The following is a 54,577-nucleotide window of genomic DNA, read 5'->3' on the forward strand; positions in this document are numbered from 1 at the left end:
GCACCGCGCTTCTGGTGATCGACTTCCAGAAAGAGTATTTCTCCGGCAGGATGCCGATACCCGGCGGCACGGATGCGCTTGCCAATGCCAGACGCCTCATCGCCATGGCCGATAAATCCGGCATACAGGTTTACCATGTACAGCACGTAACACCGGCCGGCGCGCCCATCTTTGCCGAAGACGGCGAGACGGTTGCCTTCCACCCCGACATCACCCCGGGCCCGGACCATAAGGTGCTGCGGAAATCCTCGGTCAGCGTCTTCCCCACTACGGATATCGACGCGCAACTGAAAGCCGAGGGCATCGAAACCCTCATCATTGCCGGCCTGATGACCCATGCCTGCGTTTCGGGCGCCGCGCGCGATGCCGTGCCGCTCGGCTATGGCGTCATCGTCGCAGCCGATGCCTGCGCAACGCGCGACCTTGACGGACCGGACGGCAAGACGGTCTCGCATGAGGCGCTGCATCAGGCTGCCCTCGCGACCCTGGCCGACACATTTGCCGATGTGCTCGGCACTGACCAAATCCTGTCGCTGCCTCACGCCTGAAACGCGGCAAGATCGATTATGAGCTTTTTCATTACCCCTGCATTTCACCCAAAGGAGTTTTAAGAAATGAAGACATTCACAAGGATCGCCCTGCCGCTTGCCGCGGTGCTGTTCGCCTCCATCGCTTCCGCACAGGATGCCGGCAAGAGCGATGCGTTCGTCTCCTACCCCGCCTCGCAGCTGAACTGGATCGAAATCCCGGACACCGGCGGCATCAAATACGCCAATGTTCGCGGCGATCTGGCTGGCAAGGGCCCCTATGAGGCCTTCGTGATTTCCCCGCCGGCAAGGACAATCCGTTCCACTACCACACCCAGTCCATCCCGACCGTGGTCCTCAAGGGCACGTTCTACGCGGTCGTCGACGGCAAGCGCACAGAATATCCGGCAGGCTCGTTCTACGATCTGCCGGGCAAGCTGAACCATTTCAGCGGCTGCGTCGCCGGCAAGGACTGCCTTCTTTTCCAGTATCAGGACGACCGTTTCGACCTCGTGCCACAGCCCGAAAAGTAGAGACAGCCTCGCCGGGCGCGGCGCTATACCGCACCCGGCGAAGGCCGTTCAGTTACGCCTGTAAAGCCACAGCACCACCGGCGCCAGCACGAGCGTAAGCAGCGCGGGCGCGGCAAGAGCCAGAAGCACCTGCCCGCTCGTCGCCTCGCCCGCCATCAGCCCGCGCAGCGCCGTCGTCATATGCGAGACCGGGTTGCGCACGACGAAGGCCTCGAGCCAGCTCGGCATGGTCTCCGGCCGCACCATGATGTTGGAAGCGAAGACCAGCGGGAAGATGAAGGTGAAGCCGATGGTCATCACCGTCATCGGCGTACGGATCAAAAGGCCGAGCACGATGAATATCCAGCCCACGCCGAACCCGATAGCGATAAGAAGCGCGAAGGACGCGACCACCCCTACGAGGCCCGCTTCCGGCCGATACCCCAGGACCAGCCCGACGCCGAGGATGATCAGCCCGGCGATGATGTGGCGCAGCACGTCGCCCACCATCAGCCCGGCGAAGGGCGCCAACGGCCAGATGGGAAGCGAGCGGAAGCGCTCGAAAAGCCCTTTCGACAGGTCCGTGGAAAGGCCCATACCCGAATAGACCGAATTGAAGACCACGGTCTGCACCAGGATGCCCGGCAGGAAGAATTGCAGATAGTCGCTCGTCGAGCCCGCCAGCGCGCCGCCGAACACGAAGGTGAACAGCAGCGTGAACATGAGCGGCGTCATGATGAGGTCGAAAAGCTGCTCCGGCACGTGCTTGAACTTCAGCACCGCGCGCCAGCCGAACACCAGCGCGTTCGAAAACGCGGAAGGCTGCGGCGGACGTGCGACGTTGGAGAGCGTCGCGGGGCTGATATTGGTCGTGCTCACTGCGCGTCCTCCTTCTCGTCCTCATCCAGCGGCTGGCCCGTCAGCGCGAAGAACACTTCGTCTAGGCTGGGCGAGCCCATGGAGAAATCGGCGAGCTCTATCCCGGCCGCGATCAGCGCCGCCAGCGCCTCGTTGGCGGCCTTGGGCGTCCCGGCCACGATGGAAAGCTGCGCGCCCTCGGGGCTGCGCTGCACGGGGCCCGCCAGCCGCGTCTCCAGGATAGCCTCGGCCTCATCCAGCCGTGCCGGGTCGGCCACCGCCACATGCAGGAAGCCGGAGCCGATCGCCGCTTTCAGCTCGCGGCTGGTCCCCTCCGCTATCTTGCGACCGTGGTCGATGACGGCGATGCGCGCGGCGAGCTGGTCCGCCTCCTCGAGATATTGCGTGGTGAGCAGTATGGTGACACCCGAATGCGCAAGCTGCCGGATCATCCGCCACACGCCCTGCCTTGCCTTCGGATCGAGCCCCGTGGTCGGCTCGTCGAGGAACAGCACTCCCGGCGTCACGATCAGCGAGGCGGCAATGTCGAGTCTCCGCCGCATGCCGCCGGAATAGGACTTGACCTGCTTCCTGGCCGCATCCGAAAGATCGAAGGCGGCAAGCAGCTCGTCGGCGCGGTCCTTCGCCCGCCTGCCGGCAAAGCCCCAGAGCCGGGCCAGCATGATCAGGTTCTCGCGTCCCGTCAGATCCTCGTCCAGCGATGCGAACTGCCCTGTCATCGCAATGGCGCCGCGCACGGCCTGCGGTGCGCCGGCCAGATCATGGTCCATGATCGTGGCCGAACCAGCGTCCGGCTTCTGCAGCGTCGCCAGAATGCGGATAAGCGTCGTCTTGCCGGCGCCGTTTGGGCCGAGAATGGCGAAGATCATGCCGCGCGGCACGTCGAGGTCGATGCCGTCCACCGCCTTCACGTCGCCGAAATGCTTGACCAGCCCGCGCACCGAAATGGCAAGCGGCGCTGCTTCTCCGGCACGGACGGGCATGCCGACCGGCGTGGCGTCATTCATTGCAGAACCCTCCGATGGTGCACCGACGTCCGTAAGACGAATTGGGCCGGTCATATCCGACAGCGCGAAGCCATACACAACTCCACAGTTGTTTTAAAGGCAGCCGATGCCCGCGGGACGAAGCCTCCTGCCACCTCCGGACGTGGGCGGCACCAAAGGCAGCCGGCTATGTTCAGCTTCTCAGCCCGGTCTCCCTCAGCAGTCCCTTGCGCTTGGCGTCGTAGTAGTAGCCGCTGGCATAGAACCGCACCGCCTGGTCCTCATTGCCGCCGGCGGTCAAATAGGCGCCGCGCAGATATTTGACGGCGTATTTGAGATTGGTTTCGGCGTCGAGCAGGCCGCTGGCCGGGCCGCGATAGCCCATCGTCTGCGCCGTGTCGTGGCGTATCTGCATGAGGCCCCAATAGATGCGGTTGCGCGCCGCCGGGTTGAAATTGCTTTCCCGTTTCACCACCCGCCGCACCAGCCGTTCGGGCACCTCGTAATAGGCGGCATAGCGCGAAATCAGCCCATCGAGCTCTGCGCTGCCTGCCTTCACGGGCGTCACCGCCGCGCCGGCTTCCAGCGCCGTCAGCGCGGCCGCCTTTGGCGGCTCCGCCGCATAGGCGCCGGCGAAGAACCCTTCCTCGCCCTCGATCTCGCTTTCCTGCTCGGCGACAAGGCTGTTCGCCGTAAGCTGCCTACCGCTGTCGGCCGCCACCGAGGCGGTTTCAGGCGCGACGCAGCCGCTTAGCGCCAGCCCGGCGGCAATCACTGAGATGGAGAAAAGGAAAATACGGATCGATGGCGAAGGCACGACTTGCCGCCTCATTGTCACGGAAACCCATCCACCCGCGCCTTCAATACATGAGCCGGCAGGGCGCTTCAATAACAATCCCGCGAGGAAAGCGTTCACACTATGTTCCGAGGCGAAACCATGCTAGTTTCGATTCCCGGAGAGAAATATGCGCTATCACGTGTTCAAAACCGCTTTCGGCTGGTGCGGGCTTGCCTGGACCGATGCTGGCGTCGCTCGAACCGTGCTGCCGTCCGCAAGCGAAAACGAGGCGCGGCGTGGCATCGCCGCCAAGGCGCCGAACGCCGCCGAAGGGACGCCTGATGCGCTGGCCGGCCCCATCGTCGCGAAAATGCAGCGTTATTTCGAGGGCGAGCGGGAAGATTTTTCGGAAATTCCACTCGATCTCGGCCAGATGCCACCCTTCAACCGGGCCATTTATACGGCCGCACGGGTGCTTCGCTACGGCGAGACGACCACCTATGGCGGGCTCGCCGCTCGGGCTGGCTTTCCCACGGCCAGCCGCGAAACCGGCGTCGCGATGGGGCGCAACCGCGTGCCGCTCATCATTCCCTGTCATCGCGTGCTGGCCGCCGGCGGCAAGCTGGGCGGTTTTTCCGCCCCCGGCGGCATTCTTGCCAAGCAAAGGATGCTCGCGCTCGAGCGCGCCCGTCCGCCCGCATCCGATCCTGCCCAGGAAAGTTTCGCTTTCTGATCCATAGACAAGCCTCTTGAACACGCAGGGCTGGCAGGCATAATCGGCTCAGGTGATTCGCTCAGTAGCTGCCAAATGGCAGGCGTTTCAAAGGGCGTTGTGCCTCGTTCAGGCATACGGTTGCGCCCTGTCTGTTTCCGCATTTCGACCCCGTCAGGTCTCCACCTGCCGCGGAATGCGAGGAGTTCTCCGGGTTGTTCCGCCGCGTTTCCGGCATGGGATATCTGCTCGCGGTCGAGCCGGCCTTGCGGCCGACCGGCAGGACAGGGGGAAAAATGCATCCGATCCGCGAAGACAGCATCAAATCGCGCCTTACGGAACATGCCGAACTGGCGCTGATCGTCGACATGCTTGCCGCCAGAGACCTAAGCGAAGACCAGATCGTCATCGAACTTTCGCGCCGCTTCTATGTCGATATGGACGCTTTAAACGCCGTATTCGACAACAGGCGGGCACTTCGAGCGCAAAAACAGGCGCCTCGGCAGCCGATACGCGCGGTGGCCTAAGGCGCCCGCAGTTCCGATAGTCGGCCTCAGCCCGGCATCATAGGCACATGGCCGGGATCGTTCTCAACCCGCTTCAGCCAGCCCGAAACGGCAGGAAACGCCGTCAGGTCGAAACCGGCTTCACCCGCGTCATGCGTATAGGCGTAGAGCGAGATGTCGGCAACGCTCATGGCCGCGCCCGCGAGGAACGGCGAGCGTTCCAGTTGCTGTTCCATGACACCCAGCGCCCGGTTTCCACCCTCCAGCGTTTCTGCAAGGCGCTCCGGCGTCGCAAGCTTCGCCCGCTCGGGATATTTCAGCAGCGCCCGCCTCACCGCCACATAGGGCTCGTGGCTATATTGCTCGAAGAACAGCCACTGACAGACAACCGCCCGTTCGTAGCGTTCCTCCGGCAGAAGCCGTGTTCCCTCCGCCAGATACAGCAGGATGGCGTTGGATTCGGCGATAAAACGGCCATCGTCGAGTTCCAGAAGCGGCACTTTTCCGTTGGCGTTCTTGGCCAGATAGTCGGGTTTGCGCGTCGTTCCATCGCGCGAGCTGGTCTCGACATGCTCATAGGGAATACCCAGCTTCGCCATGGCGAGGCGCGGCTTGTAGCAATTGCCGCTATCGGTCATCCCGTAGAGTTTCATCGTTTCGCCCTTCCGATCGCATGCCGGCTGTTTAGCCGGATGGGAGGTTCGATACGAATGAATTGTTCTGCAACGAACGTTTAACGGAGCTGACGGATCGCCTCACCGGCCTCGCTGATTGAACAGCGGCACGACGTTGCCGTCCGGCACGATGAGCCGCTCGACCGGAATGCGGCGCGTGTCGAACGCGGTGCCAGCGAAGCTGGGCATGCCGAGCAGATATCCCTGCAGATAATCGGCTCCCGTCTCCAGGGCGGCCCGCAGCTGCTGGCTCGTCTCGATGCCTTCGATCAACACCTTGCGCCCTTCGCGCTGCAAGGCATTGACCAGCAGGGCGAGAAGGCGGACGGCGGTCGCCGCGTCCGAAATGCGCCTGAACCATTCGCCGTCGAATTTAACGATCTCCGGATCGAGCGCGCGCATCCGCTCCAGCGTCGATTGCGTCATCCCGAAATCGTCGACCGCTATCGCTACGCCCAGCCGGCGCATTTCGCTGCCAAGCTCGTGCAACATCCGGCGATCCTGCGCGAAGGCGACCTTGCATACGAGCTGGCCGGGCTCCACGCCCATTCCTTCATACTGCCGCAGCGCCGCCTCGACCTGCCGCACCAGGCCGGCCACATCGCCCTCTTCGTAAGGGTCGGAGCTGAAGTAAAGGTCCAGGCCGTCGACGCCTACATTGATGTAGTTGCCGAGGTGCAACGCCCGGCAAAGGGTTTCGACGAAAGGCCGGTCCTCGTCGGGAGCCTCATCGAAAAAGGTCCGTGCGCCCACCGCCCTGCCCTCGCGAAACGGGCGCGCCTGACCGTCGATTCCGCAGGGTTCCAGCCACTCGCCATCGTTGCGCATGATAGGCTGATAGGTCGTGCGGATGTGGAACCGGCCGTAAACGCCCGTTTCGATGCCAACCTCGTCGACGAGCGTTGCATCCAGCACGCGCCGGAGACGTGAGTGGGACAAATCCATGCTCAATTCATCCGCTTTCCAAATGGGTATCTTTGCTGCTTCTGACGTGGCCGCACGGCCCGCGCCTCAAGCGGAAATTCACCAGCTTCTGGGGAAGTGCAGGCCGCCGTGGCAGGCCGGTTCGGGCCGTCGCGGCGGAACAGCTCGAACCGCGCCGGCGCCAGTTCCGGACGAGCAAGGACAAAGCCCTGCACCATGTTGACGCCGGCCGCTTCGGCAAGGTCGAGCTGCCAGCTCTCTTCCATGCCCTCGAAGACGGTCCGGATGCCCATTCCCCGAAACCGGCGGACCATCTCGAACAGGAGGTCCCGGCCAGGCTCCGTCGCCATCAGATGATTGACCCAGAGCCCGTCGAACTTCACCACGTCCGGCTTCAGTTCCAGGATGCGGCGCATGTCGGAATCCTCTGCGCCATAGTCATCCACGGCGACCTGATAGCCGAATTCCCGCAAGTGGCAGACGAAGCGCAGGAGTTCGCTTTCGGTGTGGAGCTTCTGCTCGGTGATCTCGCACATAATCCGAGACGGCTGGATGTCCGCTTCGTTGAGCACGAGCCGGATATCCTTGAGGGCGCCGTCGACCGCTCCCGCCCCGTCGAAATGGCTGGGGTCGAAATTGATGAACAGGAGCGCGGTCTCATCAAGGCACCGCGCATTGAGGAAGTGAAGGGCCCGCGCGAGCGTTTCGACATGCCCGCGGTCAGCCTCCGGCACGGCGGAGAAGAAGGCCGCAGCGCCGACCGGCGCACCGTCGCGAAAAGGGCGCAGGAGGCCTTCATAGGCCGTGGCCACTAGTCGCCCTTCCTGAAAGGCGAAAATCGGCTGAAAGGCGCTTTTCAGCGTATGGACGCCCCACACGCCAATGGCGGCGCCATCCTCATGCCGCGTAATCTGGGCCAGTCCTACGCCGCGTGACACAATACAAACCTGCAAGCGTTCCTTTGAAGCCGCAGTCTTGCATCCAACGCTTTATCCGGCGTTAATCGGAGGCCATTGGATTTATATGTTCAGCAGCACGACCCCTTGCCCGGTCTTGCGATTCCGCCCGCGATCGGACATTAACAGGCGTCGGATCGACGGTCGGTTCCCGACAAACGAAAATCCTATCAGGAGTTACCCCTGCCATGGCTTTCCTTGCCGATGCCCTTTCACGCGTGAAGCCTTCCGCCACGATTGCCGTCGCGCAGAAAGCGCGCGACCTGAAAGCGCAGGGCCGCGATGTCATCGGGCTTGGCGCCGGCGAACCGGATTTCGACACCCCGGACAACATCAAGAAGGCGGCAATCGACGCGATCAACCGCGGCGAGACCAAATATACTCCGGTCTCCGGCATCCAGCCGCTACGCGAGGCGATCGCCGCCAAGTTCAAGCGCGAGAACAATCTCGACTACGACTGGAAGCAGACCATCGTCGGCACCGGCGGCAAGCAGATCCTGTTCAACGCCTTCATGGCAACGTTGAACGCCGGAGACGAGGTGATCATCCCCGCGCCCTACTGGGTGAGCTATCCCGAGATGGTCGCGATTTGCGGCGGCACTTCGGTCTTCGCGGAAACCTCGATCGAGAACGGCTTCAGGCTGACCGCCGATGCACTTGAAAAGGCGATCACTCCGAAGACCAAATGGCTGATGATGAACTCGCCCTCCAACCCTTCCGGCGCGGCCTATACGCAGGCCGAGCTGCGGGCGCTCGCCGACGTGCTTCTCAAGCACCCGCATGTGTGGGTGCTGACTGACGACATGTATGAGCACCTGACCTATGGCGACTTCGCCTTCCGCACCATCGCGGAAGTCGAGCCCCGGCTTTATGAGCGGACGCTGACCATGAACGGCGTCTCCAAGGCCTACGCCATGACCGGCTGGCGCATCGGCTACGCGGCAGGCCCCATCGAACTCATCAAGGCCATGGATATGATCCAGGGTCAGCAGACCTCCGGCGCCTGCTCCATCGCTCAATGGGCGGCAGTCGAGGCGCTCAACGGCCCGCAGGATTTCATCGCCACCAACAAAGCGGTATTCCAGGGCCGGCGCGATCTCGTCGTCTCGATGCTCAACCAGGCGAGCGGCATCGACTGTCCGGTTCCCGAAGGCGCGTTCTATGTCTACCCCTCCTGCAAGGGAACCATCGGCAGGAAGGCGCCCTCCGGCAAGGTGATCGAGAACGACGCGGACTTCGTGACCGAACTCCTGGAGGCGGAAGGCGTCGCCGTGGTCCAGGGCTCGGCGTTCGGCCTCGGCCCCAACTTCCGCATCTCCTACGCAACGTCGGAAGCGCTCCTCGAAGAAGCCTGCAACCGCATCCAGCGCTTTACGGCCGGGCTGCGGTAGGCAGAACTCCCCGCGGCCGTCCCGGGAACGGAACCCCGGGATGGCATCCTCTCGCGGGCGGCTCCAAATGCTTGACCAAGTCAATTACATGTTTGACACTGGCAAGCAGAGGTACCGCCATGGAACACATCCAGCCGCCCGGCGATGAACAGATCGCCGCCGTCCGCGCGTTCAACCGCTTCTACACCCGCCAGGTCGGCCTTCTTGGCGAAAGCGTGCTCAAAGGCGGATTTTCGCTTACTGAGATGCGTATTCTTTACGAGCTGGCGCATCGGCAGTGCCTTACCGCCACGGAACTCGGAGGCGACCTTGGGCTCGACGCCGGGTATCTGAGCCGGATACTGAAAAAGTTTGCCAAGCAAGGCTTGCTCGAACGTCGCGCCTCGGCTGATGACGGCAGGCAATTCCTGTTGACATTGACCGGCGAAGGCCACCGGGCTTTTGCACCGCTCGATCGCGCTTCCCGGGAACAGATGGCTGACCTGCTCGCTCCCCTGCTTCCGCACGAGCGTGAGAAACTGGTCTCCGCCATGGAAACGATCCGGCGCATGCTGGAACCGGCGGCGGACCGCCAGGTGTCCTACATCCTTCGCCCCTTGCGGGTCGGCGACTTGGGCTGGATCACCCATCGCCAAGCCATCCTCTACCACCAGGAATATGGCTGGAACGAAGACTACGAGGCGCTGGCGGCACGAATCCTGAGCGAGTTCGTGGAAAACTTCGACCCACGGCATGAGGTGGCGTGGGTCGCCGAGCGCAATGGGGAGGTCGCGGGCTCCGTGTTCGTTGTACGGGACACGGCGGCGGTGGCCAAGCTCCGGCTGCTCTATGTGGAACCTGCAGCACGAGGTCTGGGCATCGGCCGCCGCCTGGTCGGGGAATGCATCGGCTTCGCACGGGCAAAAGGCTATGAGGAACTCACGCTATGGACCAATGACGTACTGGTCTCGGCGCGCCACCTCTACCAGAGCGTCGGATTCGCGCTTGTGAAGGAGGAAAAGCACCACTCCTTCGGTAAGGACCTTGTCGGGCAGACCTGGACGCTTCGATTGTGATCGCTTGAGCTAAGGCGTCTGCCCGCCGGCCCCTTGCTCTCTTCGGCCTCTCGTGTGACGATGTTTTTCAGGGGAGTATCGGGAAACGATACCCGCTGGCGCGACGGCCGCAGCAGCCTGTCCCCGAAGAGGAGCATGCGAGAGTTGCAAAGGAACCATCCAGCCCGGAAAGCAGGACCGATCGAGGGGCAGGTCCCTCGCGCGGCCTTGCGCAATGGCGAGGGACGGTTGCCTGCGAGGCGGTCAAGGTCCGCTATCGTCCGCTCCTGATCGCGGGAAAGTCCATGCCGGCCGCCGCCCCAGTGCGGGTGTGTGACAGGAGGTCGGTTTCATGGGAGAACGCGCGGGAGGAAGACAGACGGGGCCGAAATGCGTTGCCATTCTTGGCCCTTTCGCGAGTGGAAAAACCACGCTTTTCGAAGCCACCCTGGCTCGTGCCGGAGCGATAGAAAAGCACGCGCCCGGCGCGCACCAGATAGGCGACCCATCGCCCGAGGCACGGGCGCATGGGATGAGTGTCGAGGCGTGTTTTGCGACATTCGACTTCCTTGACGAAAGCCTGACGCTCGTCGATTGTCCGGGCTCCGTCGAGTTCGGCTTCGATGCCGAACCGGTTCTGACGGCGGCCGATGCGGCGGTCGTGGTGGTCGACGCCGCTGACAAGAAGTTGCCCGCGCTTCAGGTCATCCTGCAGCGGCTCGACCAGTTGGGCATTCCGCGCATGCTTTTCCTCAACAAGATGGATAAGAGCAGCGCCGGCGTGCGCGAGACGCTGAAGGAGTTGCAGACCGTCAGCTCCGTGCCGCTGCTTCTGCGCCAGATACCGCTGCGCAAGAACGGCATCGTCATAGGCTCGATCGACCTGGCGATGGAGCGGGCCTATATCTATCGGGAGCATGCGCCGAGCGAAATCCAGCCCATCCCGGACGACGACAGGGCGCGCGAGGTCGAAGCCCGCTTCTCCATGCTGGAGACTTTGGCCGATCATGACGATCAGCTCATGGAACAACTCCTTGAAGAGATCGAGCCTCCCCGCGACGCGATTTTCGACGATCTGGCGGCCGACCTGCGTGCCGGCTCCGTAACGCCCGTGCTGATCGGCGCGGCGGAGAAGGGCAATGGGGTCCTGCGTCTGCTCAAGGCGATCCGCCACGACGTGCCCGACGTGACCGAGACGCGCAAGCGGCTTGGCCTTCCTGCCGGAGGGGAAACGGTGCTGCAGGTTATGAAAACGCTGCACACCGGCCATGGCGGCAAGATCTCGGTCGCTCGCGTCCTGTCCGGCGCGATCGCCGACGGTACGGAACTTCCGGGCGCCGGCAAGGTGTCGGGCCTCTACACGCTCATGGGCAGAGAGCAGAAGAAGACGCCCAGGGCCGGTGAAGGCGATACGGTCGCCCTCGGCAAACTCGATGAGGCCCGCACCGGCGCCACGCTGACTGCGACGAAAACCGCCGCGCCGACGCTCACCTTGATCGCTGTGCCGCAGCCCGTCCACGCGGTATCGCTCCGCCCGCGCGACCGCAAGGACGAGGTCAAGCTGTCGGCCGCGCTGCAGAAATTGACGGAGGAGGATCCCTCCCTGGTCGTCGACCAGAATCAGGAGAGCGGCGAGACCATCCTGGGCGGCCAGGGCGAAATGCACCTGCGGGTGGCGCGCGAGCGGCTGGAAGGCAAGTTTCAGATCGCCGTTGACACGGACACGCCGAGCATCCCCTACCGCGAAACCATCCGCAAATCCGTGACCCAGCGCGGCCGCCATAAGAAGCAGTCCGGCGGGCACGGGCAATATGGCGACGTCGTCCTCGACATAAAGCCGCTGCCGCGCGGGACGGGCTTCGAGTTCACCGAGACGATCACCGGCGGCGTGGTGCCGAAGCAGTACATACCCTCCGTCGAGGCCGGCGTGCGCGAAGCGCTCAAGCAGGGTCCGCTCGGTTTTCCGGTCGTCGATATCGCCGTCAATCTGGCGGACGGCTCCTACCATTCTGTCGATTCGTCCGACATGGCCTTCCAACTGGCCGCCCGGCTTGCCATGAAGGAGGGGCTTCCCCAATGCCAACCGGTGCTGCTCGAACCCATTTTGAAGGTCGAGGTGGCTACCCCGTCCGAGGCCACGGCCCGGGTGACGGCAATCCTGTCGCAGAGGCGCGGCCAGATCCTCGGCTTCGACACCCGCGCCGGCTGGAACAGCTGGGACATGGTCCAGGCTATGATGCCGCAAGCCGAGACGGCCAACCTCATTATCGAGCTGCGCTCGGCCACCGCTGGCGTGGCGAGCTACGAGGCGCGTTTCGATCACATGGCGGAACTGACGGGCCGTCAGGCCGAGGAAGCGATGAACGGCAAGGGGAAAGCAGCCTGAGGCAAGCCGTAAAACCGGCAGAACGCGCAAAGTTGATCGCTTGTGATTGGCGCTATCGTCCCCACACGCTACTTTCGGCGAGAAGTCCCATGGAGGCTCTTATGCCAGTCTATCACCGTCGGCCTCGCTGGGCCATCGCCGAGGCGCAAGCCACGCCCGAGGATGTTTTCCTGAACCGCAGGAGCATCTTGCAAGGCATGGGCTTGGCAGGCCTCGCGCTCGCCACCGCGGCCGCCACAAGGCCCGCCCGCGGGCAGGATGGCGGGCTCTATCCAGCCAGCCGCAACGACGCCTACAAGATCGAGCGCGACCTGACTCCGGAAGACATCAGTTCCCGCTACAACAATTTCTACGAGTTCGGTTCCCATAAGCAGATACACAGGGCGGCCGAAGCGCTGGTGACCGACCCGTGGGATATTGAGATAGACGGCATGGTCGAAGAGCCCATGACCATCGCCTTCGATGACCTCGAGAAACGATTTCCGCTGGAGGAACGGCTCTACCGCCACCGCTGCGTCGAGGCTTGGTCCATGACGGTGCCATGGACCGGCTTTCCGCTGGGCGCCCTGGTGGACCATGCCAGACCGCTCTCCACGGCGCGCTACGTGCGCTTCGAGACCTTCAACGATCCCGCCATGGCCAGCGGGCAGAAGCAGGTCTGGTATCCCTGGCCTTATGTCGAAGGCCTCACCATGGCCGAGGCCCGCAACGACCTTGCCTTCATGGTCACCGGCGTCTACGGCAAGCCGCTCGCAAACCAGTTCGGCGCCCCGCTGCGCCTGGCTCTCCCCTGGAAATACGGCTTCAAATCCATCAAGTCGATCACCAGGATCTCCTTCACCGACCAACGCCCCAAAAGCTTCTGGGAACAGATCGCGCCAAACGAATACGGCTTCTGGGCAAACGTGAACCCCGAAGTGCCCCATCCACGCTGGAGCCAGGCCACCGAGCGCGTGCTGGGTACCAATGAAGATGTGCCGACGGTGATCTACAACGGCTACGGAGACGAGGTCGCTGCGCTCTATGAAGGCCTGGAAGGCGAAAGCCTATTTATGTAAGAAGAGGCGGCGCGCCTTCCGATCATTGCAACGCAATATTGCCGCTGGTAGCTGTGCCTCTTAGACTGGATATCGTGTCGGGAGTCGCAGCTGTGCATGTCTTTAAGCGTGTGACCTGGGTGAAGGATTTGGCGGAGGCTCTGCCGTCGATTGTGTTTATCGCCCTCTGGCGAGGCGGCGTCGGCCTGGAAGCAGCCGGATGGATAGCAGCTCTGTTGTCGGCCATGGTGCTTTTCTTGCACCAGGTCTCGCAAACGCGCTCCAACCCGCTATTTCTAGGAATCAACATTCATCTGCTACTTGTGACACCGGTGATCGTGGGAATCCACTCACTCGGCATGCACGAGGTCGGGCGGTTTCTGGAAACGAATTCCTATAATGGCGTCTTCGTCACAATCCTTGCTACGGGCGGCCTATTGACATTGTTTTCTCCCAGAGGATTTATCGGTCTAGAAAGCAGGCAATCGCACCTGCCGTATTCGCTGATTCTTCTAGCAGCCTCCGCCATAGCGGCGGCATGGAGTTTTGCATTCGCAGGGCCCGGTGTCCTCTCTGTTGCCTTACCGGCAACAGGACTTTTTATTCTGCGCCGCGTCCTCATAGCCCACGCGAAAGGCGCTTCGGGCTTGCTTGGACTGGCCGTCGCCCCCGTTGCCGGTGGCATGACAGCCGCTTGGTTATCAGACGGCAGCTAGCCCTCCCCTTCGATCCGCGACAGATAGCGCCCCAGCATTTCGTCCAGCGCCTTGCGCTCTTCTTCCGACAGCATCGCCGTCAGCCGCGCCTGGGTGGCCACGTGGTCGGTCACGGCGGCGTCGATCACCTCCCGCCCCTTCTGCGTCAGCGAAATCCTCATGCTGCGCCGATCTTCGGGATTATGCGCGCGGGCCACCAGGCCCGCCTTTTCAAGCTGGTCTATGCGATTGGTCATGGTGCCGGAGGTCACCATCGTGGCCGCCAGCAGATCGCCGGGGCTGAGCGCGTAGGGCGGCCCCGAACGCCGCAAGGTGGCGAGAACGTCGAAACTGGCCCGGTTCAGCCCATGCTTGGCAAAGGTTTCGCTCATCTCCCGCATGAGATGGCCATAGATACGGCTGATGCGGCCGATGAGGCCCATGGGAGCGACGTCGAGGTCCGGCCGCTCCCTGTTCCATTGTTTCAGAATGCCGTCGACATGATCCATGTCGCATCATCCCCAAATATTATCTTGACGTCAAGACAAATGGCATTATCTTGAGGTCAAGATAATTTCGAGGTGACGCATGTCCAGGCACACAGACCTTCTCCTGACCGCTATCGCCCCCGCCATCTGGGGCAGCACCTATCTGGTGACGACGGAGTTCCTGCCCGATGGCTATCCGCTGACGGTCGCCATGCTGCGCGCCCTGCCCGCGGGCCTGCTGCTGCTCGCCGTCATGCGGCAGCTCCCGCAAGGCGTATGGTGGGCGCGCGCCTTTGTGCTCGGTGGGCTCAACTTCACGATCTTCTGGTGGATGCTGTTCGTCACCGCCTACCGCCTGCCGGGCGGGGTGGCCGCTACAGTCGGTGCGATCCAGCCTCTGGTGGTCATTTTCCTCGCCCGGCTGCTCATCGGCGCGCCGATACGTTTCCTCGCCGTCGTCGCCGCCGTCGCCGGCATGGCAGGCGTGGCCCTGCTCATTCTCACCCCGCAGGCGGCACTTGACCCCGTGGGCATCCTCGCCGGCCTCTTCGGCGCGCTGGCGATGGCCGTAGGCACGGTGTTGAGCCGGCGCTGGCAGCCTCCTGTTTCGTCGCTCACCTTCGCCTCGTGGCAATTGACCGCCGGCGGCATCCTGCTCCTGCCCCCCGCGCTCTTTCTCGAACCGCCCCTGCCCGCCCTTACGGGCGCCAACATTGCCGGCTTCGCCTATCTCGGCCTCATCGGCGCCGCGCTCACCTATTTCCTCTGGTTCCGCGGCATATCCAGGCTGGAGCCTTCCGCGGTGGCCCCGCTCGGCTTCCTGAGTCCTCTCACCGCCGTCATCCTCGGCTGGGCGATCCTCGGCCAGCACCTGACCCCGCCTCAGCTGGCCGGCATAGCCGTCGTTCTGGCCTCCGTCTGGCTGGCCCAGGCCGCCCAGCGCCCCGCCGTATCCTCCACGCCCGTCCACCGGCAGGAACTGCCCCTGCCGGCAACCCAGAAACCAACGCCCAGTACAGGAGCCGCCTCATGACCCGCATACTCGTGCTCTACTATTCCGCCTACGGCCACATCGCTGAAATGGCTCGCGCCGTCACCGAAGGCGCGCGGGAGACCGGTGCGAGCGTCGTCCTGAAATGCATCCCGGAGTTTGAGGCGCGTGAGGCGCCTGCGGAAGGACAAGGCGACGTTCCGGTCGCAACAATCGACGAGCTCCCCGACTATGATGCGATCGTCTTCGGCACGCCCACTCGCTTCGGAAATATGGCGGCACCGATGAAAGCTTTTCTGGATCGGTTGGGAAGCCTGTGGGCGCAGGACGCCCTTGTCGGCCGCGTCGGCGGCGTTTTCACCTCCAGCGGCAGCCAGCACGGAGGTCAGGAGCACACGCTGCTTTCCATGCAGGCTTCGCTCATGCATCTGGGGATGGTCGTTGTCGGGCTGCCCTACACGTTCAAGGGCCAGACCAGAATGGACGAGATCACCGGCGGCTCGCCCTACGGCGCCACCACCATTGCAAGCGGCGGGAATGGCGGCGATCGCCGCCCAAGCACCAACGAGTTGGAGGGTGCCCGCTTTCAAGGCGCACATCTGGCGCGCATCGCCATCTCGATCCGAGGAACAGGCCCGATAGAAAAAGTTCAGCGGCAAGCCCTGCTTGCCAGGGCCGACGGTTGACACTCACCGCCACAGCTCCGAAAAAAAAGCCGGATCAAAAGATCCGGCTTTAAAAATTGGAAGTGCCTGTTAAGGCGAAACCTCCAGAGGGGAACATTCACGGGGGCAAATGGGAGGAGAACGCGCCCCGCGAATGATCAAGATATGAGCATTCGTTGCTCAAATAACAACCACCAGCTTTTGCATTCCACCCATGCACATTTGCATAGGTAAACAGGACATGTACCTTCAAAAGGTCCAGCCGCGTGACTTGGAGATCAGGAAATCGCGGAAAACCTGCAGTTTGGCCTGGTGTTTCATCGTCTCCGGATAACAGAAATAGGTATCGAAGGATGGCACCGCCGTCTCCGGCAGAAGCTGCACCAATCCGCTTTCCTTGCCTACGACGTAGTCGGGCAGCATGGCTATTCCGCCACCTCGCTGCACGGCGAGCTTGATCGACAGGATGTTGTTGATCTGCAGCGCGACGGCTCGCTTCGTGCCTTCCGGCCGGCCGGCCGTCTCCAGCCAGTTCATATCGCTGAGATGGGCGGGCACCGCTTCGCCGAAGGTCACGATCCGGTGGCGGTCGAGATCGTCGATGGAAGCCGGCTTGCCGTGGCGGTTCACGTAGCCGGGCGAGGCATAAAGATGGAAATGCACGGTGAAAAGCTTGCGCTGGATGAGGTCCGGCTGCTGCGGCTGGCGCATGCGAATGGCGCAATCGGCCTGGCGCATGGTCAGGTCCAGCTCTTCGTTGTCCAGGATGAGCTGAAGCTGTATCTCCGGATAAAGATCGCCGAACTCGGGCAGCCTTTCGGTAAGCCAGCCGGTGCCGAGGCCTACCGTGGTTGAGACCTTGAGCATGCCTGACGGCCTGTCCTTTGTTTCCGACAGGCGCACCTTCACGCTTTCCAGCTTCATCAGGACTTCGTGGGCGGCGTTGTAGAGGATCTCGCCTTGCTCGGTCAGCACCAGCCCCCGCGCATGGCGATGGAACAGGGGAACGCCGACCTCCTGCTCCAGCGCGCTCACCTGGCGCGAGATCGCCGATTGCGAAAGATGCAGCGTCTCGGCCGCATGCGTAAAGGATCCCGCGGCCGCGGCCGCATGGAACACACGTAATTTATCCCAGTCCAACGCCTTGTTCCCCTCGTAATGTTTTGGGCGTGCAACCGTTATTGTGGCTCTGGTCTTGCCAGCCTATTCCGCTGCTTCGCGGTGCGCCTCCAGTCCGGCCAGATATTTCTCCGCCTCGAGGGCGGCCATGCATCCAAGTCCTGCCGCAGTCACCGCCTGGCGATAGATGTCGTCCGTAACGTCGCCGGCGGCGAAGACGCCCGGCACATCGGTGCGCGTGGAATTGGGCTCGGTCCAAAGATAGCCATTTGGCTTCTGCTTCAGCTTACCCTCAAATAGCTCGACCGCCGGTGCATGGCCGATCGCCACAAACACGCCGTCGACGGAAAGTTCGCTCACCGCACCGGTCTTCACGTTCCGCGCGCGAATGCCGTTGACGGAAGGCGGCAGCGGCGGCTTGGCCGGCTCGCCGACGACCTCGTCCACCACCATGTCCCACAGGACCTCGACATTGTCCCTGGCCAGAAGGCGCTCCTGCAGGATGCGCTCGGCCCGGAATTCGTTCCGCCGGTGGAGAACCGTCACCTTCCTGGCGAGGTTTGCCAGGTACAGCGCCTCTTCCACCGCCGTATTGCCGCCGCCGACGACAACCACGTCCTTGCCGCGGTAGAAGAAGCCGTCGCAGGTGGCACAGGCCGAAACGCCGAACCCCATGAAGGTCTGTTCCGAGGGAATGCCCAGCCACCTCGCCTTCGCCCCGGTCGCGATCACCAGCGCGTCGCAGGTATAGACCGTGCCCGAATCGCCCGTCAGCCGGAAAGGCCGCATGGAGATATCGACGTCGACGATGATGTCGTTGACGATGTCCGTGCCGACATTCTCCGCCTGCGCGCGCATCTGCTCCATGAGCCACGGCCCCTGAACGGGGTCGGCAAAGCCCGGATAGTTCTCCACGTCGGTGGTGATCATCAACTGGCCGCCCTGCTCCAGACCGGCGACCAGCACCGGCTTCAGCATGGCACGCGCCGCGTAGATGGCCGCTGTGTAGCCGGCCGGCCCCGAGCCGATGATGAGAACGGGCGCATGGCGGCTGGTCATGGGTGTTCCTTTCGTTGATGCGGACGGCCCGCGAAGTGGTCCTGATCTAAGTATTCCATATCCCTGCGTGCAAGGCGAAGAACGGTTTTCCAACAGCTACATCGGTTGCAGGCCGGCTTTTCACCAAGAAAGCGCGCGAAAGGACAGCCATAGCGTGCCTGCGCACTTGGACTTGGCTGCGCCTTGCTGTAGTTTTATTTCACACATGCGACAGATTCGTGCGCAAACCGAGCAGAATTGGGGCAAAAGATGCCGCTGAAGGCCGACCTCGACGCCATCGACTGGAAGATCCTCCGCGAACTTCAGAAGGACGGCCGTATCACCAATGTCGAATTGTCGCGGCGCGTCGGCATCTCGGCGCCGCCCTGCCTGCGCCGCGTCAAGCGGCTGGAGGAAAGCGGCATCATCAAAGGCTACCGCGCGCTGCTCAACAGCCCTGCCCTGGGCTTCGACGTAGTGGCCTTCTGCCTTGTCGGCCTCCATCATCAATCGGAGGTGGAGCTGCGCACCTTCGCCGAGCGCTCCCGCACATGGCCCATCGTCCGCCGCGCCTGGATGGTCTCCGGCGATTCGGACTTCCTGCTGCATTGCGTAGCGACCGATCTCGGCACCTTCCAGACCTTCGTCATCGACGAACTGACCTCCGCTCCCAATGTCGACACGGTCCGCACGGCGCTCACCATCCGTCAGGTCAAGGATGAAGGACTGGTCGCCATCGAGTAGGCCCGACGACATCGACATTCATTCCTTAATGAGAGCTGTATCTATGGCACCACGGGCGCGCGCACCTCAACCATGGGAGAATCGGGTTTTCGTATTCTGGACCGGTTCGAACGAAATGAGTGAGGCGCGCAGGCGATGCCTGGAGACGCTTGTCAGCACCCAGTGCGACATCGTGGTGGTAAACAACGACAATCTCGCCCCATGGATGGCCACTACCCCGTTGCATCCGGCATATCCATTTCTCAGCCCTATTCACAGGTCGGACTATCTGCGCGCTTACTTTATGCACCATCACGGCGGCGGCTACTCCGATATCAAGCGGACGAGCCAAACCTGGCTACCAGCCTTTCGGAAACTGAAAGAATCCAGCGCGCTCGGTGTAGGGTATCCCGAACTCCGCCACGGAGTGGCAAAGATTGCGCGTTCGCGGGTTGAAGGAAGCTACTATCTACTGGAGAGGAAGTCCTCCTACCTGAGGAACTACCTCCTCTACCGAAAGCTGAAGCTTTTCCACGGTCGTCTGATCGGAAATTGCGCCTTTATATTCAAGCCAGGAACCGAGTTCACATCGCGATGGCTTGCGATAGTGGAAAGCAGGCTCGACATCTTGTTGCCGCACCTGCGCAATCATCCGGCACGCTATCCGAAGGAGCGTCAAGGCGTCGACTATGGAGACGGCCCCAGCAAATACACTGTGCCGTGGTCGCTTCTGCTCGGTGACATTCTGGCACCTTTGAGTTTTCAATATCGGACGAAAATCCTACGGGACCTTCCGATGCCTGACTTTTGCGAATACGAATAAAAACTAACAAGTTTTCCAAAACAAAGCTCTAGTTTATCCCAATGACGCAACCAAAGATATACTACATAAACCTGGATCGCTCACCCGATCGCCGGCAGTTCATGAACGACCAGTTCCATGCGTTCGGCCTTCCTGCTGAGCGCATACCTGCCGTTGACGGAGAGCATATCGACCTCGGCTCCCATCCGGAATCAGGGCTAAGCCCCGGCGAGATCGGATGCTTTCTCAGCCACCGCGCCGCATGGAAAAAACTCGTCGAATCCTCGGATCCCAATGCGATCATCTTCGAGGACGATGCGCATCTAAGCCCCGATCTGCCGAGACTGCTTGCTGACATGAGCTGGCTTCCGGCAGATGCGATGATTGTGAAGTTGGACACAAATCTGGTTCCTGTGGTTCTGGATCCGGCGCGGCACGAAGTTCGGCCCTCCCGGAGCCTCAGGAGGCTGCGCACGGCGCACATGGGGGCGAGCGGCTATATTCTCAGTCGTGATGCGGCAAACGTGCTTCTGGAAAAGTCCGAAAGGGTCCAGATGGTTGTGGACGAACTCATGTTCTCCGGCAGCGCGTTGGATCGCATCACCACCTACCAGATGATCCCCGCCCCGGTGCTTCAGCAGTTCTTCATGAAGCGGCAAGACGTTCAGTTTGAGCCAAGCCTGCTGGTGCCGGAATACAAGCGGGCGAAACTGAAGCGAAAGCGGCCACCACTTCACAGAACCATCGTGCGAGAAATTGGCAGGGCTGTGCGCAAGTTCCGGTACCGAACCATTCCACGGCTTGTATACCGCGGTCGCTTTGAAGTCGTTCCTTTCGACTGACGACACGCTTAGAAGCCTTCCAAAACGCTCTCATAAACTCGTTGATGCGCTGAGGCGACGGCATTTGGATCGAACAGGCGCTGGGCTCGAGCCGCAGCCGCGAGACCGAACTTCTTCCGCAGATCGGCGTTCTTGGTAAGCCGCAAGAGGTTTTGCGCCAATGCGACGGGATCGGCGACTTCGGACAAGAAACCGGTGTGGCCGTTTGCAATCGCCTCGCCGGCGCCGCCGGCATCCGTTGCTGCAACAGGCTTTCCGACCCATTGCGCCTCGCACAGAAAGGTGGGAAGGCCCTCGAGCCGGGACGATAGGACGGCTATGTCACAGCCCGCCACCAGGTCAGGCAGATCGTCGCGCCACCCGACGAAAAGCACGCGCTCAAGACCAAGCTCGCGGCAAAATTGATGCATTGCCGCGCGCAATGGTCCGTCCCCGGCGAGAACCAGATGGGCATCTCTCTCCTCCGCCTCAACCTGTTTCCATGCCTTGAGAAGTGTTTCATGGTCCTTCTCCTCAGCGAACGCTGCGGCGCAAAGCACGACGACGGCTTTATCCGAAATCCCGAACCGCTCTGTTGTCGGATTGGCAAAACGCTCGCGGTCGACAGCCGGTGGAATGACGGTGATCCGGCTGACGGGAACCTTCGCCCTCGCCAATGCGCCTCGGGCTGCTTGAGATACCGCGATGACCGCGTCTGCCATGCGGTACTTCCAGCCACTCTTCACCGAGAAGGCATTGTGCCTGGATACGACGAGCGGCACTTTCTGTCCGAACCGCGCTAGAAGCGCTGTCTCAAGCGCTTTGCTTGAATGAGCATGCAGAAGCACGCGCCCGTTCTGCCCCTCGATCATTCTCCGCAACCGCAACCCGGCGAGCGGATGTTGGAAACCGAACCCACTCATCGGCTCCACATGCAACGCGGTCAACCTGAGGTACAGCTCGGAATTGTCGGGAACGAGCATCCGCCCCTTCCATCCCGCGTCGAGATGCCGAACGAGCAGGGCGAGTTGACTCTCGCCCCCGCGCCAGCCTCGCTCGCCGCTTAGATGAAAAACACTGTTTTTTTCCACGATCATACCGATCGAAACGCTGCTCGAACCGCCTGGGCAAACGCCATTTCCGACGCAACGAACGCTTCGCGAGCCCTTGTACCCATCGCCTCTTTCTGCTCCGGCGACATCGCAAGAGTCACTTCAAGGGACTTTTGCAGTGCGTTCATGTCTATGTGGTAGTTGGTGCCCAAGTGCCTTGGTTCCTTCCGGTCCCAGGCGACAAGCACCCCCGTTTCCGCGCTCACATGTTCGTTCATCGGCGGCGCATCGGTGGTGACGGTCACGGCGGCGCAGGACATCGCCTCCCAGATGTAGTGGCCCCATCCTTCGGAGCGCGACGGACACAGATGAATGCCGCAGCGATTCTGCAGGTGCCTCAGCTCGCCATCATCGATATAGCCGGAAATGAGGCGGACATTCGGCGGTACGGCCGCCGGCGCATTGTCCGCCTTCTGCACAAGCACGAGTTGCGGCCATTCGGGATGCCTCCGCCACAGGGTCAGAATGTCCTCGGTGCCTTTGAGCGTACTACCGCCGGCCAGGTGAAAGAACATGTTCCAGTCCTTCTCCACCTCGGGAAGGTAGCGGTCCGGCGAGGCGAAGCCGCAATAATAGGCGGGAATCCCGAACGCGGCGAAAATCGCCTCGCCGTGCCGCGACTTGGCCCACACCCGGTCGACCAGCTTCAGGCGGCGTAGATGCCGGCGCGGAAAACGCTCCTGGTTGGGCACCAGCACGTTGGTTCCAGCGCCGCCGACCCAGGCCGGAAAGACACGCTCCATATGAAAGGCGATGTCCGCCTTCTTGCGTGCGAAAATGCGGTCCAGGAAGCCGCGCTCCTTCGGCGTCGCCGTGGCGACTTCAAGACCCGCGCCCTCCAGCGCGCGCTTGAGGATCGCGGTGTCCTGCATGAGGCCGTAGGCATTGTCCCGCGCGATGATGAGAGCCTGCCTCATTGCGCGCCCCAGAGTTCTTCATAAACTTCGCGCAGGCTTGTCGCTTCGTTTTCGAGCGCGAAGCTGCCGCGCACATGCGCCAGCCCCGCCGCCCCGTGCCGCCCGGCCATCGCCGGGTCTGCCAGATAGGGCTCGACCGCCCGCGCCAGCGCCTCGGCATCGCCCGCCGGCGTGACCGCGCCGGTCTCGCCCGGCACGATCAGTTCGGCATAGGCGCCCGCATCGCTCGCGACGGTCGCAGTGGACGACGCCATGGCCTCCAGCGGCGTCAGCCCAAACCCTTCATTGCGGGAGGGCGCCACACACAGGCTTATCCGCCGGTACCACGGCTTCACATCCGGCACCTCGCCGAGAAAGAGGATGCGTTCGCCAAGAGCCGCCTCTTCGACCTTCCGTCGAAGCCCATCGGCAAAGGCACGGTTTTCTGCCGTCACCCGCCCGAGGATCACCGCCGTCCACTCGGGATAGCGCGGCAGCAGTTCCGTCATGACCTCGACGAAAAGATCCGTACCCTTCTGATGGCGGATCCGCCCGAAGCAGCCGATGCCGTATTTCCCCGGAAGTCCGGTCGCCTGCCACCGATCTGCCGGGCCGGACGGCGGGTGAAAGCGTGCGGTGTCGATGCCGTGCATCACCACGCGGTGCGGTACCCCGAGATAGGAGCCGGAGCGGGTGCTTGTCGCCACGACCCGGTCCATCCGGCGGATCAGCCAGCGCGTGAACGGCTTGTGGCGGCGCTGCGCGGCCGAGGTGAAGACAAGCCGCACGGGCGCCCGCAGCACATGGCGAAGCAACACGCCCGCCACCATTTCGGTGTTGCGGCGCGCATGCCATATGCGGAAGGGCTTGCCTTGCGGCCGGCGCAGCAGCCCCGGCGCCTGCCACCATGCAAGCCGAGGCAGCGTCTCCGGCAGTCCCGGCCCCAGCGTCGCGATGCGGAGCGATTGCGCCTGCAGCGGAACGAGTTGAACGATGGTGCTGGTCACGCCGGAAAGCCGGCGCTTGAAGTTGGGGGCGACAACCTCGACCTGGCGCACGGCCGGACGGGAGGGCCCCCCGCCCTTCGGCTCATGCGCCTTCATGGTCTTGCTCAGCCGTACCGGACCTGAACGACCTCATAGCCGCGCGCGCCCCCGGGAGCGTTGACCTCGACGGAATCGCCGACGCCCTTGCCGATCAGCGCGCGCGCGATGGGCGAGGAGATCGAGATGCGGCCCTTCTTCACATCGGCTTCCTGGTCGCCGACGATCTGATACGTCTTTTCTTCTTCCGTATCCTCGTCGACAAGGACCACCGTCGCACCGAACTTCACCGTATCGCCCGACAGCTTCGTGACGTCGATCACCTCGGCGCGCGCGATCAGGTCCTCCAACTCGCCGATGCGCCCTTCGTTCAGGCTCTGGGCTTCCTTGGCCGCGTGATACTCGGCGTTCTCCGAAAGATCGCCATGAGCGCGCGCTTCCGCGATTGCCTCGATGATGCGCGGCCGCTCTTCCTGCTGGCGCCAGCGCAGTTCCTCCTTCAGCGAAGCATATCCGCCCTGGGTCATCGGGACCTTATTCATCTCATTCACCTTCCCAAAGCAGAAGATTGCATGCCCCCGGCCGCAATAATGCCAGGGCCGGCAACCGTTCCAAGGGTACAAAAAGAAAACGGTCCGCCAGCCTCAGGCTACGGAACCGTCTCGTACGAGTCTGCCGAATATAGCAATCCCGCAACAATTTTCACCACCTTTTTTTGGCACGGTCCCGCCGCTTGAAAAGGCGTGCGGCAAAAAGCCGGCAAACGGAATCGCTTCATACGGGCCACGATATGGGTGGCCGTTCGCCGCGCTCTTGGCGCCGCGCAGCCAAGCCCCTATGTGCATTTGGGCGGGCCTCCTGCAGGAACGGAGACACGAGATGCAGAAAACTTTCCTCGCCGCGGCCGCATTCCTTGCGGCCGCGTCCACCGGCGCAAGCGCTCAATTGTTCGAGGCAGGCGGCTTGACCCTTAGGGCCCAGGTGCTGGCCGAGGGCCTGGACCATCCCTGGGGCCTCGACTTCCTCCCGGATGGCGCCGCTCTGGTGACGGAACGTTCCGGCAGGTTGCGGCTTTTCACCGATGGCAGTCTTTCAGCGCCGCTGGCCGGCGTTCCGGAGGTCGCGAATTTCGGCCAGGGTGGTTTGCTGGATGTCCGTGTCTCCCCCGATTTCGAGACGAACAGCACCATCTTTCTCTCCTATTCGCAGCCCGGTTCGGGCGGCGCCGGCACAGCCATCGCCCGCGCAGAGCTGGTACGAGAAGGTGAAACGCCCACCCTCAAAGCCGCCCAGACCATCTTCTCGATGAGCCGCAAGACTGGAGCTGGCCAACACTTCGGCTCGCGCATCGTCTTCGCGCCCGACGGCACGCTGTTCTTCACCATCGGCGAACGCGGCGAGCCGGACCGTGCGCAGGATCCCGGCGACCACGCCGGTTCCGTCCTGCGCATACTGCCGGACGGCGGCGTGCCGGAGGACAATCCCTTTGCCGATCAGGAAGGCGCGGCGCCCGAGATCTGGTCCGTCGGGCATCGCAATCCGCAGGGCGCCGTCTGGGATCCCGTTACCGACGCCCTATGGATCGTCGAGCATGGCGCGCGTGGCGGCGACGAGGTCAACCGCCCCGAGGCCGGCCGAAACTACGGCTGGCCCGTCATCTCCTATGGCCGGCACTATTCGGGCATGAAAATCGGCAGGGGCACGCAGGCGCCGGGCTACGAGCAGCCCGAATATTACTGGGACCCCTCCATCGCCCCCTCCGGCATGGCCGTCTACACAGGCTCCATGTTCCCTGAGTGGCAGGGCGATTTTCTCCTAGGCGCGCTACGCTCCCAGCTTGTCGCCCGCCTCGACCGGGACGGCGAAGGCAACATTGCCGGCGAGGAACACCTGTTCGAGGGAGCCTTCGGCCGCATTCGCGACGTCGATGTGGCGCCCGATGGTTCGGTCTGGTTGCTGACCGATGAGGATAACGGCCAGATCATCCGCATCTCGCGCGCCGATTGAGTCCTGCAGGCACCAAGGCTTCGACGCAGATCGGCAGCCGGCTCCTGCTTCTCCCGTCTGCGCAACAGCCGCCTCTGGCCTAGCAGGCATGGGGCGGCTGCCGGCTTGCACGTCGGCGCTGGCCTGCTAAAGCAACGGCCCGAGAACAGACCATAGCCACAACGGCCCCGACCGCGCCTGCCCCCACGAAGCTGGCGCTGCAAGCTGCCGTTCATCCATGTGAGAAATCATGACCCGCACCCAGGCCAACCTCCTGCTGCTAACCGCCGGCGCAATGTGGGGCATGGGTTTCGTGGCCCAGTCCACAGCGATGGACGCGATCGGACCGCTCCTCTTCATCGGCCTGCGCTTCGCCATCGCGGGCCTGTCGATGCTGCCTTTCGCCTTGCGTGAAAGCCGCCGGGCAAGCGAGCCGCTTGCCGGCCATCAGTGGCGGGCCTTCCTCATGATCGGGGTTCTGCTGTTTGGCGGCATGACCGCCCAGCAGGTGGGCCTGCTGACCACGACTGTCACCAATTCCGGGTTCCTCACCGGCCTCTACGTGGTGATGGTGCCCTTTTTCGGCGTTATCCTCTTCCGCCAGTGGCCGCATCGCATCGTCTGGCCGGCGGCGCTCTGCGCGCTTCTGGGCATCTGGCTGCTTTCCGGCGGCGGCGCCGTGGCGCTTCACGTGGGCGATTGGCTCACCATCCTTTGCGCTGCACTTTGGGCTCTCCAGGTGATCTTCATCCAGCGCAGCGCCACCGGGACGGGCCGTCCGGTGACATTGGCCGTCACGCAATTCGCCGTCACCGCCGTGATCGCGCTGGCCTTGGCCTTTGTCTTCGAGCCCGTCGATATCGCCGCCATCAGATCGGCCGCGCCCGAGATCGTCTATGCCGGCATCTTCTCCGGCGGCATCGCCTTCACCTTGCAGGTGATAGGCCAGCGCTACACGACCGCCTCCCAGGCCGCCATCTTCCTGTCGACCGAAGCCGTCTTCGCGGCACTGTTTGCCGCCATCTTCCTCTCCGAACGCCTTCCGGCTGCCGGACTCATCGGCTGCGTTTTGATCTTCTCGGCCATACTCCTGGTCGAGATCGTCCCTGCCCTGCGCAGGCAGCGCCAGCCGGCCGTCTAGATCGAGCGGCTGGCAGCAGCACCGTTTTCGGCTATGATGCCGGCAGTGAGAGGGCAGGCCGGCGATGAAGACAGTGCAGGAAAAGAACTGGGATCTTTCGATAGGCGCCGACACCGTGCGCATGCTCGCCGCCAAGGCGCGCGCCTTCTCGGCTGCCGTGAACGAAGACTACGACAGCGGCCACGAACACGAGATCGAATTCACCGACCAGGCCATCGATGCCCACAGCCATGACGGCCTGCAGGAAGAAGAAGAGGAAAATCTGACCGAGGAGGAATTCCGCGAGCTTATCGCCGACCTCAATGTCGACGAGGCATCGGAACTTCTCGCCATCGCCTGGATCGGCCGCGGCGACTACGACTGCCGGGAATGGAACGAAGCGGTCGCCGGCGCGCGGCAGCGGGTCAACAAGCGGCTGGCCGGCTACCTCCTGAGCATGCCGATGCTGAGCGACTGGCTGGAAGAAGGTCTTGAGGAACTCGGCGCTTGACAGTTCCCCAACGGTCAGCGTGTCCTGCGGCAATCCGGGATTGAACATCGCTGCGCCCCAATGCCGGCTGTCGCCGCTCCTGCCGCTTGTTGTTCTTGCTGCTCTCGCCGGGCATGCGCAGGCCGGGAACGTCGTGCTTCCCGACGAAGCTCCGATACCGCTGCTCCGCGAACAGGCAGCCCCACTCGGCGAAAGGGCCGTGCCCCCGGTCGAAACGTCGCCGCCCGTCCTCGCCGCCGGCGAAATCGCCTGCCGCAGCGATCTCGCGCGCCTTGGCGTTTCCTTCGCGGACATGCCGGCGGTCGAGGCTGAAGGCGGCTGCAGGCTGCCGCACCCGATCCGCGTCACCACCCTTGGCGCGGCAATATCGCTGCGTCCCGCCGCGATCATCAACTGCAACACGGCGCGTGCCGCCGCGCAGCTTGTCCAGCAGGCGGGCCGCAAGGCCGCAGAAGCCCACCTCAAATCGCCGATCGAAGCAGTGAACCACGCTTCCGCCTATGTCTGCCGGGTGCGCCGGGGTACGGTACACCTGTCCCAGCACGCGTTCGGAAACGCATTGGACATTGCGAGCCTGACGCTCGCCGACGGCAAGCATGTCGCCGTTCGTGAATATGAGGACGCCGAAAGTCCGGAGGCGCTGTTTCTCGACGCGTTCCGCACGGCCGCCTGCGGTCTGTTCACCACCGTCCTCGGCCCCGGCGCCGACGCCGATCACGCCGATCATCTCCATCTGGACATGAAACGGCGGCGCGGCGGCGCCTACTGCCGCTAGGTGTCTGATCCCGAAAAGTGGACGACCGTCGGAAAAGACCATGCTCCAGCTGGGCGACGGGTCAGGATGACGATGCAAGGAAGCCTCGTCGCTGCCAACGAGCACATTTGCGCCACAGCTCTTAACCGCCGCGCACAGCTTTCCTTTACCCTTGTCCGGCAGAATTGCTCCGTTCCGGCACCCTTGCGGCATGGTTCTGGCGAGGATGGGCGGAAGATGCGGGTGTTGTCTGTCAGGGGGAAGTACAGCGTGTTACGGTTGAGGGGGATCCCGCGAAGGCTCATGCCTGCCGCTCGGCACGCCCGAAAGATCTTCATGTTCTCCGGCCTCTTGCTGATCTCTTCCTGCTCGGTGGATACGGTGATGCGCCCCGATGTCGATGTGGGCATGCACACCGCCACAGTCGGCGGCGGAGGGCTGCAGAACCTGGTGCCTTCAAACCCCATGATGATGAGCTATCCGCGCATCAGGCTTCCGCAAAGCCCCTCGGCTGTCATGCCCGCCGACGAGGTTTCCTGCCGCAGGCAGCTCAAGCGCCTCGGCGTGACGTTCCGCAACCTTGCGCCCATCGACGACGGCGGCGCCTGCCGTATCGACCATCCGGTGGAGGTCAGCGGCCTATCCGGCGGCATCGACATGAAACCCGCCGCCACGCTCACCTGTGACATGGCGCTGACCGTCGCCCGCTGGACCAAGAACGAACTCGCGCCCGCCGCCCGCATGCGCTATCTGTCGGGCATCGGCACCATACACCAGGGCTCGAGCTATTCCTGCCGCCGCATCCGCGGCACGAGCGTTGCCTCGGAGCATTCGAAGGGCAACGCCCTCGACATCATGAGAATCACCTTGAAGAACGGCAACGACATCGACGTCCGCCGCCCCGGCTTCTTCGCCTTCCGGCAGAAGAGCCTGCTCAACAAGGTGCGCGCCCAGGGATGCGACTACTTCACGACCGTTCTGGGCCCTGGCTACGACGCCGACCACAAGGACCACTTCCACTTCGACATCAAGGACCGCCGCAACGGCTATCGCGCCTGCAGATAAGGCCTCATCCATGCGCAACTGCCGCCGATTGCGCCGGATCTTCATTTGCCTGCAGGGCTGGCCGCTCGGGTTCCGGTTGCGGGCTTGGCATTGCCCGAAAAGCGTTTCCGGTTTCCCCTCCCTTGCGATAAACAGCAGACATGCTTGCTGTCGAACTGATCATCCTTTTCGTCCTCATCCTCTTCAATGGCTTCATGGCCATGTCGGAGCTGGCGGTCGTCTCCGCCCGCCCCGCCCGGCTGAAAGCCAGGCGCGACAAGGGCGAGCGTGGCGCGGCGCGCGCCCTCGCCCTGTCGTCCGATCCCGGACGCTTTCTTTCGACCGTCCAGATCGGCATCACCCTTGTCGGCATCCTTTCCGGCGCATTTTCGGGCGCGACGCTGGGCGTGCGGCTGTCGGACACGCTGGCTGCGCTGGGCGTGCCGCCATCGGTTGCAAGTCCGGCCGGCATAGGCATCGTCGTGGCGCTCATCACCTATGTCTCGCTTATCATCGGCGAGTTGGTGCCCAAGCAGATCGCGCTCAAGAACGCCGATGGCATCGCCGTCAAGGTCGCGCCGGTCATGGTCTGGATTGCGCGCATCGCGATGCCGCTCGTCTGGCTGCTCGACATCTCGGGGCGCACGGTGCTGGCGCTGCTGGGGCAGAGCTCCCAGCCTGCCAGCTACGTCACGGACGAGGAGATCCGCACACTGATCGCCGAGGCCGAGCACGCCGGCACGATCGAGAGCGGTGAACGGCGCATGATCACGGGCGTCATGCGCCTTGCCGACCGCAAGGCGCGTGCGATCATGACTCCACGCGGCGAGGTCGACTGGGTAGACCTGACGGCCGACGAAGAAGCCATCGTCGATGTGCTTCGCCGCACCGATCATTCACTCCTGCCGGCAGGCAAGGGCTCGATGAATGCGTTAACGGGGGTGATCAGGATCCGCGACATCTCCATTGCCGATATTAGGGGAAAGGCCCTCGGCATCGCCGACCGGGTCCATCCTGCCCCCTTGGTGCATGACAACACGCCGGCCCTCGACGTGCTGACGCTCCTGCGCGAAGCAGAAGTGCCCATGGTCCTTGTGCACGACGAGTTCGGCACTTTCGAGGGCGTCGTCACGCCGGCCGACATATTGGAGGCCATCGCCGGTGTCTTCCGCGCGGATGCGGAAGAAGGAGAACTCGACATAATCCAGCGCGATGACGGCTCTTGGCTGCTCCCCGGCATGATGCCTGCCGACGAAATGGCCGATCATCTCGGCATCAGCCTCCCGCCCGACAGAAGCTATTCAACATTGGCGGGTTTTCTCCTGACGCATTTCCAGGAACTGCCGAAAACCGGCAGCAAGGCCGTTATCCAAGATTGGCGTTTCGAAATCGTGGATATGGACGGTCGGCGTATCGACCAGGTGATCGCGTCCCGGCTCGAGCCGGCAGAAGTTCGCTGAAGCAATTCCAGGACAAGTGGAAGCCGGTTTTGCGTCCGGAATTGCTTGAAAGAGCCTATACCTCCGGCGGCACCGGCATCGGCTTGCCGGTGGCATCGAGCGCCACCATGATGAAATCGGCGTGGGTCACCATCTCCATCTCTTGGGAAAGATAGCGCTGCGACCAGGCCTCCACCTTGAGCTTTATCGAGGTCCGCCCCACGCTGTCGACCCGCGTATAGACGCACAGCGTATCGCCGATCTTCACCGGTTTGGCGAAAGCCATCTCCTTGACGGCGGCGGTGACGACGCGCCCCCGCGCGCGCTCGGCTGCCCGGATGCCGCTCGCAAGGTCCATCTGCGCCATGACCCAGCCGCCGAAAATATCGCCCGCGGCATTGGCATCGCCCGGCATGGCCTGCGTGCGCAGCGTCAAGTCGCCGTCGGGTTTGGCGGTAGGTTCCAGCATGTGCGGCCTCGCATCGATATCGGGCTCATCCGGCATCCACCACCATCGCCCAAGTCAGCATCGGTTTACATAAATCACACGGTTTCAACGATTTACACAGAAAACCGGAATCATCGCCGGATCCGGTTGAATCATTCTGTGAAGATCAGGGTGCGGACGGTTTTCTCCAGCAGTGCCGCTCCACCCGGCCTCCACCCTAGGCTTTGAAGCCTTTCGGTTTCCATTGCGTTAACCGATGCCTTGTCGGCCGCCATCGGCAAGGGATGCGGACAGTCCGTAAGCCTCTGCACAATTGACAGCAGGTCGTGGCGATCGACCACCAGATCGGAAACATTGAAGATCTTCCCTTCAACGTCACCGGCTTCCAAAACCAGCCGCACCGCGGCAGCAACATCGTCGCCATGAACTTCGGTCCCCACGCGCGGCGATAGCGGCTTGCCGTCAAGGTAATCGCGAAACAGCCCCGCCCACTTATGTGTCTTTCCGACGCCGGCGGGACCATAGACTCCGGTGATGCGCAAGCTCACCCCGCCGATTGCTCTCAGCCGCGTTTCCGTCTCAAGCTTAATCTCGCCATAGAGCGTGTCCGGCCGCGCCGGATCGGTCTCGGCCAGCCTGACGCCGGCCGGCCGGGGGCCATAGACGGCGCGGCTGGAAAGAAAGGCGGTGCGCGCCACCCCTGCCGCGCGCGCCGCATCGAACAGCGCCAGGCTGCCTTCCAGATTGCGCCGCCGGAAACCAGCAGGGTCATCCCCCTCGCCACCCCGGTATTTGCCGGGCTCATGGTCGAAGGCGCCGTGAACCAGGAAATCGGCGCCGGCAAATGCGCTGCGGTCGAGCGCCGAAGGCTCCAGATCAAGCGGGACGAATGCGACGGCACGCGAGAAAAACCCCTCCACCGGCGGCCGGCGCCCCATCACCGTGACCTCATGACCCGCCTGCAAGAGGGCTTCCACGATGAAACGGCCGACATAGCCGGTTCCTCCGGTGACGATGCTGCACGGCGCAGCCATCAGGAACCTGTCGGATTGGCCAGCGCGTCGACGTCGGGCACACCCTCGCCCGCGTGGTAGGCGTGCCACAGATCGATCAGCGGCTGGAGCTCGGTCCGCTTCGGACGATCCTTTTCCCAGGGCTTTTCGTACTGGTAGTGCACCACCGACACAGATTTCCAATCCCAAAGCTCGGGCAGGTTGAACCATACATATTGCAGCATGTTGAAGAAGACCGGCAGGCCGTGCCATGCGGGAAAGAATGCCTGAAGGAAGGTCTGGTCGGTACGCCGCCAGAAGGCATCCGGCGCATCGAGCATGGCAAGCATCGCCTGGAAAGTGGCCGCCGACGGGCTGGCGACGAACACGCCGGAATTGAGCCGGTGGAAATCGGCGAGGCTCTCATAGACATTGGGCGCGGCGGAGAATTCCGGGTAGCCGAACAGCCGGTCGATATTGCGGATGACGATGGCGTCGGCATCGATGAACACCACCCGCTCATACTCCGTCATCTGCCACAGGCGAAGCTTGGCGAAATTGTCGAGCGGCGTGTGGAAGGCCGGCTTGTTGCCCTTTGTGAAGGGCGCGTCGGCGTGCAGCTTTGCCCGCTGGTGACGCTCGTTGAACGCGTTGGAGGTAGGCAGGAGGTCGGCCCTTCGCAGTTGCGCACCGAGCGCCGCCAAGGGTTCGAGCGCCCTTTCCGCCACGCCCCCGGTATGCATCACGACGATATCCGCCGCCGTTCCCGAAAGCCTCAGCGAGCGCACCAGCGCCAACGCGCCCGTGGCATAATCGGCGTTGGTGACGAGGGTGGCGTAGGCCTGGCGTGAACTCATCCTGCGCATTCCTAATTCAGATGGGGCCTAATTCAGATGGGGCCTAATTCAGATACGGAAGCAGCCCCACGGAAATCTGCGGCAGATATGTGATGACCATCAGACAGGCAAGACACACCGCGACGAAAGGAATGAGCTTGGGCACGACCTTCTGGAGCGGCAGATTGGCCACTTGGCAGGCGGCGAACAGATTGACGCCCAGCGGCGGCGTAATCATGCCGAGCGCCAGATTGACCACCATGATAAGCCCGAAATGAATAAGATCGACCCCGAACAGGACGGCTACCGGGGCCAGTATGGGCGCGAGCACGATGATCGCCGCCGACGTCTCGATGAACATCCCCACCACGAATAAGAACAGATTGACCGCGATTAGGAAGGCGACCTTGCTTTCCACATGGCCGGCGATCCACTCGCCGACTGCCGCCGGCACGCCGGCCCGCGTTACCAGAAACGAGAACAGGCCGGCGGCCGCGATGATGAACATGATGATGGTCGACGAGATGACCGACCGGTGCAGCACCTGAAGCAGGTCGTTCCAGCCGATCGTGCGGTAGATGAAGACGCCGAGCAGCAGCGCATAGAACACCGCGACCACTGACGCCTCCGTAGGGGTGAAGATGCCGCGATAGATCCCGCCGACGATGATCACCGGCATGAGAAGCGCCAGAAAAGCCTGACGCAGCGCCGTAAAAAAACTCAGGCGGTCCACATGGTCGTTCGCGCCCCAGCCCTTGGTCCGGCAGTAGAGATACACGAACAGCATCAGCGCGCCCGCGATCAGCACGCCCGGACCGATGCCGGCCACGAAGAGTGAACCGATCGAAACCTCGGCGCTGATGCCGTATAGGATCAGCGGGATCGACGGCGGTATGATCACGCCGAGTTCGGCGGACGTCGCCTGCAGCGCGGCGGCGAAGCTCGTGGGATAGCCATGGCGGGTCATCGCCGGGATGAGAATGGCGCCGATGGCGAAGGTGGTGGCCACCGACGAGCCGGAGACCGACGCGAAGATCATGCAGGTGAGCACGCACGAACAGGCAAGCCCGCCCTGCACCCCACCGACAAGCGTCTTGGCGAACTCGACGAGCCGCGCCGAGATGCCTGCCTGTTCCATCAGATTGCCGGCCAGGATGAAAAAGGGCACGGCCATCAGCGGAAACGAATCGATGGAGGTCATCAGCTTCTGCGCGGCCACCAGCAGCGGCAGCGGCGTGAAGAAGGCGATGCCGCCGATGGAGGCTGCGGCAATGGCGATGGCGATCGGCACGCCGAGCGCGAACAAGGCCACCATGGCGAACATCATGAATGTCGACATGGCTAAACTTCCACCTCGATGTTGCTTTCCTCGGGCGCGCTGCCGACAAGTTCCTCAGCCAGCCGCGCGATCACGGCAACGACGGAAAGCGCCGCGCCCACGGGAACGGCGGCATAAACCAGCGCAATGGAAATCCGGGCTCCCGTGAAGGGATCGGTCAACCCCGCCAGGCTCTGTGAGCTGGTGCGCATGGTCATCAGCCAGCCATAGCGGATCATCACGTAGAGAACCGCAAGCGTGATGGCCGCAATGGCCAGCGACAGCGCCTTGCGCAGCAGAGCCGGCGCCATGTCGAGCACCAGATCGATGGAGATGAGCGCGCCGCGTCGCAGCACCGCGACCAGGCCCAGATACACCATCCAGATCATCAGCGAGCGCGCCGTCACCTCGGACCACTGCGATGGCCGCTCCAGGACGAAGCGGGTGACGACCTGATAGAATGTGACACAGGACATCAGTGCCAGAAGCGCCATGGCGAGCCCCAGCGACGCCTTCACGATCAGCCGGTCTATGAAACGCAATACGCCAACCATCGGCTCCCCCAAGCGGCGCCGGGCCCAGCGGGCCCAGTGCCGGATTCGGATCCCGAGGGATCAGTAATCGTGGTTGATGATGGCGTCGAGGCGGTCCTTGCCGAACCGCTCCGAGTACTTGGCCATCAGCGGCTCCAGCGCCGTTTCGAATGCGGCGCGGTCGACCTCCTCGACCACTTCCATGCCCTGCTCCTTGAGGATTGCCACGCCGTTATCGGCATCCTCGCGCACCTTCTTGCGCATCGCGGCGGCGGCAATCCGTGCCGATTCCGTGAAAGCCGCCTTCTCGTCATCGCTGAGACCGTCCCACACAACGGGCGAAAGGATGATGAGGGCCGGCGAATAGACGTGGTTGGTCAGCGAGATGTGCTTCTGCACCTCGGAGAACTTCGCCGACAGGATGACGCCGATGGGGTTTTCCTGGCCGTCGACGGTGCCCTGCTGGAGCGCGGTGAAGAGCTCGGGGAACGCCATCGGCGTGGGCAGGATGCCGAACTCGCTGAAGGCTTCCATATGCACCGGGTTCTCCATGGTGCGGATCTTCAGCCCTTCGGCGTCGGCCGGCGTTTTGACGGCGCGCTTGGAATTGGTGAGGTTGCGGAAGCCGTTCTCGCCCCAGGCCAGGGCGATCAGCCCCTGCTCGGGAAACTTGTCGAGGATTTCCTGGCCGATCGGTCCATCGAGCACGGCATGGGCATGCTCGTAGTTCTTGAACAGGAACGGGATGTCGGTGATCAGGGTCTCCGGCACGAAATTGCCGACCGGGCCGGTGGAGGTGATGACCACGTCGACCGTGCCGATCTGCGCGCCCTCGACCATCTCACGTTCGCCGCCCAGCGCATTGGCCGGGTACTGCTCGATCGTGTACTTGCCGCCCGTGCGCTTTTCGAGCTCCTCGCCGAAAACGGTGGCGGCGACCCCGTAATGGGACGTTTCGGAAAGCGAATAGCCGACCTTGAGCTCCGCTGCCTGCGCGGCGGCGGCGACCAGTGCCGAGGTGGCGGCTGCGCCGGCGAATGCCAGCGCCTTTGACATGAATGACATGAAGTCCTCCCGGAAATGGAACGCGCCGCCGGCGGATGGCCGACGGCGCTCCTGTTTGAGTCCGTCAGGACGAAACTGTCAACCTCGGGAACGGCATTTTCCGCTGCGTCAGGAAACGCTCTTGAGCCGCTTGCCCTCCGGATCGCGTTCGATGGTCGAGGCGATGTCCTTGGTCCAGGCGGAGACGGAGGGAATGCGGCTGCGGTCGACGCGGTAGGAATATTTCCTTGCAACGTCCACCACCTCGGCAAGCAGTCCCTCTGCGAGCGTCGTCGGGTTGAGGCCGAGTTCCAGGAATTGCTCGTTCCTGACCACGAGGTCGTTTTCCGGCGCTTCCTTGCGCGGATTGGGAAGATAGGCGACCCGGCCGCCGGTCATGCCCGCCACCAGCTCGGCCAGGTCGCGCACCCGGTGCGTCTCGGTCATCTGGTTGAATATCTTGACCTTCTCGCCCCGCTGCGGCGCGGTCTTCAGCGCCAGCTCGATGCAGCGCACCGAATCCTGGATATGGATGAACGCGCGCGTCTGCCCGCCGGTCCCGTGCACGGTGAGCGGATAGCCGATGGCCGCCTGGATGAGGAAGCGGTTGAGCACCGTGCCGTAGTCGCCGTCATAGTCGAAACGGTTGATGAGCTGGTCGTGCAGCCGCGTCTCCCGCGTATGGGTGCCCCAGACGATGCCCTGATGCAGATCGGTGATGCGCAGGCCGTCATTCTTGGCATAGAACTGGAACAGGAGCTGATCCAGGCATTTGGTCATGTGGTAGATGGAGCCCGGATTGGCCGGATAGAGGATTTCCTGCGTCGCCGTCTCGCCCGACAGCGTCTCCACGCCCACCGGCAGATACCCTTCGGGAATGGCTGCGCCGACCGAGGAATAGCCGTAGACGCCCATGGTGCCCAGATGCACCAGATGCGCGTCGAGGCCGATCTCCACCATCGCATTGAGCAGGTTGTGCGTGGCATTGACGTTGTTGTTGACGGTGTAGTTCTTGTGCCGGTCGCTCTTCATCGAATAGGGCGCGGCGCGCTGCTCGGCGAAGTGGACGATGGCGTCCGGCCGGTGCTCGGCGAGCCAGGCCTTGAGGACGTCGTAGTCGCGGGCAAGGTCGATGAGGTGGAAACGGATGCGGCGCCCCGTCTCCTTGTGCCAGATGCGGGTGCGCTCCTGGATGGAATCCATCGGCGTCAGCGACTGCACGCCGAGCTCCGTATCGATCCACCGCCGCGACAGATTGTCGACGATGTGCACCTCGTGCCCTTCGGCGGAAAGATGCAGAGAAGTCGGCCAGCCGACGAAACCGTCTCCGCCCAGTACAGCAATCTTCATTTAGCGAATCCCTTCCAGCAAGACAGCCAACTGCTTATCCGGCATTTGTGACAACAATTCTATGCCGGGCCGATCCTGTTGAGAAGCGGCGGTATCGGGGAAGGTTCCCGCCGTCAACGGAGAAGAGGCCGGCGCCCGTGAGGGCACCGGCCGGCGGTGGCTGCGTTGGGAGGGAAAGGACGGGGTCGGGACGCAGCCAGCGCGTTCAGGACCTCCTTTCGTTACAGGCGGCAGTAATGGCGGTATCCGTCGTAGCCCAGATAGGTGTCGCTGTAGGGATCGTAGGACCGGTAGCGGGCGGCGCATCGGGCCACATGCGCGTTCCAGCCATAGCCGCCGCCCACATGATGGTGGCCGGGGTGGCCGTGGTGGCGGTGGGCGGACCCGACGATCAGGCCGCCGACGATGAGCCCGCCGACCCCGGCGATGGCGGCGGCTTCGGCCGGCGACAGGCCGCCCGCCCGGCTTTCCTGCACCGCGCCGCCGAGGGCGGTGGCGGCAATGGCTGCGGCCAGCAGGCCGGCGGTGATCTTGCTCTTGAAGTTCATGGCGTTTCTCCTTCGGTTTCAGGCATTCGATGACCGTCTGTCGGCCCGGCCGCGAGAAAGGTTCATCCGCTTCGCCATTATTTTTGAAGATTCTTCTTGACGGCCCCTCGCCGCGAATCAAAGCTTCATCGGGCGGCCACATTTGAAAGGCATAATGCAATCCGCTCGGTGGGAGAGGCAGGTTGCCAAGGGCTGCGTGTCGAAGGAAGGAGGCCCCCATGGCCAGGTCTGGAACGAAGAAGCGTACCGTTCTCAAGGCTATGCGCATCGAGAACGGCATTTACGACGAGCGGGACCTCACGGAACTCGCCGGGGCCGTCGATGCGGTCTGCGCCGAACTCGGCATCGAGCGCACCGACGTGGTTGCCCGCGAGCGCGTGGCGGGACGCATGATGCGCTCCTGGGCCGCCGGACGGCGCACGCCGCTCGGCCTCGTGCAGGCGGGCCTCGACGGCACGCCGTGACGTGCAGGACGGGCGCCGCCCCGCAAACCCGGTTGTTTTCGCGCCGGTCCCTTTCGGCCCGGTCCCTTTCGGCCCTGTCATTTCGCCCCGGCCATGCCGGCCGGGCGGGGGAGGCAGCACGGCTCTCATAGCTCCAGGGACGGCCTGAACCCGCCGAAGATCATCCGCTCGCCGCCCGACACATCCTTCCACCCATCGACCGACGCGGGCGCTGCGCCGCGTCATCGCAGCCAGGCGCCGGCGGGCCGGTCTCCATAGCCGAGCATCGCCGCCAGCACGTGATGGCGCTCCGTCTCGCAGCTCCAGGCCAGCGCGAGGGCGAGCCAGGCGGCTTCCAGGCGGGCGAGATCGGCCGCGCTCCATAGCGGCACGCAGGCCTCGCAATCGCCGCCGATCCCGCCCCGGCAATCGCCGGTGCGCCGGCAACGCCGGTCGGGGCAGCGCGACGGCAGGTCCATGTCGCCGGCAAGCACGCGGAACATCACATTCATCTGCGCGCGCGGCCATGGCGGCGGCGCGAACAGGTCGTCCGGCGACTTCACGGGCGATGGCTCGGTCTCGAGCGCCTCCCCGAGCCTTTTCACCATTTCGCGCAGCCGCGGGTCGATCTTGTCCATCTCGTTCTCCTTTGGTTGAAGCTGGTTTCGTTGAAATCGGGCGGATGCCGCCAAGGGGCCATGCGGGGGCGCACTTCATCGCCGCCACGCCCGCTTTCGCGTCTGGCCATTGATCCCTTCGACAGGGGTGGGAAGCGGGGCGCGTTGTCCGTGCCTCTCTGTGTAGTTTATGTGGCGCGATCAACGCGCCCCGCCGGCCGCTGTCCTGCATGACCGGTCAAGGAAGGTTCCCATTGCCCTTTTGGGGCGCCCAGGCTCGTCACTGAGACGCCTGGACCGAACCTCCCGCGGCTTCTCCGCGCCCTGCGTCCTTCGACACGCTCAGGACACAGGACTCCGGCCTGCTGCAGGCCCTCACATGCCTCCGGTACCGACCCGGAGGGGGAGGCTGCCGCCGCCCTCCCTGATCCCCGGTCCGGACCCGGTTCCCGCAAGGGCGATGGGGAGCATGATAAGGCAGGCCGGGCGGGTGGGGATAAACCGGCGGGAAGAAAATCGGAAAGGCGTGGCAGGACAAGGGCTTGGCCGGAACGGGGGGCGTTTTCCGTCCACGGGGCGGGTGGCTTTATGGGAATACCGGTGGCCGCCGCTGCCGTTCCGGCATGGATCCTCGGGTCAAGCCCGAGGATGACGAATGGCAGGAGGGATGGCGGCAAAACGCGGACGCCGGCGATTGGCAAGCCCCTCTCCTTCTCGTCATGCTCGGGCTTGACCCGAGGATCCATGCCGGAACGGTGCGGACGCGCGCGGCGGTATCCGCCAGCCCTTATGGACGCGAGCGGATCGCCGTGCCAAAATCGGGCCCGCGCATCAGCCGCCCGCCCGGAAAGGGATTTCCCGATGAGCGACACCGGAACGAAACGGCGCGTGAAGACCCGGCCCAAGGTCGAGCGCCCGCGCCTGCACAAGGTCATTCTGATCAATGACGATTTCACGCCGCGCGACTTTGTCGTGACGGTGCTGAAGGGGGAGTTCCGGCTCTCCGAGGACCAGGCCTACCGCGTCATGATCACCGCCCACCGGCGCGGCGCGTGCGTGGTGGCGGTGTTTCCGAAGGACGTGGCGGAGACCAAGGCGACGCGGGCAACGGATGCCGGGCGGTCGCAGGGGTATCCGCTCAGGTTTGAGACGGAGCCGGAGGAGTGAGGGGGCGGCGGGCCTTGAAGGTCCTTGCATGCGTCTGGGGACGACCATCGCAGAGATGGACAGTTGATTGAAAAGGGATAACCCTCAACTGCTGGCGGTTGCATATTCGACAAACCAGTATGCCGTGGTAGGCTTCCCTTGGGTTAAGGGAGGGTTTGAGCGGTTTCTCTCCACAGGCCTTCCAGCGCTGGCCGCCTTCATTGGGCTGATCTCGATCTATCTGCAGCACATGTCGATTGAACTGCAAAAAGAAGGTTTGGAATTACAAAAGCAGAGCTTAGACCTACAGCGGCAAGACAGCAGCGCATCCGGCGATTTTTACCGAGATGCACTCAGATTGCTAGACGACCAAAAAAATCCCGTTCATCACAGGACCAGAGTCGTGTTCACTATAAGGGTAACCGCGCAACTGAGACAAAGCCCGGCAAGAAACCGGTGACGATCAAAAGCGCATCGAAACGCCGCGTTGAGGTCAACAAGAAGCGCCGAGATGCGCTCAGGGATCGGCGGCGCATGTTCCCGAGACGCAACCACCGCAAGCCCTCATCATAGCTTATTTGTCGAAGCTCTCAGGCTCATCTGACGGTGCTTTTGCCCCGTTCTCCATGATCTAGTCAAAGACTTCCTCGGACTGGTTTGTTTCCAGTACGCGGACTGCTTTGCGGAACTTATCTGCTTGACTCCTAGACCTTTCCGAGATTCCCATCGCTAATGCCTTGTCAATTCTTTGCCTATGTCGATGAAGCCGGGGATGAAGGTTTCGGAAAGCTGCGAAATCCTGGGACCACAGGACAGTCACGCTGGCTTGGCCTTGGTGCGGTCATCGTTACGAGTGAAAACGACCGTCTTATGCCGTCATGGCGCGATGAAATTATATCCCTGTTTCCTCAAAAGAAGAACCGCCGCGATCTGCACTTCAAGCATCTAAACCACAATCAGAGAGTTGCAGCATGCAATCTCTTGCGCGGGAAGCCATTGGGCATCTGTGTGGTTGCTTCGAACAAGGAGACGATCCTTGATAGTGAGGAAATATCGGTCTTTAAGCGGAAGCAGCATTTGTATAATTATCTCGTTCGCTTCCTGCTTGAGCGCCTCACAGCGGCTTGCGCGGAAAAGGCGCGCATTAATCGGAACGGACCGGCCAGCCTATTCGCAACGTTCTCTCGCCGCGCCGGGACCGACTATCAGAACATGCGCGAGTATTTCGAATTGATGCGAGACGGACGCGAGGTGATCCGTCCGGTGCGTTCGATAAACTGGGATATTTTTAATCCGGCCAATATTCGCGTGGAGAACCACGCCGTGCGTGCCGGTCTCCAGATTGCCGACGTCGCTACAAGCGCAACGTGCTGCGGATTGGAGCCCAACGAATTTGGGCACGTCGAACCACGCTATGCGCTGTCGATGAGAGATCGTTACCTAAAACACCGAAGCGCCATTTTGAACTGCGGCTTGACACTCATTCCACCATTAAACCGCTGCCCTCTCAACGACGAGCAACGATTGTTCATTCAAAACCTGATAAGAAGATGACAGGCCCCCGGCCCCCTGGTGCACATCGCAAAGGATGCTGCTGCCTATTGGCAACTCGGGGTAGCTCCGGCGCTTGCCTGCCACTGATAATATGGCATAGGCACAGTCTCTTTTCAAGGGAAAGTTGGAAAAAGATATTGTGTTTCAAAGCCTTACCTAACCCGTTGAACGGAATCACATTTTTCCGCTCATTCTTTCTATAGCGGATGCTGCAACTGAACAGGCTTACGGCAGTGGTCATCCTGGACTTCATGTCTGCGGTAGGTGAGTCGGCGCTCTTTGAAGGCCACCAGCATCCTAGCCGGGCGGCAAATCGCTTTCTCTCCCGCAAGGCGAGAGATAAGGCGCTGCGGCCTGCCGGGAATGACGGTGCGTCGGTTGGGCGGGTTCGCTATGCTGCTGGCGCTGAAAACGGCTGGGATGGCGGGCATGAGATGGGTCGAGGTGAATGACCGGATGCAGCGGGGCTACCGCTATGTTCTGAGCGCGCCGGCCGGCTGCGATTTCCACGAGGGGTTCCGGCCCGAGCTGACGCCGGCGGAGATGCTGGCGCTCGGCGTTTTCTGCGGCAAATACATGACGGACTGCCGGGACGAGTTTCCCGCCGAATGGTTCGAGAACGCCAGGCTCTCGGCGCGGCGGGACTGCCGGCTCAACTTCTTCGGCGTCGATGCCAGCCAGAAGCTGAGCGTGTGGCGGGAGAAGGGCTGGATCCACCCGGACGATCCGCGCGGCTGGTTCCAGTGGTACTGCCGCTATTTCCTCGGCCGGCGCATGCAAGGCGAGGACGAGCGGCAGATCGGGCGGTGGAAGGCCATGAAGCGGCATATGGCGCAGCTTCGCCGCAATTGCGAGCCGGAGGACTGGCAATGCCGGCCGCGCCAGCGCCAGGCGCTGCTGCAGTGGGCCTATGACAGCCGAAGCTTCTGAGCGCCGCGCGGAGCCGCCGGTTCAGCGCCCCGGCCTGCCCGTCTTCTTCGACCGCCGGCCGCGCTGGCGCTCGTCCTCGGGGTTCTCATAGGAGCCGGTGCCGACCTTGCCGCGGCGGACAGGTTTGGCGTCGTCGGAGGAGTCGCGCCCCTTCGCACCCCCCTCTGCCCTGCCGGAGCCCGGCGCTCCGCTATGGCTCCGCGCGTTCGTCGCTGGAAAAGCCGAATCGTCGGCTTTTCCTCGGCCTTCGACCGACCGCTTCTCACCCCCCTCAAGGGGGGAGATTGGCCGCTTCGAGGGCGGGGTCTTGCCCACCGGTTTTTCCGTACGGCCGACGGTCATCTCGTCGAGATCGTTCTTGCGGAACAGCGACTTTTCCCTGCCGGCGGGCACGGCGTGGGCGCCCGAGGTGCCCATGGCGTCGAGATGGGGCTTGGCGAAGAGGCCGGAGGTGCCCTGCCCCTTCGTGCCCTGCCCCTTCGCACCCCCCTCTGCCCTGCCGGGCATCTCCCCCTCAAGGGGGGAGATCGGACGGCCGCCTGAACCCTGCCCCGGCCGGCCGCCGGGCTTACCCTTTTTGGCCGCCTCACGGCGGCTTTTCCGGGTGTTTTCCACGCCGACGTCGCGGGCCAGCGGGTCGTCCATGATGGCGAGCTCGGTTTCCTTGAGGCGCTTGATCTCGTCGCGCAGGCGGGCGGCTTCCTCGAAGTCGAGATCGGCGGCGGCGTCGCGCATCGCCTTTTCGAGATGTTCGAGATGGGCGGCCAGGTTGTTGCCGACGAGGTTGTTGAGGTCGCCGCCCCTGGGGCCGGCGATGTCGGCGCGCACATGGTCGCGCTCGTAGACGGAGCCGAGGATGTCGCCGATATTCTTCTTGATGCTCTCCGGCGTGATGCCGTTGGCGGTGTTGTAGGCGAGCTGCTTTTCGCGGCGGCGGTCTGTCTCTTCCATGGCGCGGGCCATGGAGCCGGTGATGCGGTCGGCATAGAGGATGACCTTGCCGTCGATATTGCGCGCGGCGCGGCCGATGGTCTGGACCAGCGAGGTCTCCGAGCGCAGGAAGCCTTCCTTGTCGGCGTCGAGAATGGCGACGAGGCCGCATTCGGGAATGTCGAGGCCCTCGCGCAGAAGGTTGATGCCGATCAGCACGTCGAAGGCGCCGAGGCGCAGATCGCGGATGATCTCGATCCGCTCGAGGGTGTCGATGTCCGAGTGCATGTAGCGCACGCGCACGCCCTGCTCGTGCAGATATTCCGTCAGGTCCTCCGCCATGCGCTTGGTGAGCACGGTGACGAGGGTGCGGTAGCCGGCCTTGGCGGTGGCGCGGATCTCGCCGAGGACATCGTCCACCTGCGCCTTGGCGGGGCGCACCTCGACCGGGGGATCGATGAGGCCGGTGGGGCGGATGACCTGCTCGGCGAAGACGCCGCCCGACTGCCCCATCTCCCATGAGCCGGGGGTGGCCGAGACGCAGATGGTGGCGGGGCGCATGGCGTCCCACTCCTCGAAGCGCAGGGGGCGGTTGTCCATGCAGGACGGCAGGCGGAAGCCGTATTCGGCCAGCGTCGCCTTGCGGCGGAAGTCGCCGCGATACATGGCGCCGATCTGCGGGATGGTGACGTGGCTCTCGTCGACGAAGACGAGCGCGTTGTCGGGGATATATTCGAACAGGGTCGGCGGCGGCTCGCCGGGGGCGCGGCCGGTCAGGTACCGCGAATAGTTCTCAATGCCGGCGCAGGAGCCGGTGGCCTCCAGCATTTCGAGGTCGAAGCGGGTGCGCTGTTCGAGGCGCTGGGCTTCCAGGAGGCGGCCGGCTTTTTCGAGCTCGGCGAGGCGGTGCTTGAGCTCCTCCTTGATCTGCCTGGTGGCCTGGTTGAGCGTCGGGCGCGGGGTGACGTAGTGCGAGTTGGCGTAGATCTTCACCGATTTGAGGTCGTCGGTCTTCTTGCCGGTCAGCGGGTCGAACTCGGTGATGCTTTCGATCTCGTCGCCGAAGAGAGAGATGCGCCAGGCGCGGTCTTCAAGGTGCGCCGGGAAGATCTCGATCGTGTCGCCGCGCACGCGGAAGGAGCCGCGCACGAAATTGACGTCCTGGCGCTTGTATTGCTGGGCGACGAGGTCGGCCAGGAGCTGGCGCTGGTCGAGCCGGTCGCCGATCTCCATCTGGAAGGTCATCGCCGTGTAGGTCTCGACCGAGCCGATACCGTAGATGCAGGAGACCGAGGCGACGATGATGACGTCGTCGCGCTCGAGCAGCGAGCGCGTGGCCGAATGGCGCATGCGGTCGATCTGCTCGTTTATCGAGGATTCTTTTTCGATGTAAGTGTCGGAGCGCGGGACATAGGCCTCCGGCTGGTAATAATCGTAATAGGAGACGAAATACTCGACCGCATTGTCCGGGAAGAACGACTTGAACTCGCCATAGAGCTGGGCGGCCAGCGTCTTGTTGGGGGCGAGGACGATGGCCGGGCGCTGGGTCTCCTCGATCACCTTGGCCATGGTGAAGGTCTTGCCCGAGCCGGTGACGCCGAGAAGGACCTGCGTGCGCTCCTCCTCGTTGGCGCCGGCGACGAGCTCGGCGATCGCCGTCGGCTGGTCGCCGGCCGGCTTGAACTCCGTCGACATCCTCAGCGGGATGCCGCCCTCGGATTTGTCGGGGCGCGGCGGGCGATGGGGCACCCAGGTGCTGACCACATTGGGATCGCCGCCCTCGATCAGCCGCGAGAGCGCGGCCACCGTGGCGGTGACGCCGCCCGACGCCAGGCCCTCGGCTTCTTCCAGCGAGACATCGAGCCCGGCCACCGGGTTGAGGCCGGCGGCGGCGCGCTCCCGGGCCGAGGCGGCGCCGCCCATGGACGTGCCGCGCGCCGTCTTCGACGCCTCGGCCGAGCGCGGCGGGATCTTCGATTTCTTCGGCTTGGCAGGCTCTTGGGCGGGCTCCCGCGCCTCGCGCGAAACCTGCTCCGCCCAGTCGGCGACCGAACCGGACAGGGGCTCGCCCGTCAGCTCGGGCTGGGGGGCTTCGGCGAAGCCGCCATTGTTCTTTCGCGAGGAATTGGCCATCGGCGGAATATGGAACCTCGCGCGCCTGATGGGAAGGGGGGGCGGAGGCAGGAAGTTGCGCCCGGCGCGCTCTGCTGACAGGAGGCTGTCAGGAAGGCGCCGTCAATCCCGGGCGCTGGCCACCGCCCTGGGACGCAGGAAATGCGTCAGCCTGGCCGCGGCGGGGCCGGCGCCGGCCCATCCGGCAGGAAGCTCGAAGCGGGCGAGCGCGGCGGTCGGGAACTTGGCGCGCATCGCCGTCAGCGCTTCTGCGTCGGAGCCCGGCCCGGCCAGCCCGCGCGCCAGCTCCTCCATGCCGGGATTGTGGCCGACCAGCATGAGGCGCGAGGTCTTCGCCGGGACGGCGCGGACGACGGCGAGCATCCGGTCGGCCGAGGCCATGTAGAGCGCCTCGTCGTATTGCGGGCGCGGCGCCGCCCCGTCCAGTTCCGCCGCGACCCGGCGCCAGGTCTGGCGCGTGCGCAGCGCCGCCGACACGACGGCATGATCGGGCAGCCAACCGCGCGCGGCGATCTCCGCGCCCATGCGCGATGCCGCCTTGCGCCCGCGCGGCGCCAGCGGCCGGTCGAAATCGTCAAGCGAAGGATCGTCCCAGCTCGACTTGCCGTGCCGCATCAGGATCAGTTCGCGCAATCCCGCCTCCTTCATCACTCTCCGCCGTTAGCACATAGGGGCCGGCTGGGTAAACGCATGTTATTACCCGGGTGATATTGACTCATCTTTTACCCGGATATAAATGCGCTGGCCAATGGAGTGCGATCAATGGATGTGGAAACAGCCGGCTTTACGGCCTTCGACGGCGAGCGCTGTGTTGCGCAAGGGGCCAAGCGCGATGTCGCGCTGAAGCTGAAACGCGACGGCAGAACCGAGAACGTGCTGATATTCGACGACGCCACGGGACGTCAGGTCGATTTCGACCTGACGGGAAGCGAAGCGGAGATGCTCGCCCGGCTCGACCTGCCGGAAGCGGCGCCCCCTGCCCGCATGGCCTCGCCGGTGCGCGGTCCGGGCCGGCCGAAACTCGGCGTCGTTGCCCGTGAAGTGACGCTGCTGCCCCGCCACTGGGACTGGCTCGCCGGTCAGCCGGGCGGCGCATCGGCCGCGTTGCGCAGGCTGGTGGACGCGGCCCGCGCGGCCAATGGCGACCGCGACCGTGCGCGCAAGGCCGCCGCGGCGGCCGACCGCTTCATGCTGGCGATGCTGGGCGACAAGCCGGGTTACGAGGAGGCAGCGCGTGCGCTGTATGCGGGCGACGGCGCGGCTTTCGGCAAACGGATCGCCGAATGGCCGGGCGATCTGCGGGCCTATGTGCAAAGGCTGGCCGAACCGGCTTTCGCCCGTTAGAGCGCCGTGCGTCCCTTTTGGACACACGGCGCTCCAACAGTTTGAATCTACGCATCGTGCTTTCCGAAAATCGATTCCGATTTTCGGGCCGATGCTGTAGCTCTCAACGCAGCACCTGCGCCAGTATGTCGAAAACGAGCCTGATGCGCTTGCTGGTGTGGAGCTCGCGGTGGGTGGTGAGCCAGACCGGCACGGGAAACGGTTGGAAATCCGGCAGCACGCATTCCACGCCCGGCAGCATCCGGCTCGTCTCGCGCGTCATGACGCCGACGCCGAGACCGTGCTTCACCAGCTCGCACATGGCGATGCCATTGTCGGTGACGACCTTGAACTGGCTGCGGTCGATCGGCAGGCCCATGCCGTTGAGGACGGAGCGAACCCGGTCCACGGGCGCGAAGCCGACAAAGGGGAACTCCCGCAAATCGTCGACCGTGGACGGGCGGCCCAGCCGGTCCAGCAGGCTGGCGGCGGCATAAAGATGGGCGGTCGTCTCCCCCAACAGGCGCGCCACCAGGTCTCCCTCCTGCGGGCGGACATGGCGAATGGCGATGTCCGCCTCGCGCCTTCGCAAATCCTGAATCTGATTGGAGACCACCAGGTCGATCTCGATCCCGGGCGCCTCCTCGGCAATGCGCTTGATGGCCTCGGGCAGCCGAAAGGCCGACATGACATCCGTCGCGGTGATGCTCACGCGCCCGCTGACGGCCTGCGAACGGCCGGAGGCGGCAAGCGAGATCTGCAGCGCGGCATCGCCCATCGCGCGAAAATGGTCGAGCAGGTCCAGCCCCGGCTCGGTAAGCCTCAATGTGCGGCCAACGCGCTGAAAGAGCAGGACGCCGAGACCGGATTCGAGCGCGGCCACCTGCCGGCTCAGCGTGGGCTGGGTGAGCCCCAGGGCACGCGCCGCAGCCGAAAAGGAGCCCGCTTCCGCCGTCGCCAGAAAGGCGCGGGCCTGATTCCAATCGAAGGAGATGTTCTGCCAGTTCATGCAAATTCGTATGAAGCTAATGCCGATTTCGGCAGTTTATATCGAAAGTTTGCATAGCTACAATCAGCGGACGAGCAATGTGGCAGCGGCCGATGGCCAGGGCGAGGCAATGATGATGACGAATACGGATGCGGCTTTCTGGGACCGGACCGCCAGGCGCTACGCCAAAAGGCCGGTCAAGGACCAGGCCGCCTACGAAACGACGCTCGAGCGGACCCGCTCCTACCTTTCCAGCGAGGACCGGGTCCTGGAACTGGGCTGCGGCACGGGGACGACGGCGCTGCTGCTTTCGAACGCGGCGCGCCGCATCACGGCCACCGACATTTCCGAGGCCATGCTGGCCATCGGCAGGGAGAAGGCCGCCCGGCAGAATGTGGGCAATGTGGATTTCGAACGGGCCACGCCCTTCGACGCGCCATTCGCAGAAGCGTCCTTCGACGCGGCGCTGGCTTTCAACCTGCTGCACCTGATCGGGGACGTACCGACGGCTGTGGAGCGGATCGGCAGGCTGGTGAGGCCGGGCGGCCATTTCATCTCCAAGACGCCCTGCCTCGCCGGGCAGGGCTTTGCGATCCGCGCGCTGATCGGCTTTCTCCAACGCATCGGGAAGGCACCCTATGTGAATTTTCTTTCCACGGAGGGGCTGGAGCGGACGATCGCTGCTGCAGGTTTCGAGATAATCGAGACGGGAGATTTTCCCCGTAAGCCGCCGGCCCATTTCATCGTCGCCAGGAAAATCTGAAGGAGCCGCAAAGCACCGGCACCGCCCCGGCCTGCACGGCTGGTCTGCGAATGGAGGGCAATTGCCACGCCGGGAACAGCTGCAACTATGCGGCGCTCCTGACAGGATGCTGGCAGCAGGCACGGCTTAGAACGGGCTCAACGTCCTGAATCGGAGAGAAAATGAGCCAGTCTTCGCCGTCCACGCCCTTCACAGAAGTTCTTTCTCCGCCCTTCCAACCGATCGTCGAGCTTCGCCGCTATCGTTTGCATCCGGACCGGAGAGAAGATCTCATCGACCTGTTCGAGCGGGAGTTCATTGAATCCCAGGAGGCCTGCGGCATGTCCGTGCTCGGTCATTTCCGCGACCTCGACCGGCCGGACGATTTCGTCTGGCTCAGGGGCTTTGCCGGTACGGAGAAGCGCGCCGAGGCGCTTGCGGCCTTCTATGACGGCCCCGTCTGGGCTGCACACAAGGATGCTGCCAATGCGACGATGGAATCTTCCGACGACGTCCACTTGCTGCACCCCTGCGGCACCGGTCCCGGCTTCGATTTCGCCGGCACCGTCCGTCCCAAGCCCCTGCTTGTCGAGGCGGGCGCAGCCCCCATGGGCAGTTTTGCCACGCTGGACGTGCCGAACAACTATCCGCGCCTGCCCGTGCGCACCGACAAGGCGTTTATCTGGATAAACCGATTCGAGGATGCCGGGCGGCACGAAGCGTTTCGGAGCGCGTTGTCGCGCTCCGGCTTCTGGAATCTTTTAGGCGCGACCCGAGCGAAAGGCGCATCCGCCATCGAGGCTATGGAACTTCGGCTGGAGCCCGCCACTCGGTCGCTTCTGCGTTAGGGTCAGGACGTGTTGCCAGCGACAACTGCAGAGCCAGGCACAGGCAGCGAACCCGCCTACCCTACCCGCCGAAGCACGATGCCATCACAGGCCGAACGAAACGTCCCGTGATGGCATCGTACTAGCTTGTGCAATGCTCTTTTTCATGCGATATAAATAGTGCGCTCGGGTGGTTGCAGACCCGGAGACTGGAAGCGTTTGATTTGGACGACCCCTTTCCCCGACTTGTTAAGCTCTCGACGACGGCGAAGCTGTGCACGTTGCGCAGACGCCTGCTCTCCAACGGGAAAAGGAGTTTCCCATGGCCCAGACCGGCACCGTAAAATTCTTCAACGCCACCAAAGGCTTTGGCTTCATCACGCCCGATGACGGCGCGAAGGACGTTTTCGTCCACATTTCCGCAGTCGAGGGTTCGGGCATGCGCACGCTCGTCGACGGCCAGAAGGTTTCCTTCGACGTCGAGCCCGACCGCATGGGCAAAGGCCCGAAGGCCGTGAACCTTTCCGCCGCCTGAACCAGGCAGCAATCGAATTTCAAGGGCGCGGCAGGCAACTGCGGCGCCCTTTTTCTTTGGGGGGTCTTCTCTGGGGCGCCGGCATGAAGATCAGGCAATCGCATGTGCCGCGCCTTCCCCACTTGGTCCCGCCGCTGCGGGGCAGATGCCCGCCCTGTTCGGCAAAGGCCGAGGGATGTGGAAGTCTCCGGCGCGGCGGGCGCTCCATCGGCCGGTCGCGAAACAGCCCCTTACGAAACGGCCGGTCACGAAACTTTCGCTTGCCCTTTTCTGAAAATGAGGGAAAATTCCTGCCGTTCGGGCATTTGCCGGCCCGGAGACTGGAATAGCATGCCCCCGGTATACGACATACAAGGCAGCCGGATGTCGCGCGACCAAGGAAATCCGCCGAGGATCCGAGCGTGAAGCTGACTGTTTCTTCTCCCCCAGTAAACGACCCAGACATGAAGAGCCGTGGCCTGACCGGGCCGAGGCTCGCAGCGCTACAGATCGACGGGAGAAAAGGATCCTTCCCATGCCGCAAACCGGTACCGTGAAATTCTTCAACCATGCCAAGGGCTTCGGCTTCATCACTCCGGATGACGGCCAAAAGGACGTGTTCGTCCACATTTCGGCCGTCCAGGAATCCGGGCTCACAGGCCTCGAGGACGGTCAGAAGGTGACATTCGAGACCGAGCCGGACAAGCGCGGCAAGGGCCCGAAAGCGGTCAACCTGCAGGTCGCCTGAACCCGTTCCGGGTCGACAGCCAAGGGAACGCCGGCCTCGCGCCGGCGTTCTGCGTTTCCGGCGCGCTCATTTATGCCGTGTTTACCATTCAGCTACCGTTCAGCCAGGGCGCTGTAGGTTCCCACGACATCGCGCAGGATCACAAGCGCGCGACAGGAGACAATTGCCATGACCACCATTTTCAGGAATTCCGTTCTCGCCGCCGCCGTCGCGGCCACCGCACTTTCGGCCGTTCCCGCCCAAGCGGGCGACGGCTGGCACGGACACCGGCATGACCGCCGCATCCATGTCCAGCGGGACAGGAGCGGCGACGCGCTGGTCGCCGGCATTGCGGGCCTCGCCGTCGGTGCCATCGTGGGCGGCATGCTGGCGCAGCCGGCAAGGCCGCAGCGAACCTATATCGACCCGCCCTACGACCCCTATGCGCGCCCGGCCTACCGGGCCTATGAGGAGCCGCAATACCGCTACCGCACCTATGACTACTATCCCGCGGCGCCGGCCCGCCGGTCGGTGAACGTGTCGGCGCGGTTCGAGCCGTGGAGCCGCGAGTGGTTCCGGGCCTGCAGCGCGAAATACCGCAGCTTCAACCCGAGCACCGGGACCTTCACGACCTATGGCGGCGAGAAGAGGTTCTGCCAGCCCTGACCGGGGCTGACGCATCGGCCGGAAAATCGGAATCGGTTTTCGGAAAGCCCGTGGATTAAAGTGTCGAGCGACCCTGCGTAGCGTCCGAATGGACGCACGGCGCTCTATACCAGGAACGGATTGCTTCGGCGCTCGTCGCCGAAGCGGCCTCCCGGCCCGTGGCCGCAGAGGAACCCGACATCGTCGCCCAGCGGCAGCAGCTTTTCCTTGATCGAGCGGATCAGCGCGGCGTGGTCGCCGCCCGGCAGATCGGTGCGGCCGACGGAACCGCTGAACAGGACGTCGCCGACATGGGCGAAGCGCGCGGCCGCATTGTAGAAGACCACATGGCCGGGCGCATGGCCGGGGCAATGGAAGACCTCGAAGTCGTGCCCGGCGAAGGCGACGGTGTCGCCCTCAGCGAGATACCGGTCCGGCGTGACGTTGCGCACGGGCTCGGCCAGCCCGAACATCCTTGCCTGCGCTTCCAGGTTCGACAGCAGCTCCCGGTCGGCCTCGTGCGGGCCGATCAGGTCCACCCCCAGCGCCTCCTTCAGATCCATCGCGCCGCCGGCATGGTCGATATGGCCATGCGTCAGCCAGATCGCCTCGATGGTGGCGCCCGTCCCGACGATGGCCGCGCGGATGCGGTCGACCTCGCCGCCCGGATCCACCACCACCCCGCGCATCTGCTCGGCATCGAAGAGGATGGTGCAATTCTGCTGGAAAGGGGTGACGGGGACGATGGCGGCTTTGAGCGTGGTCATGGCGGCGGTCCGGGGTTGGGCGGATAAGGGAACAAGGCAGTAAGGCAAGAGGCCTGCGGCATGTCTTCCCCTACTGCCCTAATACAGAACGGGCGGCAATGCCGCCCGTTCGCAACTCTCGAAGGCTGGCGTCAGGTCTTTTTCATCGCGCCCATGGCCGCGCCGACGATGGCGGTCAAAATGCCGCCGCCGGCGACGCCGCCGACAGCATCGCCCAGCAACCCGCCGAGCGCTCCCGCATCGCCGCCAAGACCGGAAAGCAGCGCGCCACCGCCGATCCCGCCGATGATGCCGCTCAGGATCTTGACGCCGTGGCTCATCGCCGCCTGCTTGACGACCGCACCGACGGCCTCGCCGCCGATGATGCCTGTCACCGCCTGAACAATGATTGGAAGAAGTGCTTCCATGTCTGCTCCCTCACGCAAACGCCGACCTTGCTGGCCGGCATGTACATGAAACCGCGAATACAACCAAAGTCAAATAAGGTTGATTTCATCGCGGCAGGGTTGCGCTGGCGGCAGCGGCGTCATTCCGCCGCCATGCGCTGGCGCGGCCGCACTTCCTCGGCATAGTCGTTCATCAAAAGCCGTGTGATTTCACCCACTTGGAACGAATAGGGACCGATCTCCGATACCGGCGTCACCTCGGCAGCCGTGCCGCACAGGAAGCACTGTTCGAAGCCTTCCAGCTCATCGGGCATAATGACCCGCTCGACCACTTCAAGGCCCCGCCGGCGCGCCAGATCGATCACGGTGCGGCGGGTGATTCCATCCAGGAAGCAATCCGGCACCGGCGTGTGCAGCACGCCGTCCTTGACGAAGAAGATGTTGGCGCCGGTGGCTTCGGCGACCTGGCCGCGCCAGTCGAGCATCATGGCGTCCGTGTAGCCCTTGGCCTCCGCCGCATGCTTGGAAAGCGTGCAGATCATGTAGAGGCCGGCCGCCTTCGACTTCGACGGGGCGGTGCGCGGATCGGGCCGGCAATATTCGGCGATGTCGAGCCGGATGCCCTTCAGGCGCTGCTCCGGATCGAAATAGCTCGGCCACTCCCAGATGGCGATGGCCAGGTTGATGCGGTTCTTCTGGGCCGACACGCCCATCATCTCGCTGCCGCGCCAGGCGATGGGGCGCACATAGGCGTCCTCCAGACGCTGCTTGACCAGGAGCTCGTTGCAGGCCGCGTCGATCTCCTCGACCGAATAGGGAATGGTGAAGCCAAGGATGCGCGCCGATTCATGCAGCCGCTCCGTATGCTCCCTCAGCTTAAAGATCTGCCCGCCATAGGCGCGCTCGCCCTCGAACACGGCGCTGGCATAATGCAAGCCGTGGGTGAGCACATGGATCCTGGCGTCCGCCCATTTAACGAATTCGCCATTGAACCAGATATAACCATCCAGCTGGTCGAAAGGAACCGATGCCATCCTAGCCTCTCCCGCATGCGCCTTCTGCTGAACCGAAAGGAGCGCGATCCGAAAACAATATGCCGGAACATTGCAAGGCGAAGCAAATCAAGCTTGCAGGAAGTTCCGAAAAAACGACCTCTGGACGTCTTTTTGTTCGCCATTGGCCGAAAACCTTGTCAAAAATTATCAAGCGGCCGTAATTATGTCAATATGGCTGACATAATTTTGGTCGAGCCAACGAGGACATGCCGATCCATGAAGCAAAGCGCGCCGAAACGGGCCAATTCATCGCCGGGCGAAGACATCGATTTCCCGCTGATCGAACTGCTGTTCTTCGCCTATCGGGACTTCATCTCCGATCCCGATGCGATACTGGACAGCTATGGTTTCGGCCGGGCGCACCACCGGGTGCTGCACTTCGTCAACCGCCGCCCCGGCCTGACCGTGGCCGAGCTGCTGGACGTGCTGCGGATCACCAAGCAGAGCCTTGCCCGTGTGCTCAAGCAGCTCGTCGACTCCGGTTATGTCGTACAGGTGCAGGGGCCGCGCGACCGGCGCCAGAGAGAACTTTATCCGACGAAGAAGGGGCAGGCGCTGGCAACGGCGCTGGCCCTGCCACAGTCCCGCCGCATCCGTGCTGCAATTGAGGAAGCGGGGCTGGAAGACCGCGCTGCGCTCGAACGGTTCCTGCGGGCCATGGTGAACCCGGAACTGCGGGTTCAGCTGGACCAACCGTCCAGCGGCGGCGTTCCTTCGGGCGAGGGAGATTCGGACAGATGACCGCGATACGGACCAACGAGAACGGCCTAGCCGCAGCGCCAGTCGTGCCGCCGGACGATGCGCCGCATCTGCTGGTGGTGGACGACGACACGCGCATCCGCACGCTGCTCAACCGGTTCCTCCGCGAGCAGGGCTTCCGGGTGACGGTGGCGGGCAACGCCGCCGAGGCGCGGCGCAAGCTCGACGGCCTCGACTTCGACCTTCTGATCCTCGACGTGATGATGCCGGGCGAGGACGGCGTGACCCTGACGCGCGGACTGCGCGAGCAAAAGAACGTGCCGATCCTCATGCTGACCGCCCTGTCGGAAACCGACAGCCGCGTGACCGGGCTGGAAGCCGGCGCCGACGACTATCTGCCGAAGCCCTTCGACCCGCGCGAACTGGTTCTGCGCGTCAACAACATCCTGCGCCGCGGCGGCCCGCAGATGCAGCCCAAGCTGGAGCAGGTCGTGTTCGGGCCGTATACGTTCCAGATACCCAGGCGCGAGCTG

At 63.5% G+C, this 54,577-nt stretch carries 60 protein-coding genes and 1 pseudogene (2 of these 61 running past the window's edge); 33 read left to right on the forward strand and 28 right to left on the reverse strand.

What is annotated here, in order from left to right:
- Both NTH_RS03520 and NTH_RS03525 read left to right on the forward strand, forming a co-directional pair.
- Positions 1 to 548: the 3' portion of a cysteine hydrolase family protein gene (locus NTH_RS03520; RefSeq protein ID WP_338528707.1), read on the forward strand. It extends 64 nt beyond the left edge of the window; 548 of the gene's 612 nt are visible here — the last part of the coding sequence; the start codon falls outside the window, past its left edge; its stop codon occupies positions 546 to 548.
- Positions 549 to 832: 284 nt separating this feature from the next.
- Positions 833 to 1,060 (forward strand): annotated as a pseudogene (locus NTH_RS03525) (hypothetical protein); the annotation flags it as partial.
- A gap of 48 nt (positions 1,061 to 1,108) precedes the next feature.
- Here NTH_RS03525 and NTH_RS03530 read toward each other — a convergent pair.
- The 3 genes from NTH_RS03530 to NTH_RS03540 all read right to left on the reverse strand — a co-directional run bounded on the left by NTH_RS03530 (position 1,109) and on the right by NTH_RS03540 (position 3,721).
- Positions 1,109 to 1,918: an ABC transporter permease gene (locus NTH_RS03530; RefSeq protein ID WP_338528708.1), complete on the reverse strand. Its 810-nt coding sequence runs from the start codon at positions 1,916 to 1,918 to the stop codon at positions 1,109 to 1,111.
- A complete protein-coding gene (locus NTH_RS03535; RefSeq protein WP_338528709.1) occupies positions 1,915 to 2,925 on the reverse strand; it encodes an ATP-binding cassette domain-containing protein in 1,011 nt (336 codons plus the stop codon). The genes NTH_RS03530 and NTH_RS03535 overlap by 4 nt, the downstream gene beginning before the upstream one ends.
- A 172-nt stretch (positions 2,926 to 3,097) precedes the next feature.
- On the reverse strand, positions 3,098 to 3,721 hold the full coding sequence (locus tag NTH_RS03540; RefSeq protein WP_338528710.1) for a lytic transglycosylase domain-containing protein: 624 nt from the start codon (positions 3,719 to 3,721) through the stop codon (positions 3,098 to 3,100).
- A 148-nt stretch (positions 3,722 to 3,869) separates the two neighbouring features.
- On the opposite strand from NTH_RS03540, the gene NTH_RS03545 reads away from it, so the two are divergent.
- Both NTH_RS03545 and NTH_RS03550 read left to right on the forward strand, forming a co-directional pair.
- Entirely contained in the window at positions 3,870 to 4,415 is a 546-nt protein-coding gene (locus tag NTH_RS03545; RefSeq protein ID WP_338528711.1) for a methylated-DNA--[protein]-cysteine S-methyltransferase, read from the forward strand.
- A 194-nt stretch (positions 4,416 to 4,609) separates the two neighbouring features.
- Positions 4,610 to 4,921, forward strand: coding sequence for a hypothetical protein (locus NTH_RS03550; protein ID WP_338528712.1), 312 nt, complete (start codon positions 4,610 to 4,612; stop codon positions 4,919 to 4,921).
- A gap of 26 nt (positions 4,922 to 4,947) precedes the next feature.
- Here NTH_RS03550 and NTH_RS03555 read toward each other — a convergent pair whose 3' ends face one another.
- The 3 genes from NTH_RS03555 to NTH_RS03565 form a co-directional block, all read right to left on the reverse strand.
- Positions 4,948 to 5,553: a glutathione S-transferase family protein gene (locus NTH_RS03555; protein WP_338528713.1), complete on the reverse strand. Its 606-nt coding sequence runs from the start codon at positions 5,551 to 5,553 to the stop codon at positions 4,948 to 4,950.
- A 102-nt stretch (positions 5,554 to 5,655) separates the two neighbouring features.
- Complete coding sequence (locus tag NTH_RS03560; protein WP_338528714.1) at positions 5,656 to 6,519, reverse strand: EAL domain-containing protein; 864 nt, start codon at positions 6,517 to 6,519, stop codon at positions 5,656 to 5,658.
- A gap of 2 nt (positions 6,520 to 6,521) precedes the next feature.
- Complete coding sequence (locus tag NTH_RS03565; protein ID WP_338528715.1) at positions 6,522 to 7,436, reverse strand: EAL domain-containing protein; 915 nt, start codon at positions 7,434 to 7,436, stop codon at positions 6,522 to 6,524.
- Positions 7,437 to 7,642: 206 nt separating this feature from the next.
- Between NTH_RS03565 and NTH_RS03570 the strand changes: the two genes are divergently transcribed.
- From NTH_RS03570 to NTH_RS03590, 5 genes are all read left to right on the forward strand, one after another.
- Complete coding sequence (locus tag NTH_RS03570; RefSeq protein ID WP_338528716.1) at positions 7,643 to 8,845, forward strand: pyridoxal phosphate-dependent aminotransferase; 1,203 nt, start codon at positions 7,643 to 7,645, stop codon at positions 8,843 to 8,845.
- A gap of 119 nt (positions 8,846 to 8,964) precedes the next feature.
- Positions 8,965 to 9,900 carry a bifunctional helix-turn-helix transcriptional regulator/GNAT family N-acetyltransferase gene (locus NTH_RS03575; RefSeq protein ID WP_338528717.1) on the forward strand — a complete coding sequence of 312 codons (936 nt, stop codon included), beginning with the start codon at positions 8,965 to 8,967 and terminating at the stop codon, positions 9,898 to 9,900.
- 331 nt (positions 9,901 to 10,231) lie between these two features.
- Positions 10,232 to 12,265: an elongation factor G gene (locus NTH_RS03580; protein ID WP_338528718.1), complete on the forward strand. Its 2,034-nt coding sequence runs from the start codon at positions 10,232 to 10,234 to the stop codon at positions 12,263 to 12,265.
- A gap of 101 nt (positions 12,266 to 12,366) precedes the next feature.
- Positions 12,367 to 13,323 carry a protein-methionine-sulfoxide reductase catalytic subunit MsrP gene (gene msrP, locus NTH_RS03585; protein ID WP_338528719.1) on the forward strand — a complete coding sequence of 319 codons (957 nt, stop codon included), beginning with the start codon at positions 12,367 to 12,369 and terminating at the stop codon, positions 13,321 to 13,323.
- A gap of 92 nt (positions 13,324 to 13,415) precedes the next feature.
- Positions 13,416 to 14,018, forward strand: a complete 603-nt coding sequence (locus tag NTH_RS03590; RefSeq protein WP_338528720.1) for a hypothetical protein — start codon at positions 13,416 to 13,418, stop codon at positions 14,016 to 14,018.
- Here the strand turns inward: NTH_RS03590 and NTH_RS03595 are convergent.
- Positions 14,015 to 14,506 (reverse strand): MarR family winged helix-turn-helix transcriptional regulator, encoded by a 492-nt coding sequence (locus tag NTH_RS03595; protein WP_338528721.1) that lies wholly within the window; start codon positions 14,504 to 14,506, stop codon positions 14,015 to 14,017. The genes NTH_RS03590 and NTH_RS03595 overlap by 4 nt on opposite strands.
- Before the next feature lie 79 nt (positions 14,507 to 14,585).
- Between NTH_RS03595 and NTH_RS03600 the strand changes: the two genes are divergently transcribed.
- Complete coding sequence (locus NTH_RS03600; protein WP_338528722.1) at positions 14,586 to 15,518, forward strand: EamA family transporter; 933 nt, start codon at positions 14,586 to 14,588, stop codon at positions 15,516 to 15,518.
- Positions 15,515 to 16,162: an NAD(P)H:quinone oxidoreductase gene (wrbA, locus tag NTH_RS03605; RefSeq protein ID WP_338528723.1), complete on the forward strand. Its 648-nt coding sequence runs from the start codon at positions 15,515 to 15,517 to the stop codon at positions 16,160 to 16,162. The genes NTH_RS03600 and wrbA overlap by 4 nt, the downstream gene beginning before the upstream one ends.
- Before the next feature lie 228 nt (positions 16,163 to 16,390).
- Here wrbA and NTH_RS03610 read toward each other — a convergent pair whose 3' ends face one another.
- Both NTH_RS03610 and trxB read right to left on the reverse strand, forming a co-directional pair.
- The gene (locus tag NTH_RS03610) at positions 16,391 to 17,281 is read right to left on the reverse strand and encodes a LysR family transcriptional regulator (protein ID WP_338528724.1); all 891 of its coding nucleotides are present in this window, start codon (positions 17,279 to 17,281) and stop codon (positions 16,391 to 16,393) included.
- 63 nt (positions 17,282 to 17,344) lie between these two features.
- Positions 17,345 to 18,319 (reverse strand): thioredoxin-disulfide reductase, encoded by a 975-nt coding sequence (gene trxB, locus NTH_RS03615; protein WP_338528725.1) that lies wholly within the window; start codon positions 18,317 to 18,319, stop codon positions 17,345 to 17,347.
- A gap of 249 nt (positions 18,320 to 18,568) precedes the next feature.
- Between trxB and NTH_RS03620 the strand changes: the two genes are divergently transcribed.
- From NTH_RS03620 to NTH_RS03630, 3 genes are all read left to right on the forward strand, one after another.
- A complete protein-coding gene (locus NTH_RS03620; protein ID WP_338528726.1) occupies positions 18,569 to 19,042 on the forward strand; it encodes an Lrp/AsnC family transcriptional regulator in 474 nt (157 codons plus the stop codon).
- Between the two features lie 115 nt (positions 19,043 to 19,157).
- A complete protein-coding gene (locus tag NTH_RS03625) occupies positions 19,158 to 19,844 on the forward strand; it encodes a hypothetical protein (protein ID WP_338528727.1) in 687 nt (228 codons plus the stop codon).
- 41 nt (positions 19,845 to 19,885) lie between these two features.
- Positions 19,886 to 20,665 carry a glycosyltransferase family 25 protein gene (locus tag NTH_RS03630; RefSeq protein ID WP_338528728.1) on the forward strand — a complete coding sequence of 260 codons (780 nt, stop codon included), beginning with the start codon at positions 19,886 to 19,888 and terminating at the stop codon, positions 20,663 to 20,665.
- 8 nt (positions 20,666 to 20,673) lie between these two features.
- Here the strand turns inward: NTH_RS03630 and NTH_RS03635 are convergent, their stop codons facing one another.
- The 4 genes from NTH_RS03635 to greA are packed head-to-tail and all read right to left on the reverse strand — an operon-like array spanning position 20,674 to position 24,237.
- Positions 20,674 to 21,741, reverse strand: a complete 1,068-nt coding sequence (locus tag NTH_RS03635) for a glycosyltransferase family 4 protein (RefSeq protein WP_338528729.1) — start codon at positions 21,739 to 21,741, stop codon at positions 20,674 to 20,676.
- Positions 21,738 to 22,673, reverse strand: coding sequence for a glycosyltransferase (locus NTH_RS03640; RefSeq protein ID WP_338528730.1), 936 nt, complete (start codon positions 22,671 to 22,673; stop codon positions 21,738 to 21,740). The genes NTH_RS03635 and NTH_RS03640 overlap by 4 nt, the downstream gene beginning before the upstream one ends.
- Complete coding sequence (locus NTH_RS03645; RefSeq protein ID WP_338528731.1) at positions 22,670 to 23,755, reverse strand: glycosyltransferase family 4 protein; 1,086 nt, start codon at positions 23,753 to 23,755, stop codon at positions 22,670 to 22,672. The genes NTH_RS03640 and NTH_RS03645 overlap by 4 nt, the downstream gene beginning before the upstream one ends.
- 8 nt (positions 23,756 to 23,763) lie before the next feature.
- On the reverse strand, positions 23,764 to 24,237 hold the full coding sequence (greA, locus tag NTH_RS03650; protein WP_338528732.1) for a transcription elongation factor GreA: 474 nt from the start codon (positions 24,235 to 24,237) through the stop codon (positions 23,764 to 23,766).
- A gap of 337 nt (positions 24,238 to 24,574) precedes the next feature.
- Here greA and NTH_RS03655 point away from each other — a divergent pair, with 337 nt between their 5' ends.
- The 6 genes from NTH_RS03655 (at position 24,575) to NTH_RS03680 (ending at position 30,570) form a co-directional block, all read left to right on the forward strand.
- A complete protein-coding gene (locus NTH_RS03655) occupies positions 24,575 to 25,702 on the forward strand; it encodes a PQQ-dependent sugar dehydrogenase (protein WP_338528733.1) in 1,128 nt (375 codons plus the stop codon).
- A 229-nt stretch (positions 25,703 to 25,931) separates the two neighbouring features.
- Positions 25,932 to 26,822, forward strand: coding sequence for a DMT family transporter (locus NTH_RS03660; protein WP_338528734.1), 891 nt, complete (start codon positions 25,932 to 25,934; stop codon positions 26,820 to 26,822).
- 64 nt (positions 26,823 to 26,886) lie between these two features.
- Positions 26,887 to 27,312 carry a DUF3775 domain-containing protein gene (locus NTH_RS03665; protein ID WP_338528735.1) on the forward strand — a complete coding sequence of 142 codons (426 nt, stop codon included), beginning with the start codon at positions 26,887 to 26,889 and terminating at the stop codon, positions 27,310 to 27,312.
- A 40-nt stretch (positions 27,313 to 27,352) separates the two neighbouring features.
- Entirely contained in the window at positions 27,353 to 28,087 is a 735-nt protein-coding gene (locus NTH_RS03670; protein WP_338528736.1) for an extensin family protein, read from the forward strand.
- A gap of 315 nt (positions 28,088 to 28,402) precedes the next feature.
- Entirely contained in the window at positions 28,403 to 29,131 is a 729-nt protein-coding gene (locus tag NTH_RS03675; protein ID WP_338528737.1) for an extensin family protein, read from the forward strand.
- Positions 29,132 to 29,271: 140 nt separating this feature from the next.
- Complete coding sequence (locus tag NTH_RS03680) at positions 29,272 to 30,570, forward strand: hemolysin family protein (protein ID WP_338528738.1); 1,299 nt, start codon at positions 29,272 to 29,274, stop codon at positions 30,568 to 30,570.
- Between the two features lie 55 nt (positions 30,571 to 30,625).
- Here the strand turns inward: NTH_RS03680 and NTH_RS03685 are convergent, their stop codons facing one another.
- The 8 genes from NTH_RS03685 to NTH_RS03720 form a co-directional block, all read right to left on the reverse strand.
- Positions 30,626 to 31,018, reverse strand: coding sequence for an acyl-CoA thioesterase (locus NTH_RS03685; RefSeq protein WP_422392345.1), 393 nt, complete (start codon positions 31,016 to 31,018; stop codon positions 30,626 to 30,628).
- 131 nt (positions 31,019 to 31,149) lie between these two features.
- On the reverse strand, positions 31,150 to 32,031 hold the full coding sequence (locus NTH_RS03690; protein ID WP_338528739.1) for an NAD-dependent epimerase/dehydratase family protein: 882 nt from the start codon (positions 32,029 to 32,031) through the stop codon (positions 31,150 to 31,152).
- Positions 32,031 to 32,846, reverse strand: a complete 816-nt coding sequence (locus NTH_RS03695; RefSeq protein ID WP_338528740.1) for a glycosyltransferase — start codon at positions 32,844 to 32,846, stop codon at positions 32,031 to 32,033. Before NTH_RS03695 ends, NTH_RS03690 begins: the two co-directional genes overlap by 1 nt.
- 43 nt (positions 32,847 to 32,889) lie before the next feature.
- The gene (locus tag NTH_RS03700) at positions 32,890 to 34,164 is read right to left on the reverse strand and encodes a TRAP transporter large permease (RefSeq protein WP_338528741.1); all 1,275 of its coding nucleotides are present in this window, start codon (positions 34,162 to 34,164) and stop codon (positions 32,890 to 32,892) included.
- A gap of 2 nt (positions 34,165 to 34,166) precedes the next feature.
- Positions 34,167 to 34,697 (reverse strand): TRAP transporter small permease, encoded by a 531-nt coding sequence (locus NTH_RS03705; protein WP_338528742.1) that lies wholly within the window; start codon positions 34,695 to 34,697, stop codon positions 34,167 to 34,169.
- A gap of 60 nt (positions 34,698 to 34,757) precedes the next feature.
- Complete coding sequence (locus NTH_RS03710) at positions 34,758 to 35,741, reverse strand: TRAP transporter substrate-binding protein (RefSeq protein ID WP_338528743.1); 984 nt, start codon at positions 35,739 to 35,741, stop codon at positions 34,758 to 34,760.
- Positions 35,742 to 35,849: 108 nt separating this feature from the next.
- On the reverse strand, positions 35,850 to 37,070 hold the full coding sequence (locus NTH_RS03715) for an NAD-dependent epimerase/dehydratase family protein (RefSeq protein WP_338528744.1): 1,221 nt from the start codon (positions 37,068 to 37,070) through the stop codon (positions 35,850 to 35,852).
- A 221-nt stretch (positions 37,071 to 37,291) separates the two neighbouring features.
- A complete protein-coding gene (locus NTH_RS03720) occupies positions 37,292 to 37,618 on the reverse strand; it encodes a BA14K family protein (protein ID WP_338528745.1) in 327 nt (108 codons plus the stop codon).
- 218 nt (positions 37,619 to 37,836) lie between these two features.
- Here NTH_RS03720 and NTH_RS03725 point away from each other — a divergent pair, with 218 nt between their 5' ends.
- Entirely contained in the window at positions 37,837 to 38,082 is a 246-nt protein-coding gene (locus tag NTH_RS03725; RefSeq protein ID WP_338528746.1) for a hypothetical protein, read from the forward strand.
- A gap of 221 nt (positions 38,083 to 38,303) precedes the next feature.
- Here the strand turns inward: NTH_RS03725 and NTH_RS03730 are convergent, their stop codons facing one another.
- Positions 38,304 to 38,699 (reverse strand): hypothetical protein, encoded by a 396-nt coding sequence (locus tag NTH_RS03730; RefSeq protein WP_338528747.1) that lies wholly within the window; start codon positions 38,697 to 38,699, stop codon positions 38,304 to 38,306.
- Between the two features lie 840 nt (positions 38,700 to 39,539).
- Between NTH_RS03730 and clpS the strand changes: the two genes are divergently transcribed.
- The 4 genes from clpS (at position 39,540) to NTH_RS03750 (ending at position 42,308) form a co-directional block, all read left to right on the forward strand.
- Entirely contained in the window at positions 39,540 to 39,845 is a 306-nt protein-coding gene (gene clpS, locus NTH_RS03735) for an ATP-dependent Clp protease adapter ClpS (protein ID WP_338528748.1), read from the forward strand.
- A 67-nt stretch (positions 39,846 to 39,912) separates the two neighbouring features.
- The gene (locus NTH_RS03740) at positions 39,913 to 40,284 is read left to right on the forward strand and encodes a hypothetical protein (protein ID WP_338528749.1); all 372 of its coding nucleotides are present in this window, start codon (positions 39,913 to 39,915) and stop codon (positions 40,282 to 40,284) included.
- A 272-nt stretch (positions 40,285 to 40,556) separates the two neighbouring features.
- On the forward strand, positions 40,557 to 41,378 hold the full coding sequence (locus NTH_RS03745) for a DUF3800 domain-containing protein (protein WP_338528750.1): 822 nt from the start codon (positions 40,557 to 40,559) through the stop codon (positions 41,376 to 41,378).
- Between the two features lie 429 nt (positions 41,379 to 41,807).
- A complete protein-coding gene (locus tag NTH_RS03750; protein ID WP_338528751.1) occupies positions 41,808 to 42,308 on the forward strand; it encodes a hypothetical protein in 501 nt (166 codons plus the stop codon).
- A 21-nt stretch (positions 42,309 to 42,329) separates the two neighbouring features.
- On the opposite strand, the gene uvrB is transcribed toward NTH_RS03750, so the two are convergent.
- Together uvrB and NTH_RS03760 are read right to left on the reverse strand one after the other, a co-directional pair.
- Positions 42,330 to 45,371, reverse strand: a complete 3,042-nt coding sequence (uvrB, locus tag NTH_RS03755) for an excinuclease ABC subunit UvrB (protein ID WP_338528752.1) — start codon at positions 45,369 to 45,371, stop codon at positions 42,330 to 42,332.
- A gap of 102 nt (positions 45,372 to 45,473) precedes the next feature.
- A complete protein-coding gene (locus NTH_RS03760) occupies positions 45,474 to 46,004 on the reverse strand; it encodes a histidine phosphatase family protein (protein ID WP_338528753.1) in 531 nt (176 codons plus the stop codon).
- A gap of 129 nt (positions 46,005 to 46,133) precedes the next feature.
- Between NTH_RS03760 and NTH_RS03765 the strand changes: the two genes are divergently transcribed.
- The gene (locus NTH_RS03765) at positions 46,134 to 46,715 is read left to right on the forward strand and encodes a DUF2239 family protein (RefSeq protein WP_338528754.1); all 582 of its coding nucleotides are present in this window, start codon (positions 46,134 to 46,136) and stop codon (positions 46,713 to 46,715) included.
- Between the two features lie 103 nt (positions 46,716 to 46,818).
- On the opposite strand, the gene NTH_RS03770 is transcribed toward NTH_RS03765, so the two are convergent.
- Positions 46,819 to 47,703, reverse strand: a complete 885-nt coding sequence (locus NTH_RS03770) for a LysR family transcriptional regulator (RefSeq protein WP_338528755.1) — start codon at positions 47,701 to 47,703, stop codon at positions 46,819 to 46,821.
- A gap of 79 nt (positions 47,704 to 47,782) precedes the next feature.
- Here NTH_RS03770 and NTH_RS03775 point away from each other — a divergent pair, with 79 nt between their 5' ends.
- From NTH_RS03775 to NTH_RS03795, 5 genes are all read left to right on the forward strand, one after another.
- Positions 47,783 to 48,445: a class I SAM-dependent methyltransferase gene (locus NTH_RS03775; RefSeq protein ID WP_338528756.1), complete on the forward strand. Its 663-nt coding sequence runs from the start codon at positions 47,783 to 47,785 to the stop codon at positions 48,443 to 48,445.
- A gap of 161 nt (positions 48,446 to 48,606) precedes the next feature.
- Positions 48,607 to 49,272: an NIPSNAP family protein gene (locus NTH_RS03780; RefSeq protein WP_338528757.1), complete on the forward strand. Its 666-nt coding sequence runs from the start codon at positions 48,607 to 48,609 to the stop codon at positions 49,270 to 49,272.
- A gap of 301 nt (positions 49,273 to 49,573) precedes the next feature.
- Complete coding sequence (locus tag NTH_RS03785) at positions 49,574 to 49,786, forward strand: cold-shock protein (RefSeq protein ID WP_265517048.1); 213 nt, start codon at positions 49,574 to 49,576, stop codon at positions 49,784 to 49,786.
- A 514-nt stretch (positions 49,787 to 50,300) separates the two neighbouring features.
- Positions 50,301 to 50,513, forward strand: a complete 213-nt coding sequence (locus NTH_RS03790; RefSeq protein ID WP_338528758.1) for a cold-shock protein — start codon at positions 50,301 to 50,303, stop codon at positions 50,511 to 50,513.
- A gap of 168 nt (positions 50,514 to 50,681) precedes the next feature.
- Positions 50,682 to 51,158, forward strand: coding sequence for a BA14K family protein (locus NTH_RS03795; RefSeq protein ID WP_338528759.1), 477 nt, complete (start codon positions 50,682 to 50,684; stop codon positions 51,156 to 51,158).
- Between the two features lie 104 nt (positions 51,159 to 51,262).
- Here the strand turns inward: NTH_RS03795 and NTH_RS03800 are convergent, their stop codons facing one another.
- The 3 genes from NTH_RS03800 to NTH_RS03810 all read right to left on the reverse strand — a co-directional run bounded on the left by NTH_RS03800 (position 51,263) and on the right by NTH_RS03810 (position 53,324).
- On the reverse strand, positions 51,263 to 51,904 hold the full coding sequence (locus NTH_RS03800) for an MBL fold metallo-hydrolase (protein WP_338528760.1): 642 nt from the start codon (positions 51,902 to 51,904) through the stop codon (positions 51,263 to 51,265).
- 131 nt (positions 51,905 to 52,035) lie between these two features.
- Positions 52,036 to 52,311, reverse strand: a complete 276-nt coding sequence (locus NTH_RS03805) for a hypothetical protein (RefSeq protein WP_338528761.1) — start codon at positions 52,309 to 52,311, stop codon at positions 52,036 to 52,038.
- A gap of 119 nt (positions 52,312 to 52,430) precedes the next feature.
- On the reverse strand, positions 52,431 to 53,324 hold the full coding sequence (locus NTH_RS03810) for a branched-chain amino acid aminotransferase (RefSeq protein WP_338528762.1): 894 nt from the start codon (positions 53,322 to 53,324) through the stop codon (positions 52,431 to 52,433).
- A gap of 237 nt (positions 53,325 to 53,561) precedes the next feature.
- Here NTH_RS03810 and NTH_RS03815 point away from each other — a divergent pair, with 237 nt between their 5' ends.
- Both NTH_RS03815 and NTH_RS03820 read left to right on the forward strand, forming a co-directional pair.
- Complete coding sequence (locus NTH_RS03815; RefSeq protein WP_338528763.1) at positions 53,562 to 54,086, forward strand: MarR family winged helix-turn-helix transcriptional regulator; 525 nt, start codon at positions 53,562 to 53,564, stop codon at positions 54,084 to 54,086.
- A protein-coding gene (locus NTH_RS03820; protein WP_338528764.1) for a response regulator crosses the window boundary here: on the forward strand, positions 54,083 to 54,577 show its 5' portion. 243 nt of this gene lie beyond the right edge of the window; the window shows 495 of its 738 coding nt (coding positions 1-495); the start codon lies at positions 54,083 to 54,085; the stop codon falls past the right edge of the window. Before NTH_RS03815 ends, NTH_RS03820 begins: the two co-directional genes overlap by 4 nt.

The organism is Nitratireductor thuwali (genome assembly GCF_036621415.1).
GTDB classification, from domain to species: domain Bacteria; phylum Pseudomonadota; class Alphaproteobacteria; order Rhizobiales; family Rhizobiaceae; genus Chelativorans; species Chelativorans thuwali.

Bases quoted from the DNA above. Each gene is read 5' to 3' on its own strand.
- NTH_RS03700 (WP_338528741.1), bottom strand. From the start codon at position 34,164: ATGTCGACATTCATGATGTTCGCCATGGTGGCCTTGTTCGCGCTCGGC.
- NTH_RS03730 (WP_338528747.1), bottom strand. From the start codon at position 38,699: ATGGACAAGATCGACCCGCGGCTGCGCGAAATGGTGAAAAGGCTCGGG.
- NTH_RS03685 (WP_422392345.1), bottom strand. From the start codon at position 31,018: ATGCTGGAACCTACCGCCAAACCCGACGGCGACTTGACGCTGCGCACG.
- NTH_RS03770 (WP_338528755.1), bottom strand. From the start codon at position 47,703: ATGAACTGGCAGAACATCTCCTTCGATTGGAATCAGGCCCGCGCCTTT.
- NTH_RS03715 (WP_338528744.1), bottom strand. From the start codon at position 37,070: ATGAAGATTGCTGTACTGGGCGGAGACGGTTTCGTCGGCTGGCCGACT.
- NTH_RS03710 (WP_338528743.1), bottom strand. From the start codon at position 35,741: ATGTCATTCATGTCAAAGGCGCTGGCATTCGCCGGCGCAGCCGCCACC.
- NTH_RS03805 (WP_338528761.1), bottom strand. From the start codon at position 52,311: ATGGAAGCACTTCTTCCAATCATTGTTCAGGCGGTGACAGGCATCATC.
- NTH_RS03545 (WP_338528711.1), top strand. From the start codon at position 3,870: ATGCGCTATCACGTGTTCAAAACCGCTTTCGGCTGGTGCGGGCTTGCC.
- NTH_RS03555 (WP_338528713.1), bottom strand. From the start codon at position 5,553: ATGAAACTCTACGGGATGACCGATAGCGGCAATTGCTACAAGCCGCGC.
- NTH_RS03765 (WP_338528754.1), top strand. From the start codon at position 46,134: ATGGATGTGGAAACAGCCGGCTTTACGGCCTTCGACGGCGAGCGCTGT.
- NTH_RS03750 (WP_338528751.1), top strand. From the start codon at position 41,808: ATGAGATGGGTCGAGGTGAATGACCGGATGCAGCGGGGCTACCGCTAT.
- NTH_RS03620 (WP_338528726.1), top strand. From the start codon at position 18,569: ATGCCGCTGAAGGCCGACCTCGACGCCATCGACTGGAAGATCCTCCGC.
- NTH_RS03680 (WP_338528738.1), top strand. From the start codon at position 29,272: ATGCTTGCTGTCGAACTGATCATCCTTTTCGTCCTCATCCTCTTCAAT.
- NTH_RS03785 (WP_265517048.1), top strand. From the start codon at position 49,574: ATGGCCCAGACCGGCACCGTAAAATTCTTCAACGCCACCAAAGGCTTT.
- NTH_RS03625 (WP_338528727.1), top strand. From the start codon at position 19,158: ATGAGTGAGGCGCGCAGGCGATGCCTGGAGACGCTTGTCAGCACCCAG.
- NTH_RS03725 (WP_338528746.1), top strand. From the start codon at position 37,837: ATGGCCAGGTCTGGAACGAAGAAGCGTACCGTTCTCAAGGCTATGCGC.
- NTH_RS03790 (WP_338528758.1), top strand. From the start codon at position 50,301: ATGCCGCAAACCGGTACCGTGAAATTCTTCAACCATGCCAAGGGCTTC.
- NTH_RS03780 (WP_338528757.1), top strand. From the start codon at position 48,607: ATGAGCCAGTCTTCGCCGTCCACGCCCTTCACAGAAGTTCTTTCTCCG.
- NTH_RS03815 (WP_338528763.1), top strand. From the start codon at position 53,562: ATGAAGCAAAGCGCGCCGAAACGGGCCAATTCATCGCCGGGCGAAGAC.
- NTH_RS03630 (WP_338528728.1), top strand. From the start codon at position 19,886: ATGACGCAACCAAAGATATACTACATAAACCTGGATCGCTCACCCGAT.
- NTH_RS03645 (WP_338528731.1), bottom strand. From the start codon at position 23,755: ATGAAGGCGCATGAGCCGAAGGGCGGGGGGCCCTCCCGTCCGGCCGTG.
- NTH_RS03795 (WP_338528759.1), top strand. From the start codon at position 50,682: ATGACCACCATTTTCAGGAATTCCGTTCTCGCCGCCGCCGTCGCGGCC.
- NTH_RS03575 (WP_338528717.1), top strand. From the start codon at position 8,965: ATGGAACACATCCAGCCGCCCGGCGATGAACAGATCGCCGCCGTCCGC.
- NTH_RS03810 (WP_338528762.1), bottom strand. From the start codon at position 53,324: ATGGCATCGGTTCCTTTCGACCAGCTGGATGGTTATATCTGGTTCAAT.
- NTH_RS03675 (WP_338528737.1), top strand. From the start codon at position 28,403: ATGTTCTCCGGCCTCTTGCTGATCTCTTCCTGCTCGGTGGATACGGTG.
- NTH_RS03560 (WP_338528714.1), bottom strand. From the start codon at position 6,519: ATGGATTTGTCCCACTCACGTCTCCGGCGCGTGCTGGATGCAACGCTC.
- NTH_RS03660 (WP_338528734.1), top strand. From the start codon at position 25,932: ATGACCCGCACCCAGGCCAACCTCCTGCTGCTAACCGCCGGCGCAATG.
- NTH_RS03635 (WP_338528729.1), bottom strand. From the start codon at position 21,741: ATGATCGTGGAAAAAAACAGTGTTTTTCATCTAAGCGGCGAGCGAGGC.
- NTH_RS03580 (WP_338528718.1), top strand. From the start codon at position 10,232: ATGGGAGAACGCGCGGGAGGAAGACAGACGGGGCCGAAATGCGTTGCC.
- NTH_RS03600 (WP_338528722.1), top strand. From the start codon at position 14,586: ATGTCCAGGCACACAGACCTTCTCCTGACCGCTATCGCCCCCGCCATC.
- NTH_RS03640 (WP_338528730.1), bottom strand. From the start codon at position 22,673: ATGAGGCAGGCTCTCATCATCGCGCGGGACAATGCCTACGGCCTCATG.
- trxB (WP_338528725.1), bottom strand. From the start codon at position 18,319: ATGACCAGCCGCCATGCGCCCGTTCTCATCATCGGCTCGGGGCCGGCC.
- clpS (WP_338528748.1), top strand. From the start codon at position 39,540: ATGAGCGACACCGGAACGAAACGGCGCGTGAAGACCCGGCCCAAGGTC.
- NTH_RS03745 (WP_338528750.1), top strand. From the start codon at position 40,557: ATGCCTTGTCAATTCTTTGCCTATGTCGATGAAGCCGGGGATGAAGGT.
- NTH_RS03655 (WP_338528733.1), top strand. From the start codon at position 24,575: ATGCAGAAAACTTTCCTCGCCGCGGCCGCATTCCTTGCGGCCGCGTCC.
- NTH_RS03665 (WP_338528735.1), top strand. From the start codon at position 26,887: ATGAAGACAGTGCAGGAAAAGAACTGGGATCTTTCGATAGGCGCCGAC.
- NTH_RS03595 (WP_338528721.1), bottom strand. From the start codon at position 14,506: ATGGATCATGTCGACGGCATTCTGAAACAATGGAACAGGGAGCGGCCG.
- uvrB (WP_338528752.1), bottom strand. From the start codon at position 45,371: ATGGCCAATTCCTCGCGAAAGAACAATGGCGGCTTCGCCGAAGCCCCC.
- NTH_RS03535 (WP_338528709.1), bottom strand. From the start codon at position 2,925: ATGAATGACGCCACGCCGGTCGGCATGCCCGTCCGTGCCGGAGAAGCA.
- NTH_RS03690 (WP_338528739.1), bottom strand. From the start codon at position 32,031: ATGGCTGCGCCGTGCAGCATCGTCACCGGAGGAACCGGCTATGTCGGC.
- msrP (WP_338528719.1), top strand. From the start codon at position 12,367: ATGCCAGTCTATCACCGTCGGCCTCGCTGGGCCATCGCCGAGGCGCAA.
- NTH_RS03800 (WP_338528760.1), bottom strand. From the start codon at position 51,904: ATGACCACGCTCAAAGCCGCCATCGTCCCCGTCACCCCTTTCCAGCAG.
- greA (WP_338528732.1), bottom strand. From the start codon at position 24,237: ATGAATAAGGTCCCGATGACCCAGGGCGGATATGCTTCGCTGAAGGAG.
- NTH_RS03695 (WP_338528740.1), bottom strand. From the start codon at position 32,846: ATGAGTTCACGCCAGGCCTACGCCACCCTCGTCACCAACGCCGATTAT.
- NTH_RS03705 (WP_338528742.1), bottom strand. From the start codon at position 34,697: ATGGTTGGCGTATTGCGTTTCATAGACCGGCTGATCGTGAAGGCGTCG.
- NTH_RS03570 (WP_338528716.1), top strand. From the start codon at position 7,643: ATGGCTTTCCTTGCCGATGCCCTTTCACGCGTGAAGCCTTCCGCCACG.
- NTH_RS03720 (WP_338528745.1), bottom strand. From the start codon at position 37,618: ATGAACTTCAAGAGCAAGATCACCGCCGGCCTGCTGGCCGCAGCCATT.
- wrbA (WP_338528723.1), top strand. From the start codon at position 15,515: ATGACCCGCATACTCGTGCTCTACTATTCCGCCTACGGCCACATCGCT.